The organism is Geodermatophilus sp. SYSU D01186 (assembly GCF_054050215.1).
On sequence record NZ_JBJGYW010000038.1, the window covers coordinates 1 to 42298 of the forward strand.

The window sequence follows — 42298 nt, forward strand, 5'->3', positions numbered from 1 at the left end:
CGGCCGGTTCGCTGTAGGGGTGGCTGTTGGCGGGAAAGCGGGGGGGCGCCATCGGCGCCCCCCCCGCCTCTGACCAGCGGTTTCCCTGTCGGGCTGACAGGATTTGAACCTGCGACCCCTTGACCCCCAGTCAAGTGCGCTACCAAGCTGCGCTACAGCCCGAGCGCCGGGCGGCTCGCACCGCCCGATCGCTGCAGGAAGCAGGTTACCGCACCGGTCCCGCACTCCTGACCGGTGGTCAGCCGCGCGCCGCCAGCGGGGTGTCCGCGGCGGCCAGCACCTGGCGCAGCGTCGCCGCGAAGGCCTCCGGATCGCCGGTCTGGCCGTACTCACCGCCGAGGAAGCCACCGTGGTCGCCGGGGAACACGACCGTCGTCGTCCCCAGGCGCTCGGCCAGGGCTCGCGCGGCCCGGTGCGCCAGCTGCCCCTCGGAGCCGACCCCGGCGGCGACGACGACGCGGGTCGACGCCGCGCGCAGGGCCGCGACGTCGTGCTCGTGGTGGGTGCACGACACGATGTTCTGACCGGCCAGCGGATCGTCGCGGGAGCCGTCGTCCTCGGTCGGCAGCCCGAACGCGGCGGGGTCCGGCGCGGGCTGGTCGGCGAGGCCGGCGGGCACCGGACCCTGCCAGCCCACCAGCCGGATGAACTCGGCCATCGCCGGTCCGAGTCCGCTGCGCTGGTAGGTCTCGTGCACGTGCCGGGTGGCGGCCAGCGCCTCCTCGCGGTCGGGCAGCACCTGCGCCGCCGGCGGCTCGTGCGCGACGAGGGTGCGCACCTGCTCCGGGTGCCGGGCCACGAGCACCAGCGCGTTGACCGCTCCCCCGCTGCTGGCGAAGACGTCCACCGGCCCGGCGTCCAGGGCCGTGATCAGCCGGGACAGGTCGTCGGCGTGCTCGTCGGGCGTCGTCTCCGGCGCGCCGTCGGTGCGCCGGCTGCGCTCGACCCCGCGCGGGTCGTAGGTGACGACGGTGCGGTCCGGGAAGTGCGAGGCCAGTGTCGTGAACCCCGCCGCGCCCATCGGCGAACCGATCATCAGCAGGACCGGGCCGTCGCCGGGGCGGACGTCGTAGGTCAGCACCGCCCCGGGGACCTCCAGGGTGTGCGTCTGCGCTCCGGTCATGGTCGGCCTCCGGACGGGGTGAGAGCGGGCTGTCCTCCCTCAGACCCCCGCCGGAGGCCGGACTCATCGCTCAGCTCTTGGACCTCTCCGTGCCCCGCCCCTCGCGCACCTTGACCGAGATCTCGATCGGCGTGCCGTGGAAGCCCCAGCGCTCGCGCAGCTTGCGCTCCAGGAACCGGCGGTAGCCGGCCTCCAGGAAGCCGGTGGAGAAGACGACGAACCGCGGCGGGCGGACGTCGGCCTGCGTCACGTACTTGATCTTCGGGGCGCGGCCGCCACGGGCCGGCGGCGGCGTCTCCTGGACCAGCGCGCGGACGTAGGTGTTGAGCTCCGCGGTCGGGATGCGGGACTCCCACGAGGCCAGCGCGTCGCGCAGGTGCTGGGCCAGCTTGCCCACCCCGCGACCGGTGCTGGCGGAGATGTTGACCCGCGAGGCCCACTTCACCCGGGCCAGGTCGCGCTCGATCTCCCGCTCCAGCTGGGCGTGGCGGTCCTCGTCGAGGGTGTCCCACTTGTTGAAGGCCAGCACCAGCGCCCGGCCGGCCTCGATCACCTGGGTGATGACCCGCTGGTCCTGCTCGCTGATCACCTCGTCGGCGGCCAGCAGCACTACGGCGACCTCGGCGGCCTGGATGGCGGCCTCGGTGCGCAGGCTGGCGTAGTACTCCATGCCGCTGGCGGTGTTGACCTTGCGCCGCAGGCCGGCGGTGTCGACGAACCGCCACTCCTCGCCGCCCAGGGAGACGATCGAGTCCACCGGGTCGACGGTGGTGCCGGCGACGGAGTCCACGACCGAGCGCTCGTCCTTGGCCAGCCGGTTGAGCAGGCTGGACTTGCCCACGTTCGGCCGGCCCACCAGCGCCACCCGCCGCGGGCCCCCCTCCTCCAGCTGCTCGCGCGGCGCCTCGGGCAGCGCGTCGAGCACCAGGTCGAGCAGGTCGCCGCTGCCGCGCCCGTGCAGCGCGCTGACCGGCTGCGGCTCCCCCAGGCCCAGCGACCACAGCTCGGCGGCGTTGGCCTCGCTGCGCTCGTCGTCGACCTTGTTGGCCACCACGATCACCGGCCGGTCGCTGCGGCGCAGGATCCGCGCGGCGGCCAGGTCGGTGTCGGTGGCGCCCACCGAGCTGTCGACGACGAACACGATGACGTCGGCGGTCTTCATCGCGTACTCGGCCTGCCGGCTGATCGAGGCGCCCAGCCCGGCGGCCTTCGGGTCCCAGCCGCCGGTGTCGACGACGGTGAACCGCTTGCCGTTCCACAGCGCCTCGTAGGTGATGCGGTCGCGGGTCACGCCCGGGACGTCCTGCACCACCGCGGCGCGCCGGCCCAGGATCCGGTTGACCAGCGTCGACTTGCCCACGTTCGGGCGGCCGACGATCGCCACGACGGGCAGCGGCCCGCCGTTCCCCTCGCTCATGACCGGGCTCCCACGGCGGACCGCGCCAGCTCGACGACGCGGTCGACGACGCCCTCGCGGTCCAGGTCGGTGCTGTCCACGACCACCGCGTCGGCGGCCGGGCGCAGGGGGCTGTCGGCCCGGCTGCTGTCGTACTCGTCGCGGCGGCGCAGGTCGACCGCCAGGGCGGCCACCTCCTCCGGCGTCGTCAGGCCCAGCTGCGCGGCCCGGCGCTCGGCCCGGGCCTCCGGCGCGGCGGTCAGGTAGACCTTGAGCGTGGCGTCGGGCAGGACGACGGTGCCGATGTCGCGGCCCTCGACCACCACCGCGTCGGCCGCGGCCACCAGGGCCCGCTGCTGGTCGACCAGCCGGCGGCGCACCGCGGGCACCGCCGAGACCGCCGACACCGCGCGGGTCACCTCCGCGCCGCGGATGCGCACGGCCACGTCGACGCCGTCCACCTCGACCAGCTCGGTGTCCGCCGCCGTCCCGACCTCGATGCGGGCCTGCGCGACGACGGCGGCCACGGCCTCGGCGTCCTCCGGGTCGGCGCCGGCGTCCAGGACGGCGACGGTCGCCGCCCGGTACATGGCACCGGTGTCCAGGTAGGCCGCGCCCAGCCGGGCGGCCACGGCCCGGGCGACGCTGGACTTGCCCGTGCCCGACGGCCCGTCGAGGGTGATCTGCCCCCGGAACCCGGCGCTCACCGTGTCACCTCGCTGCTCCGCAGCACGTTCGCTCCGCTCCTCGCTCGCTGGCGCTCGCTGCGATGCTCACTCACTGGGCGATGTCCCGTCGCAGCGCGACCGCCCCCCGCAGGTACACGTGCTGGATCTCCGCGCGCGGGCGCTCGGTCTCCACGTGCGCCATGAGCCGCAGCACCCGCGGCAGCGCGTGCGGGACGTCGATCTCGCTGGCGCACATCAGCGGCACGTCGCCGAACCCGAGCTCCCGCGCGGCCAGCGCGGGGAACTCCGAGACCAGGTCGGGGGTGGCGGTGAACAGGATGCTGATGACGTCGTCGTGCTGCAGCTGGTTGCGCTCCATGACCGTGCTGACCAGCTCGCGGGTCGCGTCGAGGACCAGCTCCCGGTCGTCGGCGTCCACCTGTGTCGCACCCCGGATGGCTCGGACGGCCACTGCCACTCTCCTCGATCGATGCGGGGCACGGGTCGCCGTGCCCCTCGGTCGAGTCTAGGTAGGCCCTGCCACCCGCCTCGGCCGAGTCCGGGGAGGCAGCCCGTAGAGCGCGCAGGCGTTGTCCCGCAGCACGCGTTCGCCGGCCCGTCGCGCCTGGTCCGGCGACAGGTCGCCGTCGGCCACCAGCTCGCCGAGCACCGCCCCGAGCACCGCCCGCCCGGTCCGGGCGCCCAGCCAGTGCAGTTCGGGCACGCCCGTCCCGTCGGAGCTGTAGGTGAGCTTGGAGAACGGGGCCGCACCCAGCGCCGCGCGGGTCATCGCCCGCAGCTCGCCGGTGGAGAGGAAGGGGATCGCGTAGGACAGGTCCAGGTGCGCGTTGCCGTAGACCGAGGCGAGGAAGGCGCCCTCCCGGACGTAGGGCCAGCAGCCGTGCAGCAGGACCACCGGCACCGGCCGGTAGGCCGGCTCCTCCAGCACCGCGCGCAGCTGCAGCGGCGAGGCCCGGCGCAGGTCGACGTCGGGGTCGCCGTAGCCGACGTGGAACTGCACCGGCAGCTCCTGCGCGGCCGCGGCGGCGAGGGCGAGGTGCAGCAGGGTGTCCAGCAGCGGCTGGTGCCCCAGCCGCACCGCGCCTGTGGCGGCCACCTCCTCCCGCGCGGCCCGGAAGGCGGCCCGCGCGTCGTCCTCCGGCCACCGCTGGATCGCCAGGCCGGTGCGGTAGGCGGCGATGCTCTTGAGTCCGGCGTACCCGGCCGCGCGGACGTCGGCGGTGGCGGCGCGGACGGCGTCCACCAGGACGGGGTACCGCGCGTGGGCGGCGACCAGTTCCTGGAAGAGCACCTCCAGCCGCAGCAGGGACACCCGGTGCGCTCCGCTGCAGGCGTCGAAGGCCTCCCCTGACAGCACGGAGTCCGGCGAGGGGAAGCCGGTGTCGACGACCACGCCGCCGATCCCCGCGTCGGCGAACAGCCGGGCCACGAGCTGCCCGGTGTCCAGCCGGCTCCGCGCCTCGAGGACGGCGTCCTCGTCGGGCGGGACGCCGTGGAAGGCGGCCATGGCCCGCAGCAGCCGGCCCGAGAATGCCGTGTGCCGGGCGTCGCGGGCGCGCACCGCCGGGTCCGGCGACTCGGTGAACCGCCCGCGCCAGGCCGCGGGGTCGGGGTCCGGACGGCGCTCGACGCCGTGGCAGTGGCCGTCGACGACGGGGACGTCGCTGAGGTCGACGGCGGGCACGGCGGCTCAGAACCGCGCGAAGTGGGCGCGGAGCTCGAACTCCTCGTCCTCGGCCGCGAAAGCCTCCGCCTCGGAGCGGCGCACCGCGAGGTAGCAGCGCGCCAGCAGGTCGCCCAGGGCCCCGAGCAGCAGCGGGCTCTTCTCCAGCTCGTCCAGCGCCGCGGCCATCGAGGTGGGCAGCGGCCGCACCCGGCCGCGGGCGAGCGCCTCGGCGGACATGCGCGCCGGGTCGTGGGCGCACGGCTCCCCCGGCTCCAGCTCCCGCTCGATCCCGTCCAGGCCGCAGGTGATCAGCGCCCCCAGGGCCAGGTAGGGGTTGGCGCTGGGGTCCGACGGCTTGAACTCCAGGTTGGCGGTCTGCTCCTCGCGACGGTGAAACGGCGAGCAGACACGCACCGCCACCTCCCGGTTGTCGAAGCCCCAGCCGGTGGTCGCCGAGGCCCACGCGCCGGGGACCAGCCGCCGGAAGGAGTTGTAGCTGGGCGTCGTCAGGGCGACCAGGGCCGGCAGGTGCTCGCAGACTCCCGCGACGAAGTGCCGGCCCAGCCGCGACAGCCCGCCCGGCGCGGCCGGGTCGTACAGGGTGCTGTGCCCCTCGCCGTCCCACAGGGACAGGTGCACGTGCGCACCGTTGCCGATGGCGTCGGGCCACGGCTTGGCCGCGAACGAGGCGACCAGGCCGTGCCGGAGGGCCACCCCGCGGACGGTGTCGCGGAACCTCATCTGGTTGTCGGCCGCGCCGAGGGCGTCGGCGTGCCGGACGGAGATCTCCTGCTGCCCGGGGCCGTACTCGTTCATCGCCGCCTCGACGACGAGGCCCTGCGCCTCGAGCGCGTCGACGGTCTCGACCACGACCGGGGCGGTGAGGTCGGCGCCGATCACGCTGTAGACCGGCGCGTGGTCGCGGGTGTCGAACGGCACGTAGCGCCCGTCGGCCTCCCGGGCCAGCGAGAACTCGTTCTCGAACGCGGCCCGCACGTGCACGCCGAGGCCGGCGGCGCGGGCGACCACCGCCCTGAGGAACGAGCGGGGGCAGGCGCCCCAGTCGCGGCGGTCGTGGCCCACCTGGTCGCACAGGACCCCGGCCGTGCCCGGCACCCAGGGCAGCACGGTGAAGGTCGCGGGGTCCGGCAGCAGCCGGATCTCCCCGACCGGCTCCATGCCCTCGACGTGCACCAGCTGCTCGAGCTGGTTGATCGCCATCTGCGCCCGGGTCAGGCCCACGCCCTCGACGAGCTTGTGCGGCAGCTGGGAGACGTGGACGGCCTTGCTGTGGGCGATGCCGCTGACGTCGCACCACTCGAAGCGGACCAGCCGCAGGTCCCGCCGTCGCGCCGCGGCGAGGACGTCGGTGCCGGTCATCGCAGGCTCCTCCCGCTCGGCCGGTGCCCAGCGCACCACGTCGCCGCCCGCGGGGACAGGGCCCGGCCGATGGCGGGTCAGCCGAGCGGGCGGATCCCCCAGGTGCCCGTCGTCGACGCCCCCGGCTCCAGCCGGATGACCGCCTCGCCGGTCTGGAACGCGTTGGGCGGGCAGGTCATCGGCTCCACCGCCAGGCCGCGGCGCCTCCGCGGCTCGGGCACGACGTCGCCGGTGAACAGCTGCAGGTACCCGTAGGCGCCGTCCATCCAGACGGCGACGCCGCGGCCGTCGGGGCCGAGCAGCCGCACCTCGGCCAGCCCGTCCGGGCCGCGCTCGAGGCCGGTGAAGCAGGAGTCGACGACGAGGTCCCCGATCCGGGGTCCGCCGCGCAGGTCGTACGGCGTGCCCTCCACCGGCACCGCGCCGGTCGGGACGGCCCGCTCGTCGGTCTCCAGCAGGGTCGTGGCGGGCGCCACCAGGGTGCAGTCGTCCAGGCGCGCGCCGGTGAGGACGTAAGGGTGGTGGCCCTCCCCGTACGGCAGCGCGGCGGCGCCCTCGTTGGTGGCGGTGGTGGTCACCCGGAGACCGACGGCGGACAGCTCGTAGGCCACCCGCAGCCGCAGGGTGAACGGGTAGCCCGGCCGCGGGTGGAGCAGGTGCTCCAGCACCACCCGGTCCTCGGCGCGGTCGACCGCCCGCCAGGAGACGAACTGGACCAGGCCGTGGATGGCGGTGCCTCGCTCCGGCTCGGTCACCGGCGTCCGGTGCTCCACGCCGTCCCAGGCGTAGCGGCCGTCGCGCAGCCGGTTGGGCCACGGCGCCAGCACGTGCCCGCGGGCGTGCGGCGCCATCTCGTCGGCACCGTAGCCGTCGACGACGTCGCGGTCCCCCACCCGGTAGGTGCGCAGGCCGCCGCCGACCTCCACGACGGTCACCTCCGAGTCGCCGGACCGGAGCACGAACTGCTCCCCGGTCGGCGGGATCACCGCACCCGCTCCGCGGTGAGGTCGCGGACCTCGGCGTAGCGCTCGCGCACGTGCGGCACCGGGTCGGCCTCGTGCACCTCCGTGCCGGGCCGGGGCCACTCGGGGGCGGTGCCGCTCCCGTGGAGCACCCACGCCGCCTGCCGGGCCGCGCCGTCGGCGACGTACTCCCCCGGCGGCGGGACGAGCACCGGCACGCCCAGGACGGCAGGCGCGATCCGGCGGACCGCCTCCGACCGGGCGCCGCCGCCCACCAGCAGCACCCGGCGGACCGGGGTGCCGGTCGCGGCGACCGCGTCCAGCCCGTCGGCCAGCCCGCACAGCAGGCCCTCCACCGCGGCCCGCGCCAGGTGCGCGGGATCGGCGGTGCCGAGGGTCAGCCCGTGCAGGGCGCCGGTGGAGGTGGGGCGGTCCGGCGTCCGCTCGCCCTCCAGGTAGGGCACCAGCACCAGCCCGCCGGACCCGGGCGGGGCGGACAGCGCCAGCCGGGACAGCTCGGCGTGGTCGACGCCGAGCAGCCGGGCGGTCGCGTCGAGCACCCGCGCGGCGTTCAGCGTGGCGATCAGGGGCAGGAAGTTGCCGGTGGCGTCGGCGAAGCCGGCGACGGTGCCGGTCGGGTCGGCGGCCGGGGTGGTGGAGACGATCGACACCACCCCGGACGTGCCGATCGACAGGACGACGTCGCCGGGCTCCGCGGCCAGGCCCAGCGCGGCGGCGGCGTTGTCCCCGGTGCCCGGCCCGAGGACCGCGCCGCCGGGCGTGCGACCGCCGGCCTCGGCGGGGCCGAGCACCCGGGGGACGACGGCGGCGTGGCCCAGCGCCCGCTCCAGCAGGTCCATCCGGTACTCGCCACCGGCCGGTGACCAGTAGCCGGTGCCGCTGGCGTCGCCGCGGTCGGTGACCAGGGCGTCGAGGGACGGCGCCCCCGCCAGCTGCCAGGTCAGCCAGTCGTGCGGCAGGCAGACCGCCGCGGTCCGCGCCGCGTTGGACGGCTCCGCCTCGGCCAGCCAGCGCAGCTTGCTGACGGTGAACGACGCGACCGGCACCAGGCCCACCGCGTCGGCCCACGCCTGCGCACCGCCCAGCTCCTCGGTGAGGTCGCGGGCGGCCTGCGCGGAGCGGGTGTCGTTCCACAGCAGCGCCGGCCGGACCACCGCGCCGTCGTCGTCCAGGCACACCATGCCGTGCTGCTGGCCGCCCACGGCCACCGCCGCGACGTCGTCCAGCCCGCCGGCCTGGCCCAGCGCCTGCTGCAGCGCCGCCGCCCAGGCGGCGGGGTCGACCTCGGTGCCGTCCGGGTGCGGCGCCCGGCCCTCGCGGACCAGGGCGCCGCTGCCGGCGTCGCGGACGACGACCTTGCACGCCTGGGTCGACGTGTCGACCCCCGCCACCAGCGCCATGACTCAGCGCGCGCCGAGGAGGTGCTCGACCGCCAGCTGGGACAGCCGCACCGCACCGGCGCCACGCGCGGCGGCGGCGTCGACGTCGAAGTCCTCGAACGAGCCGCGGTCGGCCAGCAGGTCCTCGTAGGACTCGCCCTCGGCCAGCGTGGGCCGGGACAGCTCCGGCACGCGGGCGGCGGTCAGCGCCTCCTGCACCTCGGGGTCGGCGCGGAAGGCCTGCGCCCGCTCCTTGAGTAGCAGGTAGGTGTGCATGTTGGCCGCGGCCGACGTCCACACGCCGTCCATGTCCTCGGTGCGCAGCGGCTTGTAGTCGAAGTGCCGCGGGCCGTCGTAGGCCGGCGCGCCGTCGACGCCGCCGTGCTCCAGCAGGTCGACCGTGGCGAAGGCCGACAGCAGGTCGCCGTGACCGAAGACGAGGTCCTGGTCGTACTTGATCCCGTGCTGGCCGTTGAGGTCGATGTGGAACAGCTTGCCCTGCCACAGCGCCTGGGCGATGCCGTGCGTGTAGTTGAGCCCGGCCATCTGCTCGTGGCCGACCTCGGGGTTCACGCCCACCAGGTCGGCGTGCTCGAGGGTGGAGATGAAGGCCAGCGCGTGCCCGATGGTGGGCAGGAAGATGTCGCCGCGCGGCTCGTTCGGCTTGGGCTCCAGGGCGAAGCGCAGGCCGTAGCCGCGGTCCTCGGAGTACTGGGCGAGGGTGTCGATGCCCTCGCGGTAGCGGTCCAGCGCGGCGCGCAGGTCCTTCGCGGTGTCGACCTCCGCGCCCTCCCGGCCGCCCCACAGCACGTAGACCGACGCGCCGAGCTCGGCGGCGAGGTCCATGTTGCGCATGACCTTGCGCAGCGCGAAGCGGCGGACGTCGCGGTCGTTGGCGGTGAGCGCGCCCTCCTTGAACACCGGGTGGGTGAACAGGTTGGTGGTCACCATGGGCACGACCACGCCGGTCTCCTCGAGCGCCGCCCGGAACCGCTTGACGTGCTGCTCGCGGGCGGTGTCGTCGCTGCCGAACGGGATGAGGTCGTCGTCGTGGAAGGTGACGCCGTAGGCGCCGAGCTCGGCCAGCCGGTGCACCGACTCCACCGGGTCGACCGCGTCCCGCGTGGCGTCGCCGAACGGGTCGCGTGCCTGCCAGCCGACGGTCCACAGACCGAAGGAGAACTTGTCGTCGCGGGTGGGCTGGAGCGCGCTCATGGGATTCCCTCCATCGGGTTTTGTTCTTCCGTAGAACATAAAGCAGGGACCCCGCTAGTCTCAAGGGGTGCGCGCGACAGAAGGGACCGGGGCGACCCAGTCGACGCTGCGCAGCGCCAACCTCGCCCTCGTCCTGCGGACCGTCTGCGCCGCGGCCGCCCCCCTGTCCCGCGCGGACATCGCCGCCCGGACCGGGACGACGCGTGCCACCGCCGCCCGGCTGGTCGACGACCTCCTCGTCGGGGGGCTGCTCGACGAGGGCGAGCGCATCGCGCCGCCCCGGCGAGGCCGCCCCGCCACGCCGCTCCTCCCGAGCGCCCGCATCGGCGCCCTGGGCCTGCAGGTGGACGCCGGGCTGCTCGCCGCCCGGGTGCTGGACCTGCGCGGCCGGGTCGTGGCGGAGTCCGTCGAGGACGGCGACTTCGTCGGCAGCGACCCGGAGACCACGCTCGCCCGGCTCGGCGCCCTGGCCACGGGGCTGCTCGCCGGGCCGGCCGGGGAGCTGCGGCTGGCCGGCGCGGGCCTGGCGCTCCCGGGGATCGTCCGCGTGGCGGAGGACCTGCTGCTGCGCGCGCCCAACCTCGGCTGGTCCGACGTCCCCGCCGCGGACCTGGTGGCCGCGGCCCTGCCCGACGGCCTGCGCCCCGCGCTGGGCAACGAGGCCGACCTCGCCGCCCGCACCGTCGCCGAGGTGGCGCCGGGCCGCCCCGGCCCGCTGCGGGACTTCCTGTACCTCTCCGGCCAGATCGGCATCGGCGGTGCCGCCGTCCTCGACGGGCGGGTGATGACCGGCAGCGCCGGCTGGGCCGGCGAGGTGGGCCACGTGTGCGTCGACCCCGACGGCCCACGATGCCGCTGCGGCTCGACCGGGTGCCTGGAGCAGTACGCGGGCCGCCACGCCCTGCTCGCCGCGGCCGGGCTGCCCCTGGACACCCCGCCGGCCGAGGTGGTCGCGCGGGCGGCCGAGGGGGACGCCGCGACGCTGCGGGCCCTCGACGCCGCGGCCGGCGCCCTGGGCATCGCGCTGGCCGGCGTGCTGAACGTGCTGGACCTGCCGACCGTCGTGCTGGGCGGGCACCTGGGCGCCCTCGCCGACCTGCTGCGCCCCGGCGTGGAGCAGCTACTGGCCCGCCGGGTGCTGTCGGCGCGCTGGCGGCGACCGGCCATCCGAGCCGTTCCCGCGGCCCCGGCAGCGGGGGCCACCGGGGCCGCGCTGCGCGCGCTGGCCGACGTCCTGGCCGACCCCGTCCGCTGGGTGGCCTGACAGCGGCTAGAGGCCGACCTGCTCCTGCAGCGCGCCGACCTCGGCGCGGGTGAGCCGGCGGATCGAGCCGACCCGCATGCGCTCGAGCTTCACCGGGCCGACCGCCGTGCGGGTCAGCCGCGACACCGGGAGGCCGACGTGCGCGAGCAGCCGGCGGACGATGTGCTTGCGGCCCTCGTGCAGGACCACCTCGACCACCGACTGGCCGGCGTGGGTGTCGACCACCCGGAAGGAGTCGACCTTCACCGGGCCGTCCTCGAGCTCGACGCCGGCGCGCAGCCGCTTGGCCATGTCGCGCGGGATCGACCCGGACACCTGCGCGAGGTAGGTCTTGCGCACCTCGTAGGAGGGGTGGGCCAGCCGGTGGGCCAGCTCGCCGTCGTTGGTGACCAGCAGCAGGCCCTCGGTGTCCTGGTCCAGGCGGCCCACGTGCACCAGGCCGGGGGCGAGGTCGCCGACCATGTCGCCCACGGTCGGGCGGTTGCGGTCGTCGCTCATCGCGGTGATGACGCCGGCGGGCTTGTTGAGCGCGTAGGTGACGCGGTCGTCGCGCAGCTCCAGCCGGGCGCCGTCGACGGCGATGCGGTCCCGCCGGGGGTCCACCCGCATGCCCTGCACGGTCACGGTGCGGCCGTTCACGCTGATCCGGCCGGCGTCGATCATGTCCTCGCAGACGCGCCGGGAACCGACCCCGGCCCGGGCCAGGACCTTCTGCAGCCGCTCGCCCTCCCGCTCCTCGTCGGGCTCGGCGGACCCGCGGTCACCGGGGTGGACGGGGGCGAGCTCCATGTCCTCCGACCAGCCCTCGCCGGCCTCGGTGGTGTTCTCGTCGTGCGGGGCGCTGTTCATCGCCGTCCAGTCTCCCACCCGGCGGCGCGGGTGCCGCCGGGTGCGGACCGGTCAGCAGTTCTCCTGGCCCCAGTCGTCGACGGCCGACCCTGTGGAGACCAGGTCCTCCTGCAACCGGGTGGCCTCACCGACGAACTCGGTGTTGGCCGACGGGTCGGTGAGGTCGACCTCGTTCAGCAGGTCGCGCATCCCGGTCCAGGCCTCGACCAGGGCCTGCCACTCGTCGGCGACGTCCTCGGGCGGATCGACGGCCTCCAGGCGCTCGACCGCGTCGCCCACGATGCCCGGCGCCTGCTCCGGCTCCGCGGTGGCGCCCTCCAGCTGGGCGGTCACGTCGGAGAGCAGGTCGGGGACGTCCTCGCAGAACGCCGCCTGGCGCTCCTCCTCCTCGGACGCGCCGCACCCGGCCAGGAGGACGGCGGCGGCCGCGAGCGGGGCCCCGAGCGCACGGACGGAGGGTGAGCGGGGCATGCGCCGACCGTAGCGTCCGGCCGGGTGCGGGGCGCGTCTCACGCGTCGGGGTGCTCGTCGAGGAGGCTGGCGGTCTCCGGCAACAGCGGGCCGAGCTCCGGCAGCTCGTCGAGGCCGGTGAGCCCCAGCCGCTCGAGGAACAGCGGCGTCGTGCCGTACAGCCCGCCGCCGGTGTCGGGGTCGCTGCCCACCTCGTGCACCAGCCCGCGGCTGACCAGCGTGCGCATGACGCCGTCCACCCCGACGCCGCGGATCGCCGACACCCGGGCGCGGGTCACCGGCTGGCGGTAGGCGATGACCGCGAGGGTCTCCAGCGCCGCCTGGGTGAGCCGGCTGCGCTGGCCGTCGACCAGGTACCGCTCGACCACCGGCGCGTAGTCCTCGCGCGTGTAGAGCCGCCAGCCCTCGTCCACCCGCCGCAGGGTCAGGCCCGCGGCGCGGCGGTCGTAGTCGCCGGCGAGCTCGGCGAGCGCCGCCCGCACCTGCGGCACCCGGCAGCGCAGCGCACCGGCCAGGGTGACCTCGTCGACCGGGGTGTCGACGACGAACAGCAGCGCCTCGAGGCCGCCGCGCAGCGCGACCGGGTCGAGCTCCTCGGCGACCGGCTCGGGCTCCGGTTCGGGCCCGGGCTCGGGCTCGGGCCGAGCGGCCGCGGGTGGCGGCAGCGGGGCGGGCTCGGCGACCGGCGCCGGCTCCGCCGCCTCCTGGGCCGGTGGCCGCTCGGCGACCCGCGCGGCCAGCTCGGCGGCGACGGCGTCCCAGGTCTCGGCGTCCGGGCCGCCCTGCTCCTCGGCCGCCTCGCGGGTGGCGTCCAGCTCCGCGGCGAGGGACTCCCAGGAGATCGGCGGCCGCTCCTCGCTCATGCGTACTCCTCGTCGGCGTGGGCGTCGTCGGCGTCCGGCTCGGGCTCGCCGCCGCCGGTCCACCGGACGGAGAGGTCGCCGAGCGGGGTCAGCTGCTCGAAGGTCACCCGCTGCTGGCGGTAGAGCTCCAGCAGCGCGAGGAACCGGGCGATGACCTCCAGGGTGTGCCCGCAGTCGGCGGTCAGCGCCCGGAAGGTCGCCGTCCCGGCCGCGATGAGCTGGTTGCGCACCAGCAGCAGCTGCTCGGAGACGCTCACCGCCGGCGCGTGCAGGTGCGAGACGCCGACGACCGCGGGCGCCTTCGGGGTCAGGGCCCGGGTGGCCAGCGCCGCGAACTGCTCCGGGGTGAGGCCGAGCAGCACCTCGGGGAGCAGCTGGGCGAAGCGCGGCTCGAGGGCGGCGTCGCGCGGGTGGCGGCGGGCCGCCTCGCCCTCCCGCTCGCGGAGGAAGGCCGCGGCCTGCTTGTACGCCTTGTACTGGAGCAGCCGGGCGAACAGCAGGTCGCGGGCCTCGAGCAGCTCGAGGTCCTCCTCGTCCTCGACGTCCGCGGCCGGCAGCAGCCGGGCGGCCTTGAGGTCGAGCAGGGTGGCGGCGACGACGAGGAACTCGCTGGCCTGGTCGAGGTCCAGCTCGTCGCCGAGCGCCCGCAGGTGGGCGATGAACTCGTCGGTGACCTTCGACAGCGCGATCTCGGTGACGTCGAGCTTGTGCTTGCCGATCAGCTGCAGGAGCAGGTCGAACGGCCCCTCGAAGTTGGTGAGCCGGACGGTGAACCGGCCCGACGGCGCGGGCTCGGCGACCGCCGGGTTCCCCTCCACGCCCTCAGCGTAGGTAGCTCCCCGGCCGGACCGGTGACGCAGCGCTCCGTGCGGGCTGTCGACGGCCTGTGCACAGACCGTGGCGTCCGGCGCCTCCGGACGACGGTCTGTGCACAGGCTGCGACCGCGGGACCCGGAGGACGCCGGGGAGCTCAGCGGCCCTTGAGCCGCCGGACGAGGACCGACTCCTCGCCGCGCTCGCCCAGGTCGGCGAGCAGGACGGCGATGGCCTCGCGCACGATGCGGCCGCGGTCGGCGGCCACGCCGTGCTCGGCGCGCAACGACAGCCGCGCGCCCTCCAGCGCGAGCAGCTCCTCGGCGGAGATGTAGACGGTGATCTTCTCGTCGTGCTTGGTGCGCTCGGTGCGGGTCGCCCGCCCGCGCGTGGGCCGCGACGGCGTGCGCACGGGGGCCGGTGCCGGGGCGCGGTAGGCCGCGAGGGCGTCGTCGGTGTCGGCGGCGCCGCCGGGGACGAGGGTCAGCGGCGCGGTCGTCTCGGCCGCGGTCGGCTCGCTGCGCCGGGCGGCGGCGCCGCGCAGCGCGGGCGAGCTGACCGTGGCGCTGAGGCTGGGCAGCTCGGTGACCTCGGGGGTCGCCTCGACGGCGTCGGTGCGCCGGAACAGCTCGGCCGCGCCGGGGAGGACGGGACGGCGTGTCACAGGGCCAGGACCTCCTTGGCCAGGTCGCGGTAGGCGGACGCACCGGAGGAGGTGGGCGCCCAGGTGGTGATGGGCTGGCCGGCGACCGTGGTCTCCGGGAAGCGCACGGTGCGGTGGATGACGGTCTGGAAGACGGTGTCGCCGAAGGCCTCGACGACGCGGCTGAAGACCTCGCGGCAGTGCACGGTCCGCGCGTCGTACATGGTCGCGAGGATCCCGGAGATCTCCAGGTCCGGGTTGAGCCGCTCCTTGACCTTCTCGATCGTGTCGACCAGCAGCGCCACGCCGCGCAGCGAGAAGAACTCGCACTCCAGGGGGATCACCACGCCCTGCGCGGCGGTCAGGGCGTTGACCGTGAGCAGGCCGAGCGAGGGCTGGCAGTCGATGAGGATGTAGTCGTACTCGTGCCGGACGTCGGCGAGCACCCGCAGCAGCGTCTGCTCACGGGCCACCTCGCTGACCAGCTGCACCTCGGCGGCGGACAGGTCGATGTTGCTCGGCACGAGGTCCAGGCCCGGGATGTCGGTCTGCACCAGGACGTCGCGCAGCGAGGTCCGCCGCTCCATGAGCGCGTTGTAGATGGTGCGGTCCAGGTTCTGGGCCGGCACGCCCAGGCCCACGGAGAGCGCGCCCTGCGGGTCCAGGTCGATGAGCAGCACGCGGCGGCCGTACTCGACCAGCGAGGCACCCAGGTTGATGGTGGACGTCGTCTTGCCGACGCCGCCCTTCTGGTTGCACATCGCGATGACGCGGGCGGGCCCGTGCTGGGTGAGCGGCTTGGGCTCCGGCAGCGGGCGCACCCGCGCGCGGGCGGGGTCCAGCCGCGAGGCGGCGGCGCCCATCTCCGGTCCGGTGTCGGTCGGGAGCGCGACGGCCGGGGCGGCCACGTCCCCTCGGATCGCCATCGGTCAGGTTCCTCCACCTCGTGCCCGTTCCGGCCTCGGGGGCCGGGGCGGTCAGCCGTTCTGCCGCGCGGGTGATCCAGACGCTAGGGAGGATCCCGCGATTTACCGAGGAGGCACGCCGCGCGCCGTGTCGACATGGCGACCACTGCCAACCCGGAACGGAGGTTCGGGCAGATCTGCTGGCAACTGCCACCGAACCAGCGGGACGCCGACTGTCAGGTGAGCGCCCGCGGGTGGCTGCTGGCGTACACCTCGCGCAGCCGGTCGACGGTGACGAGCGTGTACACCTGGGTGGTCGTCACCGAGGCGTGGCCGAGCAGCTCCTGCACCACGCGGACGTCGGCGCCGCCGTCGAGCAGGTGGGTGGCGAAGGAGTGCCGGAGGGTGTGCGGCGACACGCTGTCCACCAGGTCCACCCCGTCCACCCCACCCGCCCGCTCGGCCGCCGTCCGCAGGATCGCCCAGGCGCTCTGCCGGGACAGCGGGCCGCCGCGGGCGTTGAGGAACAGCGCGCCGCCGCGCACGCCGGAGCGGCCGGCGGCGGCCAGCGCCGGGCGGGCGCGCACGAGGTACTCCTCGACCGCGCGGACGGCGAAGCTGCCCACCGGCACGATGCGCTGCTTGCCGCCCTTGCCGGCCAGCCGCACCACCGACTGGCCGCGGTCCAGGTCGTCCACGGCCAGCCCCACGGCCTCGGAGATGCGCGCGCCCGTGCCGTACAGCAGCTCCAGCAGCGCGCGGTCGCGCAACCCGCGGGGGCCGTCGACGGCGCCGGCGGCCTCGATGAGGGCCACGACCGACTCGACCGGGATCGCCTTGGGCAGCCGCCGCGCCGGCGTCGGCGGGCGCACCTCGTGGGCGACGTCGTCGGGGACCAGCCCGTCGAGCAGGGCGAAGCGGTGCAGCCCGCGGACGGCGACCACCGCGCGCGCGGCCGAGGTCGCCGACAGCGGCGGGTGGGCGTCGTCGCCCTGGCGCAGCGCGGTGAGGAAGCCGGCGACGTCGGACTCGGCGACCTCCGCCAGCCCGCGCACCCCGGCGGCCTCGAGGAACTCGGTGTAGCGGCGCAGGTCGCGACGGTAGGAGGCGATCGTGTTCGCGGCCAGGCCGCGCTCGACGGTCAGGTGGTCGAGGTAGCCGGTGACGGTCCGCGCGACGTCGGTGGCGGGTGCGACGGCGGTCAGTGGAGGACCTCCTCGAGTCCGACGGCGGACATCCCGTGGGCCGCCGCGACCTCGGGCAGCACCACCTGCCCGGCGACCACGTTGACCCCGTGGGCCAGCGCCCGGTCCGCGCGCACCGCGGCGACGGTGCCCTCGGAGGCCAGGGCCATCACGTAGGGCAGCGTCACGTTGGTGAGCGCGTGGGTCGAGGTGTTCGGCACCGCGCCGGGCATGTTCGCCACGCAGTAGAACACCGACCCGTGCACGCGGAAGGTCGGCTCGTCGTGCGTCGTGGGCCGCGTGTCCTCGAAACAGCCGCCCTGGTCGACGGCGATGTCGACCAGCACCGAGCCGGGCTTCATGCGCGCCACCAGCTCGTTGCTGACCAGCGTGGGCGCCTTGGCACCGGGCACCAGCACCGCGCCGATGACGAGGTCGGCGTCGAGCACCGCGCGCTCGATCTCGTAGGCGTTGGAGGCCACCGTCTGCAGGTGCCCCTGGTAGATGCGGTCGGCGGCGCGCAGCTTGTCGATGTCCCGGTCCAGGACGACGACCTCCGCCTGCATGCCCAGGGCGATCGCGGCGGCGTTCATGCCGGAGACGCCGGCGCCGATGACCACGACCTTGGCCGCGTACACGCCGGACACCCCGCCGAGGAGCACCCCGCGGCCGCCGTGCGCCCGCTCCAGGCTGTGCGCCCCGACCTGCGGGGCCATGCGGCCGGCCACCTCCGACATGGGCGCCAGCAGCGGCAGCGCGCCGTTCGCCGTCTGCACCGTCTCGTAGGCGATCGCCGTGGTGCCGGAGGTGACCAGGGCGTCGGTGCACTCCTTGGACGCCGCCAGGTGCAGGTAGGTGAACAGGGTCTGGCCCGCGCGCAGCCGGCCGTACTCCTCCGCGACCGGCTCCTTGACCTTGAGCAGCAGGTCCGCCGCGCCCCACACGTCGTCCGCGGTGGGCACGATGCGGGCGCCGGCCGCGACGTAGTCGTCGTCCGGGATGGAGGACCCCTCCCCCGCGCCCCGCTCGACCAGCACCGTGTGCCCGGCGCGCACCAGCTCGGTCACCCCGGCGGGGGTGAGCGCCACCCGGTACTCGCGGTTCTTGACCTCTCGGGGGACCCCGACCCGCATGTCCGCACTCCAGCTCCCGGTGCGGGGGCACCCGAGGGTGACGGGGCCCCGTCCCGCGTCGTGGGCGCCCGGTCGGGGCGCGCCTCGCGCGGAGTGTAGGCGGGATCACCTGCCGCGCCCGAGCGCAACGGGCCGCGGGCACCGGCACGGGTGAACGCCGTCCGTCCCCGGGTAGGGGCCTCCGGCCCGATCCCCCTGGAGGACCTCGATGCGCCTGTACGCCCCCCGCCCGCGCCTGCGGGGCCTGCAACTGGCCGCGGACGCCGGCATGCTCGCCTGGCTGGTCCTCTGGGTGCTGGTGGCCCGGGCCGTGCACGGCGCCGTCCTGGTGCTCGCCGAGCCCGGCCGGGCGGTCGAGGACCTCGGCGCCTCGGTGGCCGGGAACATGGCGTCGGCGGCCGAGGCCGCCGGCGACGTGCCCCTCGTCGGCGACGACCTCGCCGCGCCCTTCGACGCCCTGGGTGCCGCGGGGACCTCCGCCGGCAGCACGGGGCAGGCCGTGCAGGACGCCGTCGGCACCCTCGCCACGGTGCTGGCCGTCGTCCTCGTGGCGCTGCCGGTGGGCTGGCTGCTGCTGCGCTGGGCGCCGTGGCGGCTGCGCTGGGCGCGGGAGGCCGGCGCGGCGCAGGCCCTGGCCGCCGCGGATCCGGACGCCCTCGCCGCCCGGGCGCTGGCCACGGCACCGCTGCCCCGGCTGGCCGCGCTGCCCCCGGGCACCGCGGCGGCCTGGCACGCCGGTGACGCGGCCGCGACGCGAGCGCTGGCGGGCCTCGAGCTGGAGCGCCTCGGGCTGACCGCGCCGGTTTGGCGTTGAGGACGGCCCCACCCGTGCCGATGTCCCTCCCGGAGACCCGGAGGTGGGCATGGCCGGAGGGCGGCGGGGCGGTCGGCAGAAGGGCCGGCGGGACGGACGGCGGCGACGCGGCACCGGCCGGCGGTACGGCACCGCCGTCGGGGTGGTCGCCGCCGGGCTGGTCACGCTGAGCGCGCCCGCCACGCAGGTGGCCGCCCAGCTCACGGCCGTCAGCCGGCCCTCACTCCCCTCGGCGCCCGCCCCCGTCGTCCCGCCGGCCGCCGCCCTGGCCGAGGAGACGGCGACCCTGCCGGTGACCGTCGCGCCGCCGGTGGTCGCCACCGGCCCCGCTCCGCTGGCCCCCCGGGGCGTGCAGGTCGACGTCCCCCACCCGATGGTGCCCCGCGGGGTGCCGATGGAGACCGAGCTCCCGGAGGCACTCTGCGGCAGCACCGGCAGCCCGCGGCGGATCAGCCCGACGGTCGTGCCCGGCCCCGGGTCGGCGGCGGTGAGCTGGCCGGCGGACGGCCACACCGACGTCCGCCGTTACCGGGTGCAGGCGGTGAGTCAGCGGCTGGTGCCCGGTGCGCAGCCCGTGCCGCCGCAGCAGGTCGTCGCCCAGGCCGCCAACTGCGTGGAGGTCGGCGCCACCCTCGCCGGCCTGGAGCGCGGGGTGCCCTACGTCTTCTGGCTGGAGGAGGAGATCGAGGTGGACTCGGCCCTCCGCTGGGTGCAGGTGGGCACCTCGAGCCCGGTGACCATCGGCTGACCCTCCCGGACGCCTGACGTCGGCGAGCCGGACGGGGCCGGCGCCGGCCCTGGTGGTCGTTGCCGGATGCTCGTGCTCTGCCCCGCCACGTGGGCAGAGCACGAGCATCGGCGAGAGGGGTGTGGACGCCGGCCGCGCGCGTCCCGGTCCCGGACTACTCCGCGTCGGCCGGGCGCAGCTCGGGCTTCGTGGCCCGCACCTGGGCGGCGGCCAGCACGCCGATGACCGCCGAGGCGTTGCGGATGCCGCCGGCGAGGACCCGGGCGACCGCGTCGGCGAGCGGCACCCGCTCCACGGTCATGTCCAGCTCCTCGTGCTCGACGACGAAGCCGTCGGGCCGGTCGATCTCCGAGAGCCCCTCGGCGAGGTAGATCAGCACCTGCTCGTCGCAGAAGCCCGGGGTGCTGAGGTTGTTCACCATCAGCGACCAGCGCTCGGCCGACAGCCCGGCCTCCTCCGCCAGCTCCCGCTTCGCGGTGGCCAGCGGCGCCTCCCCCTCGGCGTCGCGCAGGCCGGCCGGCAACTCCCACAGGTACCCGCCGACCGGGTGCCGGTACTGCCGGACCATCACGACCCGGTCCTCGTCGTCCACGGCGGCGACGCACACGGCGCCGATGTGCCGCACGACCTCGCGGTCGCTGGTCCCGCCGCCGGGCATGGCGACGGTGTCCCGGACCAGCGTGATGATCCGGCCCTCGTGGAGGGTCTCGGAGGCCAGGACCTCGTACTCCCCCGGCCGGGCGGGCTGCGTCACGGTCAGATCCCGACCTTCTCCGCCTCGTCCACCGGCACCGGCAGCCGCGCGGACTCGGAGAAGTCGATCGCCGCCTGCACGAACGCCGCGAACAGCGGGTGCGGCCGGGTCGGGCGGCTCTTGAGCTCGGGGTGGGCCTGGGTGCCGACGAAGAACGGGTGGGTCTCCCGCGGCAGCTCGGCGAACTCCACCAGCAGCCCGTCGGGCGAGGTGCCGGAGAACACCAGGCCGGCGTCGGTCAGCCGGTCGCGGTAGGCGTTGGCCACCTCGTAGCGGTGCCGGTGGCGCTCGGTGATCTCGGTGCTGCCGTAGGCCTCGGCCACCACCGAGCCCTTCTGCAGGGCGGCCGGGTAGCTGCCCAGCCGCATCGTGCCGCCCATGTCCCGCTGCCCGGCGACGACGTCCACCTGGCTGGCCATGGTGGCGATGACCGCGTCGGGGGTCTCGGGGTCGAACTCGGCGGAGTTGGCCTCCTCGAGCCCGGCCAGGTTGCGCGCGGCCTCGATGACCATGCACTGCAGGCCCAGGCACAGCCCCAGCAGCGGGACGCCGTTGACGCGGGCGTACCGGATGGCGCCGAGCTTGCCGTCGATGCCGCGGACGCCGAACCCACCGGGGATGCAGACGCCGTCGACGCCGGCCAGGGCGTGCGCGGCGCCCTCCGGGGTCTGGCAGTCGTCGGAGGGCACCCAGCGGATCTCCACCCGGCTGCGGTGGGCGAACCCGCCGGCCCGCAGCGCCTCGGTGACCGACAGGTAGGCGTCGGGCAGGTCGATGTACTTGCCGACCAGCGCGATCGTCACCGTCTGCTTCGGCGAGTGCACCCGGTCGAGCAGGTCGCCCCACACGGTCCAGTCGACGTCCCGGAACGGCAGCCCCAGCCGGCGGACGACGTAGGCGTCCAGGCCCTCGCGGTGCAGCACCTTCGGGATGTCGTAGATCGACGGCGCGTCGGGGCAGGAGATGACCCCCTCGGCGTCGACGTCGCACATCAGGCTGATCTTGCGCTTGAGCCCGGTGCCGATCTCCCGGTCCGACCGGCAGACCAGCGCGTCGGGCTGGATGCCGATGCTGCGCAGCGCGGCCACCGAGTGCTGGGTCGGCTTGGTCTTGAGCTCGCCCGACGGCGCGATGTAGGGCACCAGCGAGATGTGCAGGAAGAAGCAGTTGTCCCGGCCGATCTCGTGCCGCACCTGGCGGGCCGCCTCGAGGAAGGGCAGCGACTCGATGTCACCGACGGTGCCGCCGATCTCGGTGATGACGACGTCCACGCGCTCGGCCGACTCGGCGCCGGCCAGGATCCGGGCCTTGATCTCGTTGGTGATGTGCGGGATGACCTGCACGGTGTCGCCGAGGTACTCGCCGCGGCGCTCCTTGGCGATCACGTCGGAGTACACCTGGCCGGTGGTGACGTTGGCCCGCCCGGTGAGGTCGGTGTCGAGGAAGCGCTCGTAGTGGCCGATGTCCAGGTCGGTCTCGGCGCCGTCCTCGGTGACGAACACCTCGCCGTGCTGGAAGGGGTTCATCGTGCCGGGGTCGACGTTGAGGTAGGGGTCCAGCTTCTGCATGGTCACCCGCAGACCACGGCTGGACAGCAAGGCCCCGAGGGAGCTGGCCGTCAGGCCCTTGCCGAGAGAGGAGACAACTCCACCGGTGACGAAGACGAACTTCGTCGGCTGGGAGTTGTGGAGGAGACCCTTAGCCCCGTAGTCATGGTCACGCGTTCCAGACGGTCGATCCACGGGAGACGACCGTAACACGGTCGGGCCCGGCGACCGGGTCGGGACCGGGAGTGCCGTCGGCCACCTCGGCCCCCTCGCGGCCGCTGGTGCGCGGTGCCGCGGCCAGCCAGACCAGCAGGGGCACCAGCAGGGACGCCGCGGTCGCCGGCAGCGCCACGCCCGAGTCGTTGACCGCCGCGCCGACGGCCAGGCTCAGCGCGGTCGCCAGCAGGCCGGCCCGGAGCGTGGCGAGGTCGTCGGCGGCCAGCAGGTCGGGGCGCCCGCGCAGCAGCCCGGGGCCGCGCAGGGGCGCCGGCAGCAGGCCCTGCACCCACCCGCCCCGCCGTCCCCCGGCCGGGCGGACCAGCCACACCGCCGCCACCAGGGCCACCGGCAGCATCCAGGCCAGCGGGCTGCCGAGGAGGATGCCGAGGTTGGCCTCGGCCTTGCGGCTGACGACGGTCCACGCCTCGCCGGTGAGCACCTGCTCCACGAAGCGGCCCAGGTGACTGCGGTCGGCGGCGGGCCGCAGCCAGTCGGCGACCGCCAGGCTGCCGACCGCGACCACCGCCAGCGCCAGCACCGCGGCCAGCCGGGTCAGCGTCACGCGGGTGCGGGTGAGCAGCATGGCCAGCAGCAGGAACCCCGGCAGCGCGGCGAGGACGCCACCGAAGTCGCGGCCCAGTGCGGGCGTGCCGATGACTGCCGCGACCGCGACCCCGGCCGCGAGCACCGTGCCGCCCACGACCGCGCGGGACCGGGACGCCGGGGCCCGCCGCCCCGCGGCCGCCGCCGCGAAGGCGGTCAGCAGCAGCGCACTGACCGCCAGCAGGCCGAAGGTGAGGTTGCCGTACCCGGTGAAGCGCCCGGCGACGATCGCGTCGTAACCGAGCAGGCCGCCCAGCTCCAGGTGCGAGCCGGTGAGCACGTCGCCGACCAGGGTGGCCAGCGTGATCGCGAGCACCGCCGCCGGCGGGCCGAGGCGGGCGGTGCGCCACGGGCCGAGCGCGGCTCCCACCGTGACCGCCGCGGCGGTCAGCAGGACCGATGCGGCCAGCGCCAGTCGCGGCGCCCCGGTGTCCTCCCAGGGCAGCAGACCGGCCAGGTGGGTGGCCACGGGCAGGGCCGCGGCGCCCAGCGCGACCGGGCGGACCGCCCCGCGCAGCCACTCCCCCGCCCGGCGCGGCGCGCGGTCGCGGCGCCGCCCCCCGGCCACCAGCAGCCCGAGCCCGACGACGGCGGCGTCCACCGCGACCAGACCCCAGAAGAACGCGCCGGTGCTGCGGTAGTGGACCGCGGCGGTGGTGTTGGCCCGGTCGAGGACGTCGACCGCCTCCGCCAGGGGCGGCCGCTCACCGGCGACCCGCAGCGGCTGGCCGTTCATCGACGCCGGGACGTCGAGGCCGAGCGCGGTGAGCACGGTCGGCGCGACGTCGATCAACTGGGTGTACGGGGCCCGGCCCGTGCTCGCCGAGTCCAGCCACCCGGCCTCCTCGAACCCCGGCCCGGAGGCGATCCCGACGTGCAGCTGCGGACGGCCGTCGTTGACCTCCGACACGCCCTGCAGGAGCAGCAGGGTCTCCCCCGGTGCGGCGTCCACGGCGGCGGCCAGCCGGCCCACCGCGGCGTCGATCTCGCCGACGGCGGTGGCCCGCGGCCGGGGTTCGGTGCCGGTGTCGCTGCTCTCCAGGTCGGCCTCACCGGCGTCCACCAGCGGGTCGAGGGAGACGAGCGTGAGGGGGCAGCCGGCGAGCAGCTCGGCCACCTGCGCGGGGTCGGCGGGCAGCCGCTCCCGCTGGGTGAGCGCGACGCCGGGCGCGGCAGCGGCCAGCGCGGGAGCGCGGCCGACGACGGTGGCGCAGCCGACCGCGGCGCCGAGCGCGGCCGGCTCGGCCCCGAAGCGGGCGGTGGCCGGGTCGGCGGCCACCGCGGCCACCGCCGAGTGCGGGTCGGCCAGGCCGGCCGCCGCCAGCCGCTCCTGCAGTCCGCAGTGCGACAGCGACGGCGCGGCCGGGGGCACGGCGGGCGCCTGCTCCTCCTCCGGGACGGCGTCGTCGGCCGGCGCGGCGCCGGGATCGGCCGGCTCGCCGTCGGTGCCGGGTGCCTCCCCGGGCAGGGGCACGGTGGGCAGCGGGACCGGCGGGATCGACTCGTCCGGTGCGGGGAATCGTGCCCGGTTGCCGGCGCCGAGGGTGGCCCAGCCGTCGAGCAGGCAGCTGGTGGCGCGGGCGGCGCGCACCGAGACGGCGCTGATCGGGGCGTCGTCGGCCAGCGCCCACAGGTTCGGGGTGGCGTCGGGGTCCAGGTCGCTCCAGACCAGGCCGGGCACGCCGACGACGAGGACGCGGTCGGCTCCCGCGGGCGCCGCGGCGGCCGTCGTCGCGCCGCCGGCGAGCAGCACGGTGAGGACCACGGCCAGCAGGGCGGCGGCCCGGCGGACCGGGGTCATCGGGCGCCGGCCCCCGGGGGACCGAGCAGCTCCCGGTAGACGGCGACCAGCTGGCGGGCGGTGGCCGCCTCGTCGGGCCAGGTGGCCGCCTGGCGGGTGCCGGCCTCGGCGAGCCGCCGGGCACGGTCGGCGTCGGTCAGCAGGCCGGTGACCGCCTCGGCCAGCGCCGCGGCGTCTCCCACCGGGACGAGCTCGGCGGCGTCCCCGAGCAGCTCGGGCAGCCCGCCGGTGCGGGTGGCCACCAGCGGCGTGCCGGAGCGCAGCGCCTCCTGGGCGGTCAGCGACCGGGCCTCCCAGCGCGAGGGCAGCACCACCAGGTCGGCGGCGGCGAGCAGGTCGGCGACGTCGGCGCGGCGGCCGAGCAGGGTGACCGGCAGCTGCTCGGCGGCGATGCGGGCGGTCAGCTCCCCCTGCAGGGGCCCGTCGCCGGCGACGGCGACCAGCGGCGGTGCGGGCAGGCGGGCGTCGGCGGACCAGCGGGCGGCCGCGTCGAGCAGGACGTCGTAGCCCTTCTGCGGGTGCAGCCGGCCCACGGCCACGACCAGCGGGCGCCCGTCGGCGAGGCCGAGTCCCGCGCGCACGTCGGCGGCGGGCCGGCCCGGCGGGGGCAGCGGCGGCGCCGACACCGGGGCCACCCGCACGTCGCGGGCGCCCTGCCGCCAGGCGTTCTCGGCGAGGTCGCCGGAGGCGGCCAGGACGAGGTCGGCGCCCCGGATGGTGGCCCGCTCGGCGGCGCGGAGGACCCGGCGCAGCGGGCCGCCGCCGTCGGGCAGGGCGTTGTGCAGGGTGAGCACCAGGGGCCGGCGCCGGTCGCCGAGCCGGCGGGCCGCGGCGGCCACCAGGCCGGCGCGCAGGCCGTGGGCGTGCACGAGGTCGGTGCCGGCGGTGGCGCGGCGCAGCGCGGCGACGGCGCGGGCGTCGGCGGCCGGGGCCAGGCCCGCGGAGATGCCGACGGGGCTGAACTCCGCGCCGGTCGCGGTGAAGCCGAACAGCTGCTCGGTGGCGGCCGGCCCGCAGACCGCGACGTCCGCGCCGGCGGCCAGCAGCGGGGGCAGCACCGCCCGCACGTGGGTGCCCACGCCGCCGGTGCTCGTGGCGAGCACCTCGGCCACCCGGCGGCCCTGCAGCGGCAGCGGGTCAGTCACCGTTGCACCTCCCGGTCCGACGTCCGCAGCCCCCGCACGGCCGACCGCAGCGGGCCGCGCGCCGTGACCATCATGACCGCCGCCACGACCGCGAGCGCCACCGCCGCGGCGAGCACGCCGGCGCCCATCACCGACACCAGGCTGCCTCGGGGCACGGGGTCGGCGTCCAGCGCGCGGGCGGTGAGCAGCCCGGCGGCCGCGCCGAGACCGGCGGCGAGCAGCGCGGGCAGCCCGGTGCGCGGCACCCCGGCCAGCGCGGCGGGCCCCGCCACCCGGGCGACGACGGCCAGCAGCGCCAGCCCGGCGACGGTGACCCCGAGGGTGTGCCCGGCGGCCAGCGCCGCGCCGCGGTCGGCCGGCGGCAGCACCCCGGCGAGGACGACGTCGGCGGCGACCGCGAGCAGCCAGCCGCCCAGCACGCACACCGTGGGGGCCTTCCACAGGCCGCGGGCGTACAGGGCGCGGCTGAGCAGCGCGACCAGCCCGTAGCCGGCCAGCCCGGGGGCGAAGGCGACGATCGTGTCCCGCAGGGCGCCGACCGTCGCCGGCGGCTCCCCCGCGAGGAAGACCCGCGCCATCGGCCCGGCCACGGCCACCAGCACCGCGACGGCGGCCAGCGAGGCGACCAGGACCAGGGCGGCGGCCGGGGCGAGGGCCCGCCGGTAGCCGGCCTCGTCGCCCACCTCGGCGCGCTCGGCCAGCCCGGGGTACGCCGAGGTGGCCAGCGGCACCGCCAGCGCCGCCCACGGCACCAGGAAGAGGGTCAGCCCGGCGACGTAGACGACCTGGGTGCCGTCGGGGGCGCCGGCGTTGGCCAGCCGGATGGCGACCACGGCCACCAGCTGCTGGCCGGCGAGGGTGAGCACGCCGGCCACCGCGAGCCGCCGCACCCGCGGAGCCGCGCCGACCGGGAAGCGCAGCGACGGCCGCAGCCCGAGCCCCAGCGGGCGCAGGGCCGGCAGCAGGCTGAGGGTCAGGGCCACCACGCCGAGCGTCGTCCCCACGGAGAGGACCAGCTCCGCCGGCGTCGTCAGGCCGTCCGCCGACCGGCTGCCCCCGATGGCGGCGAAGGTCAGGTACGCCCCCGCGACCACGACGCTGGACAGCAGCGGCGCCAGGGCGGGGGCGGCGAAGCGGCGGTGGGCCTGCAGGACGCCGGTCAGCACGATGCCGATGCCGTAGAGGACCACCTGCGGGGCGAACACGAGCAGGAACCGCGCGGCGAGGTCGACCTGCGCCTCGTCGTCGGAGCCGAGCAGCAGCCGCGCGATCGGCTCGGCGAGGACGGCCAGCAGCACGGCCAGCGGGGTCAGGACCAGCAGGCTCCAGCCCAGCAGCGCCGAGGCGGTGCGCCGGACCTGCTCGCGGTCCCCGGTGGCGATGCCCCCGGCGAGCATGGGGACGACGAGGCCGGCCAGCGCGCCGCCGGCCACGACCTCGAACACGATGTTGGGGACGTTGTTGGCCGCGAGGTAGGTGTCACCGGTGCTCTCGGCGCCGACGGTGTTGGTGAACACCAGCGTCCGGGCGAAACCGGCCAGCCGCGCCAGCACGGTGAGGACGGCGATGAGGGCGGCGGCGCCGGCGACCCCGCGGAGGACCTGCCGACGCGTCATGCGCGACGGCGGCCGAGCCGGTCCAGTTCCCGCAGGCCCGGCGTGGCCTCGATGACCTCCGTGAAGCTCACCTTCTCGCTGGCCAGGGTGAGTGCGACGACCGCGGCCAGCAGGCCGGCGCGGGCGGGACGCCCCGGGATGGCGGCCAGCCGCAGCCCGAGCAGGGCGCCCACGGAGTTGGCACCGCAGTCGCCGAGCATGACCCGCTCGCCGAGGTCGGCGGGCAGGACGGCCAGGGCGGCTCCCAGCGGGCCCGCGACCAGCCCGCCGGCGCGACCGCCCAGGCCCGCGGCCGCCGCCAGGCTCGCGGCCTTGGCGGCGCGGCCGGGGCGCAGGTCGAGCAGGTTCACCAGGTTCGCGGTGCCGGCCACCAGGCCGGTGGTGAGGACGGCGTCGGCCAGCGCCACCGGGCCGCGCCCGCGCCGCGTCAGCAGCGCCGAGGCCGCGGCGGCCGCGCCGATGCCGGCGACCTTGACCGCGCCGGCCGACACCCGCCCGGCGCGCAGGGCGGCCAGGTGCCCGGCGAGGCCCTTGTCGCGGGCCTGCTCGGGACGGGCCCCGGCGAGGTCGTCGTAGGCCCCGACCAGCCCGGAGGCGGTGCCGGCCAGCAGCGCCGCGGCGCGGGTGCCCGCGGGCGCCCCGGCCGCCGCGGTGGCGGTGGCGGCGACCGCCAGCGCGGGTCCGCCGAGCAGGGTGACCGGGCGGCCGGCGTAGTTGGTGCGGCGCCACGGCGCCCCGGCCGGGCGGGCGGTGACAGCGGCGGCTCCGGCCAGCGCCACCCGGGCCGCGGCCGCGCCGCCCAGCGCCAGCAGCGCCGTCCGCCGGGCGCCGTCGGACCGGCGGGTCACGGGGTGGCGGCGGGGACCGGGGGCACCGGCTGGGTGTCCTCGCCCGTGCCGTACTTGCCGGAGGTGCCCTCGCCCTCCCGCCCCAGGGCCAGCACGGTGCTGATCCGCCCGGCGGAGGCCACGACGTTGTCGACGGTGGACACCGCGGCGGAGAACCCGGGGTCGGCGCGGATGACGCCGACCAGGCCGGTGTCCCGCGCGCTGGCGGCGTCGCCGGAGACGACCGCACCCGAGCCGGCGGCGTCCAGCGCGACGGCCAGGTCGACCAGGGTGCCCGTGCGGTCCTCGGCCTCGTCGTCGGCGAAGGCGCCGGCGGTGAGGACGACGGCGAAGTCGGCCGGGGTCACCGACGGCGACTCCTGGGTGAGGACCTCCAGCGCGGACAGGCCCGCGAGGACCGAGGAGAGCGCGGCGGTGTCCGGTGCCGGCGCGCCCCCGGCCGGCCGCATGAGGACCTGCGCCAGCAGCGACCCGACCAGCTGACCGGTGTCGTCGGTCTCCGGGAGGGTCAGGCCGGTGGGCAGGCCGGGGCCGGTCACGTAGCTCTGCAGGCTGGCGGCCGTCGCGGGGTCGCTGTACTCCGGCTGCAGGCGGAGGGTGCCGGTGACCGCGCCGCCGGCCTGGCCGACCAGCGTGGCGACCTCCTCGACGGTCTCGGCCTCGACCTCCTCGCTGGTCACCACGAGCACGACGCTGCGGCCGCCGAGGCTGCCGGCGACCAGCGCGGGGGCGACGGCGTCCTCGAAGGCGTCGCCGGTGTCCAGCTGGGCCTGCAGCTCGCGGGACTGGTCCTCCAGCGACCGCTTGTCCGCGGCCAGCGCGTCGACCTGGCTCTCGAGGTCGCTGAGGATCGGCTGGTTGAGCGCGGTGGTGCCGATGACGATCCCGAGCGCCACGGCCAGGAACACCGCGATCAGCGAGACCAGGTGGTAGCGGAAGTCGATCACGAGAAGAGGTTCTCCAGCCAGAACACGAAGCTGTTCCATTGGTCGAGCAGCAGCTCGAAGTAGACGCGGCCGGCCGCGGACACCGCGAGGGCCGACCCGATGGCCACGAAGGCGGCCAGCACCAGCACGACCAGGGTCAGCGTCGAGATGCGGCTGCGGTACAGCCGGCTCACGCCCTTGGCGTCGACCAGCTTGCCGCCCAGCCGCAGCCGGGTGAGGAAGGTCGAGGCCATGCCGCCGCGGCCCTTGTCGAGGAACTCCACGAGGGTGGCGTGCGTGCCGACGGCGACGATGAGCTTGGCGCCCTTCTCGTCGGCCAGCAGCATCGCGATGTCCTCGCTGGTGGCCGCGGCGGGGAAGGTGATGGCGTCGACGCCGAGGTCCTGCACGCGGGCCAGCCCCGGCGCGCGGCCGTCGGCGTAGGCGTGGACGACGACCTCGGCGCCGCAGCGCAGGACGTCGTCGCTCACCGAGTCCATGTCGCCGATGATCATGTCCGGCTGGTAGCCGGCCTCCTTGAGCGCGTCGGCGCCGCCGTCGACACCGATGAGGACCGGCCGGTAGTCGCGGATGTAGGGCCGCAGCGCCTGGAGGTCCTCCTTGTAGTCGTACCCACGGACGACCACGAGCGCGTGCCGGCCCTCGATGGGCGTGACGACGTCGGGCACGCCCACGCCGTCGAGCAGCAGCGCCCGCTCACGTTTCATGTACTCCATCGTGTTGGTGGCGAAGGCCTCCAACTGGACCGACAGCCCGGCTCTGGCCTCGGCCATCGCCTCGGCGATCGTCTCCGGGGTCTGCTCGGTGCCCTTGGCGAGGACGGTGCCGTCGTCCAGCAGCAGCCGGTCGCCGTCCACGCGGACCTGGGCGCCCTCCTTGACCGCGGAGAGCACCTCCTTCCCGACGTTGTCCACCAGGGGGATGCCGGCGTTGGTGAGGATCTCCGGGCCCAGGTTCGGGTAGCGGCCGGAGATGCTGGCCGAGGCGTTGACGACGGCGGCCACCCTGCAGGCGACGAGGGAGTCCGCGCTCACGCGGTCGATGTCGACGTGGTCGATGACGGCGACGTCGCCGGGGCGCAGGCGCTTGGTGAGGTTCTTGGTCCGGCGGTCCAGCCGCACGGTGCCGGTCACTCCCGGTGCCGACTCCGGTGCCCGGCCACGACGGAGGGAGCCGATGCGCATGGCCTACACCCTCCCACGGGCGCTCCGGCACGCCGTCGTCCGACGCGCAGGGGCAACCGTTCCGTCACGTTACGTGAGCGACACCACGGGGCGCGCGACACGCCGGGCGCGGTGCCGCGACGGGACCCGCCGGAGGGTCCAGGTCGGCTGGCTAGCCTTGCGTGGGTGACACGAGCGGCGCACACGGTCGGCCGGACCTCAGAGGACGACGTGCTGGTGGACGGCGCCCCCTCCTCCGACGCGGAGGCCGCGGCCGAGGCCGGCGAGGACGCCCCGGTCCCCGTCGAGGACGACGACACGCCGCCCCCGCTGCCCGGGGCGACCGCGCCCGCTCCCCCGGCCTCGGCGGCGGCCGCCCCGGCCGACCCCGCGCGGGGCGGGCGCCGCAGCCGGCGCGCGCTGCGCGGGCCGGGACTGCGCGAGCGCCGCCGCCAGCAGACCCGGGCGACCATCGTGGACGCCGCCGCCGAACTGTTCGCCGAGCGCGGCTTCGACGCGGTCAGCGTCGTGGAGATCGCCCAGCGCGCCGGCGTGGTGGAGAAGACGGTGTTCAACCACTTCCCGGTCAAGGAGGGCCTGGTCTTCGAGGCCGACCCGCCGATGCGGGCCGCCCTGCTCGACGCGGTGCGCACCCGTCCGGCCGGGGAGTCGGTGACGGCGGCAGCCGGCACCTTCGTCGTCCGGGCCATGAGCGGGCTGGGCGCGCCCGAGGCGGCGGCCGGCGTGGCGGAGATGGCGCGGATCATCCGCGGCAGCCACACGCTGCAGGTCCGCGAGCGGGAGATCCTGGGCGAGCTGACCGCGGCACTGGCCGAGCTGATCGCCGAGGAGACCCGCCCCGAGCCCGGCGAGCTCGCCCCGTGGCTGGCCGCCCACTCGGTGCTGGGCCTCTACGCGGCGCTGCTCGAGCTGGCCCGCGACCGGGTGCTCGCCGGGGTCACCGGCCCGGAGCTCACCGCGGAGCTGCGGGCCCGCGGCGAGCGCGGGCTGGCCCTCCTGCAGTTCGGTCTGGCCGGATACGCCAAGCGGCGGTGAGACGGCGGTCCCCGTGACCGGTCCGCACTGCGGTCCTCGGGACCGGAGCGCCACCACACTGCGGTCCTCGGGACCGCACCGCGGCCGGGTGCCGTCCCGTGCGGCGCGGAACCCCACCCGGCTCTCGTCGAGGGAGCCTCCGGCCCCACTCCTCGCCCCGCGTCGCCGGGCGGCTCGCCGTCCCGAACGCGGTCAGGTGCCGGCGCCGGCTGTCCGGGTCGGCCCCGCCGTTGCCCTGTGCCGGGTCAGACCGGGATCTGCAGGGCCCGGAGCAGCTGGGTGGAGCGGTCGCCGGGGATGTGGGGGTCCTGGGTGAACAGGGCGACGGCGACCATGTACTCGTCGTCCCCCGCCCAGCCGCGGCCCTCGGCGCACATCCGCCGGATGTGGTCGCGGACCTTGGGCTCGGAGCTGTAGGGCCCGTAGTCCAGGCCCATGGCCAGGAAGTTGGCCACCCGGTAGCCGAGGTCGCCGGCAGTGGCCACGGTGCTGCCCGGGTCGGAGTAGCTGGGCACGGCCACCACGACGTTGCGGTAGCCGGCCTTGAGCAGCTGCAGCACCAGGTCGTTGCCGTGCACCCCGCCCCACAGCTCCGGCATGAGGATGTCGCGGTCGGGTGCAGGGATGTAGGGCGGGTTGGCGATCACCGTGGACACGGCGGGCGACCCGGCGGAGTCCGCGCCGTCGAAGAAGTCGCCGAGCTCCACGGTGTAGCGGTCGCCCACACCGCGCGCGGCGATGTTCTCCCGGGCCCTCTCGACCGACGGGGCGCTGATGTCGAAGCTGCGCACCCGCAGCTCCGGCAGCCCGGCGACGACGTCGGCGATGGCGGTGGCGTCGCCGGTGCCGAGCTCGACCACGCCCTCCTCCGCCCAGCCGAGCTGATCGCGGTAGTGCTGCAGCAGCATGCAGACGGAGAACCCGTAGTGCGCCGACTCGTCGGCGGAGGAGAAGCAGCTCACCGGGCGGACCCGCCGCTCCGGCGGGTCCCGGGGTGGTCGACACTGACCAGGCATCGGTTGCGCACGATCGACCCCTACCCCGGCCGGAGCGCCGCCACTCCTGCCGTCCCCCGGCCGGGTCCACGGTCGGAACGACGATCACCCGGCCGGGTGCAGCCCGCCGGGGCCCCGCTCAGGTCGCCGCGCGGGCCGCCGCAGCCACGGCGAGCAGTTCGCGGGCGTGCGCCTGACCGGTGTCGCTGTCGGTGAGCCCGGACAGCATCCGGGCCAGCTCCCGCACCCGGTCCTCGCCGTCCACGCCGCGGATGTCGGTGGCCGTGACGCCCGCGCCGGTGTCCGGCGACTTGTCGACGACGAGGTGGGTGTCGGCGAACGCGGCGACCTGGGCCAGGTGCGTGACGACGACGACCTGGTGCTGGCGGGCCAGCCGGGCCAGCCGCCGGCCGATCTCGCCGGCCGCCTGACCGCCGACGCCGGCGTCGACCTCGTCGAAGACCATCACCGGCACGGGGTCGGCACCCGCGAACACCACCTCGATCGCGAGCATGACGCGGGAGAGCTCACCGCCCGAGGCGCCCTTGTGCACCGGCCGCGGCGGGGCGCCGGGGTGCGCGGCCATGAGCAGCGCGACCTCGTCGAGGCCCTCGGGGCCGGGGGCGTCCGGGTCGGTGTCGATCGAGAAGGAGACGCGGGCGGTCTTCATCGCCAGGCCGGCCAGCTCCCGGCCCACCTCCGCGGCGAACCCGTCGGCGGCCGCGCGGCGCCCCGCCGAGACCTGGGCGCCGAGGTCGGCGAGCTCCGCGCGCGCGGTGTCGCGGGCGGCCTCCAGCGCCTCGAGCGCCTCGTCGGAGACGTCGAGCTCGGCCAGCCGGCCCCGGGCGTCCTCGGCCCACGCGAGGACGCCGTGCACGCCCTCCCCGACGTCGGCGTACTTGCGCACCAGCGCGGTGAGCGCGGCACGGCGGTCCAGGACCTCGGCCAGGCGCGCGGGGTCGGCGTCGAGGTCGGCGACGTAGGTGGCCAGCTGACCGGAGACGTCGGAGACCACGGCGACGGCGTCGGCGAGGTCCTTGGCCAGCAGCACCAGCGTGGGGTCGTCGGAGGCGGCCAGGGCACGCTCGGCGATGGCCAGCGCGGCGGTGGCGTCCTGCGGGAGGTCGTCGGCGCCGAGGTCACCGGTCACGTCGCCCACCAGCGCCATCCGGGCCTCGTCGGCGGCGGCGCGCAGCGCGTCGGCGTCGCTGAGCCGCCGCGCCTGCGCGTCGAGCTCCTCGTCCTCCCCTGGCTGCGGGCCGACCGCCTCGATCTCCTCCAGCCCGTGCCGCAGCACGTCGGCGGCCTGCGCCAGCTCCCGCGCCTGGCCGCGGCGCCGGTCCAGGTCGGCCGCCAGCTCCCGCCAGTGGGCGTAGGCGACCCGGTAGCGGTCGAGCAGCTCCAGGTGCGCCGGGCCGGCGTACCGGTCCAGCGCGCGCCGCTGCTCGGCGGGGCGGGACAGCCGCAGCTGGTCGCTCTGCCCGTGCACCGCCAGCAGCCCCTCGGCCAACTCGGCGACCACGCCCACCGGCACGCTGCGCCCGCCGAGGTGCGCCCGCGACCGGCCCTCGGCGCTGACCGTGCGGGCGAGGATGAGGCTGCCGTCGTCGTCCGGGTCGGCACCGGCGTCGGCGGCCCGCTCCCACACCGGCGAGTCCGCGGGCAGGGCCAACCGCCCCTCGACCCCGGCGCGGCCGTTGGCGCGCACCCGTCCGGGGTCGGCGCGCCCGCCGAAGAGCAGGGTCAGCCCGGTGACGACCATCGTCTTGCCGGCCCCGGTCTCCCCGGTGACCACCGTCAGCCCGTCCCCGAGCTCGAGGGTGACGTCGTCGATGGCGCCGAGCCCGCGGATGCGCAGCTCGGTCAGCCGGCCACGCCGACCTGCCGCCGGCGCGCCCTCCCCCTCCGCCGGACCGGCGCCCGGAGCCGTCCGGCCGGCGTCCTCGGGTCCGGAGTCGCCCGCCGGGACCGGCGCCGGCTTCCGGCGGGGTTCACGCGTCGTCGTCCGTGCCGCCACCGCGGCCCTCCTCCCGGGTGTCCCCGCCGACGATGCCGCGGGTCAGGACGTTGCGGGTGGGGGTCAGCTCGTGGCCCGGGTCGTGCGTGCGCGCGTCGCGGAAGCCGCGCACGGGCAGGCCGAACTTGGCCACCAGCCGGTCGCCGAAGGTCGCCTTGTGCACGCGGGCGATCCGGACCGGCCGGGCGGCCCGCCGCACGTCGACCCGGCCGCCCTCGGGCACCTCGAGCACCCGGCGCCCGTCGGCGGAGACCCGCGCCCGGTTTCCGTCGGCGGGGATGGCCACGCTCAGCACGGAGTCCGGTGAGGTGACCAGCGGCCGGGAGAACAGCGCGTGGGCGTTGGACGGCACCACGAGCATCGCCTCGACGTCGGGCCAGACCACGGGTCCGCCGGCCGAGAAGGCGTAGGCGGTCGACCCGGTCGGCGTGGAGAAGAGGATGCCGTCGCACCCGAAGCTGGTCAGCGGCCGGCCGTCGATGGCGAGGACGACGTCGAGTACCCGGGAGCGCTCCTTCTTCTCCACCGACGCCTCGTTGAGCGCCCAGGTGCCGCCCACCACCGCGCCGGTGCCGTCCAGCACGTCGACCTCGATGGCCAGCCGCTTCTCCACCGAGTACTCGCAGCGCTCGATCGCGGTGAGGGTCTCCTCGACCGCCTCCGGCTCGGTCTCGGCGAGGAAGCCGACCCGGCCGAGGTTGACCCCCATCAGCGCGGCGTTGCTGTGGTGCGCCAGCTCGGCGGCGCGCAGGAACGTGCCGTCGCCGCCGAAGACCATGACGATCTCGGCGCCGCGGGCGGCCTCGGCGTCGGCGGCGACCACGTGCGCGCCCTCGATGCCGAGCTCGGTCGCCTCCTCCTCCAGCAGTCGCACGGTGATGCCGGCCTTGGCCAGGCGGGCGGCGGAGCTGCGGGCCAGCTCCACGATGTCCTGCCGGCCGGTGTGCACGGTGAGCAGGACGTGCCTGCTCCCGCTGGGCGCCCACAGTGCGGGACTGACCTCGCTCACGCTTCCTCCTCGGTGGCGCCGGTGGGCGGGCTGGCCCGCCGGTTCACGATGGTCCTTCCTCGACGGCACGGCGCACGTCGTCCTCCCGTGGTGGACCGGCGTCCCGGCGCAGCCACAGGAAGAACTCGACGTTGCCGGCCGGGCCGGGCAGCGGGCTGGCGACCACGCCGGCGGTGCCCCACCCGAGCTCGGCCGCCGCGCGGGCGACCTCGAGGACGGCGTCGTGCCGGTGAGCCGGGTCGCGCACCACGCCGCCGGCGCCCAGCCGTTCCCGGCCCACCTCGAACTGCGGCTTGACCATGGGCAGGAGGTCGGCGGCAGCGGTGGCGCAGGCGGTGAGCGCGGGCAGCACCAGGCGCAGGGAGATGAAGGACAGGTCGGCGACGACGAGGTCCACCGGTCCGCCGATCTGCTCCGGTGTCAGCGACCGCACGTTGGTCCGCTCGAGCACCGTGACCCGCTCGTCGGTGCGCAACGACCACGCCAGCTCGCCGTAGCCGACGTCGACGGCCACGACCTCCCGGGCGCCGCCGCGCAGCAGCACCTCGGTGAAGCCGCCGGTCGAGGCGCCGGCGTCGAGCGCGCGCCGGCCCTCGACCGGCACCGGGAACGCCTGGAGCGCCCCCAGCAGCTTGTGCGCCCCGCGGGACACCCAGCTCGGTGCGTCGGGGTCGGTACGGACGACGACGGGGGTGTTCGGGTCCACCGCCGTGGCGGGCTTGGTGGCCGCGCGGCCGGAGACGGCCACCCGGCCCTCGTTGATCAGCGCGACGGCGTGCTCGCGGGACCGGGCCAGCCCGCGGCGCACGAGCTCCGCGTCGAGCCGGCTGCGGCGGACCATCAGAGCTGGTCGATCGTGGCGAGCTCGCGCTGCAGCCGAGCGTGCTCGGCCTCGAAGACGGCCACGTGCTCGGCCAGGGGCCGCTCAGCCAGGTCGGCGAAGGCCCCGCCCCCGGCCTCCTCCGCCGCCGGGCTCCCGGACCCGGGCTCGACCTCGGCCGGGGTCGGGGCTCCTGCCACGGCGGCCGGGCCGGGGACCGGCGCCGGACGCGGGCCGGGGCGCGGCGGACCGGGAACCGGTCGCGGTCGGCTCGGCTCGGTCATCGCTCGCCTCTCGGATGGGTGGGTGTGTGCGGTGCGCTGCTGCGCCACGGCGCCGGACGGCCCCCGGTGGCCGGTGCCGACCGCGGGTGCGTCCCGGTCCGCGAGGTTACCGGCCGGGGACGACGGGCACGGGTCGTGGACGGGCGGATAGCGTTCGCCCGCCAGGTCCCCTCACGCGATGGAGGCACGCCCGCGTGGCCACGATGGAGCAGTGCATGACCGCCCTCAAGGGCATCCTCGGCGACCTCGCGGCCAACCCGGCCGCGGATGGCCTCGACCGCAGCTTGTCCTGCCGGCTGCCCGACCTCGGGCAGATCGTCCGCGGCCGGCTGTCCCGCGGCGCGGTCCACGAACTGCGGGCCGAGCCGGAGGACCAGTCCCTGGAGAAGGCCGACATCCGGCTGACGATGACCAGCGACGACCTGCTCGCCCTCACCGACGGCCAGCTCTCCTTCGCCCCGGCGTGGGCCACGGGGCGGGTGAAGCTCGAGGCCGGGCTGCGGGACATGCTGCGGCTGCGCAAGATGCTCTGAGCCCGGTCCGGTCCGCCGCCCCGGTCGCCCGGTCACGGGAGCCCACCCGGGAACCAGCGCGCCAGTGCGGCGGCGGAGGCCTCGTCGGACGCCTGCACGTTCGGGGGCGCGGCGCCGTCCGCGTGCAGCGCCCAGTGCGCGACGCACAGTGCCCGCAACCCGTCGAGTCCGTCCCCGCCGTCCGCCCCCTGCGTGACGCAGGCCAGCTCCAGGCGCCCGCCCTCCCCGACCGGCCTGGCCACCCAGCCGCCGCACCGCCAGCCCGCTCCGGCCCCGACGACCGGCGGGTGGGCCGAGAGGACCGCGGCGGCATCGGTCCCCAGCAGGTCCGGCCGCTGCATCGGAGGGGCGGCGAGCAAGCCCGCCGGATCGGTGACGCCGCTGAAGACCAGCAGGCTGGCCGCCCCCGCGCGCCGTCCCCCCTCGATGTCGGTGTCGAGGCGGTCGCCGACGACCAGCGGACGCCGGGCCACCGTCCGGCGCACGCACTCGGCGTGCATGGCCGGGTCCGGCTTCCCGGTGACCAGCGGGGGCCGGCCGGTGACCGCGCTGACGACGCCGACCATCGCACCGTTGCCGGGCAGCGGTCCGCGCGGTGAGGGGATGGTGGCGTCGGTGTTGGTGGCCACGTGCTCGGCGCCGTTGCGGATCGCGACGACGGCCTCGGCCAGCTGCGCCCAGCCCACCTCCCGGCCGTACCCCTGGACGACGGCCACGGGCTCGTCCTCGGCCCGCTCCACGACGGTCAGCCCGGCGGCCAGCAGCGCAGCGGCCACCCCGGGACCGCCGACGGGGAGCACCCGCGCGCCGGGGCCCAGCCGCTCGGCCACGACGGACGCGGCTGCCTGGGAGCTGGTGATCACGTCGCCGGGACCAGCCGGTATGCCGAGGTCGGACAGGTGCCGGGCGACGTCCTCCGGCGTGCGCGCGGCGTTGTTGGTGACGAAGCCCAGGCGCATGCCCTCGTCGCGGGCGCGGGCCAGCGCGGCGGGCACCCCCGGCACGGCGTCGGGGCCGACGTAGACGACCCCGTCGAGGTCGAGCAGCGCCACGTCGAAGAGCGTGGTGGGCGGCTGCGGGCAGCCGGCCGCCAGCGACGGCGGGAGGCCGCTCACGCCGTCCCCCGGGTCCGGCGGGCCCGGACGCCGCGCAGCGCTCGCGTGTAGTGACCGAGGTCGGGACGCATCGCGACGGCGAGGGCGAGGTGCTCGGCCGCCAGCTCGAGGTCACCGGCCCGGCTGGCCGCCAGTCCGAGCCCGAACTGGGCGTAGTCGTCGGTGGGGTTGCGCGTGATCAGCTCACCGAACGTGCCGATCGCCTCCTCGTACCGCCCGGCGTCGTACTGCGCCCGCGCCAGCGCCTCCAGCAGGCTGCGGGAGCCCGGCTCGGCCTCGACCGCCCGGCCCAGCAGCGTCGCCGCAGCCGCCGGGTCCCGGTTGGCCAGCAACTGCAGTCCGCGCTGGTACCAGTCGTAGACGTCGCCCTCGGGAGCCCCCACGTCCGCCACGCCCGCCCCCTCGGTCCCGCTGCCCGCCGCGGGCCCACGCACCGCCGGCCCCTCGCCGGGACCGGCCGGGACGACACACCCGGACAGCACGCTCCTACGATTCCCTCGTGCCCTCGTCGTCGGCGGACGCTCCGCCCCCCACAGCGACGGGGCTCGAGGTCCGGCCCTTTCGCGCCCTGACGTACCGGCGACGTGACCCCGGGCATCTGGCCCGGGTGAGCTCGCCAGCCTACGACCTGGTGACCGCGGAGGGGCGGGAACGGCTGGCCGCGGCCGACCCGCACAACGTGGTCCGGCTCATCCTCCCCCACGTGCCGCCGGTACCCGGTGGCACCGGGGACGACGCCGCCACCCGGTCGGCGGAGCAGGCCGCCCGGACCCTCCGCGACTGGGAGGCCGGCGGCGTCCTCAGCCGGGACGCCACCCCGGCCCTGTGGGTCTACGAGATGTGCCCGACTGACGGCACCCCGGCCACGATCGGGTGGCTGGCAGCGGTGGCGCTGCCGGCTGCTGGTTCCCGGGCGGTGCTGCCGCACGAGGACACCTACCCGGTGGCGGTCGAGGGCCGCCGCGCGCTCCTCGCGGCCACTGGCACCGACCTGGAGCCGATCGTGCTCGCCCACGACCCCGATCCCGACGTCCCGGTACTCACCGACGCCGCGCGCGCGGCCGAGCCGGACCTGGTCGTCGCCGATGCCGACGGTGTCGCACACCGGCTTTGGCGGGTGACCGACCCGGACCTCGTGGCGCGGCTGACCACGGCGCTGAGCCGCACCGGAGCGGTCATCGCCGACGGCCACCACCGGTTCGCCGCGGCACAGGCCCACGCGCGCAACCGGCCCGGTGACCCGGGCGCGCACGCCGTGCTGGCCCTGCTCACGCCCATGGGACCGGGCGGGCTGCGGGTGCACGCCATCCACCGTGTGCTGCCCGACCTGCCCCTCGACGCGGCGCTCGCCGCCGCGCGGCGCGGCTTCTCCGTGACCGACGTCCGGACCGCTCCGTCCGACGACCTCGCCGCGGCGGTGCGGCAGTGGCTCACCGACCCGGCCGAGCACGGACTCCTGCTCAGCGACGGCACCCGGTTGGTCCGGCTGGCCGACCCGTCGGCGCAGGTGCGCGCCGCCGTGCCGTCCGAGGCACCGCCCGCCTGGCGCCGTCTGGACGTCGTCCTGGCCCACCACGGTCTCGTCCAGGGGCTGTGGGGCCGGCCCGACGACCCGGGCTCGGTGCTGGTGGCGCACACGGTGGAGGAGGCACTCGCCGGTGCGGCGGCCCGGCACGGCGTCGCCGTCCTCCTGCGCGGACCGTCGCCCGCCGACGTCGCGGCGGTGGCCCGGGCGGGTGCGCGCATGCCGCGCAAGTCCACCCTGTTCGTGCCGAAGCCGCGCACCGGACTGGTGCTGCGCCCGCACACCGACTGACCGGGTCATGCCGTCGCGACCGCGGCTCCCGACGCGCGGGGGACCTTCCGGCCGCGCCGGCAGTTGACCTCGCACACCGATGCCGTGCCGGTGGGGGTGCGCCAGAAGCGGCGCTGCAGCGCGCCCTCCACCTCCACGACGTCGCCGGCCTCCCAGGCGGCCGCCCGGCGCTGCAGGCCCCGGTCGTAGGTGACACAGGTGAGGACGTCGACGGTCTGGCCCCGCTCCCGGGGCTCGGGCCGGCGGACCACCAGCCGGAAGGTGACCAGCGTGTCGCCGCTGGGCAGGGATCTCAGCTCCGCCGGGGCGGAGAGCCGCCCGCGGAGCACCACGTCGTTCCGGTCGATGACTGCCACGCTCATGACGGCAGCCTCACCGCCGGACGGTCCCCGTCCCAGCCCCGTGGCCGGTCTGTGGACGCGGAGCGCAGGTGTGGACGGGGACCGTCGCGGTGTCGGTGCTCAGTGCTGGGGGTCGTCCCCCGGCGGGTCGATCTCGCCCAGCAGCTCGGCGACCTCGGCCTCGACGTCCTCGGACAGGTCGAGCTCGTCCTCGTCAGCCGCAGCCGACTCGTCGTCCGACGGCGCCGGGGTCTCCCCCGCGACGGCCGGTTCCTCCACCGCGGCCTCCTCGGGACCGCGCTCGGGCTCCACCTCGTCGGCAGGGCCCTCAGCCACGAGCTCGGGCAGCTCCTCCTCGGAGAACTCGACGTCGGGCTCCTCGGGGGCGTGCGCGGCGATCGCCTCCGCCCACTCCGCGGCCTGGGCCTCGACGCCGGCTGCGGCGAGCAGCTCCGCGTAGGCCTCGGCCAGCCGCAGCGTGGCAGGGTCGGTGAGGTCGACGGAGTCCGGACGGGGCCTGCCGCCGAGGGCGGCTTCCAGGACCAGCCGAGCAGCGGGGAGCTCGCCGAGATCCTGGCGCGCTCCGGCCTCGACCAGTCGCAGTTCGACGGTCTCGTCCGCGTCCGGGCCCTCGGCCAGCGCCTCGCGCACGAGGCGCAGCGCGACCTCGGGGCGCCCGAGGGCGCGCTCGCAGTCGGCGAGGACGGCGCGGTACCCCTCGTCGCCGGTCATGCGCCGGTAGGCACGCAGCTCGCGCGCCGCCTCGGCGTAGTCGCCGGCGTGGTACGCCGCGACGCCCACGGCCTCCCGGACGACGGCGATCCGCGAGGCGCGGTCCCGTGCCGCGCGGGCGTGCGCGAGTGCCTCCTCCGGCTGCTCGTCGACGAGCGTGCCGGCGGCCACGAGGTGCCGGGCGACCCGCTCGGCGTTGCGTGACTCGAGCCCGCGCAGGGCCTGCCGGACCCTCGGGTCGAGGTCCCGGGCGTCGGCCCAGTCGGGCAGGGCGGGACCAGCGGGCAGCGGCGGCGTCCGCTCCTGGGCCCCTGCCGGAGCGCGACGGCTGTCCGGCCGCCCACGGCGGTCGTCGCCCGGACGGCGGTCCCGCCACTCACCGCGGCCGCCACCGCCGGCGGCACGCTGGGGACGGCGCTCCTGCCAGCCGCCGGAGCGCTCCGGACGGTCGCCCCGCCCACCGGCCGTCCCCTGGGGACGGGACGGGCGGGACGCGTCACCGGAGGGACGCTGGGGCCGATCCGAGCGCGGAGCATCGCCCGCGGGACGCCGGGGGCGGTCGGACCACTGGGGACGTTCCCCGCGCGGGCGGCGGTCCTGCCACTCACCCCGCGTGCCGGCGGGACGCTGCGGACGCCCAGCCTCGGGACGGCGGTCCTGCCAGTCCCCGTGGGCGCCGGCGGGACGCTGCGGACGTCCAGCCTCGGGACGGCGGTCCTGCCACTCACCTCGCGTCCCGGCCGGACGCTGCGGCCGCCCGCCCACGGGACGCCGCTCCTGCCAGTCCCCGCGCGTGCCTGCGGGACGCTGCGGACGCCCACCCTCGGGACGCCCACCGCGACCACGGTCGTCGGGACGACGATCCCGCCAGTCGCCACGCTGCGGGCGGTCCCCGGGCGCGCCGCCCGATCGATCCCCGGAAGCGCGGTCGCGCCAGTGCCCCCGGTCCTGGCCGCCGCGCTCGTCCGCGGGACGACGGCCCTGCCAGTCGGCGCGGCGGGGGCCGGCGGATCCACCCCCGCTGGGGCGCCGCGCCTGCCAGGAGTCCTGGCCCCGGGATGCGGCGCCACGCTGGCCACCACCGGCTCCCTGGGCACGGGGCGATCCGCCGCTCCGACCGCCTCGGGAACTGCCCTGACCGTCGGCACCGCCGGCGCCTCGACGCGGTGAAGTCATGGTGATGTGCCTACCTCGATGATCGGTCCGGCACGCACAGGTGCTGGCGGGAATTGGGCCGGACGCACGAGAACGGGGGTCAGAGCACGTGGCTCTGACCCCCGTTCCGTGAATGGTTGTCCGGCGGCGTCCTACTCTCCCACCCCGTCTCCGGGGCAGTACCATCGGCGCTGAGAGGCTTAGCTTCCGGGTTCGGAATGAGACCGGGCGTTTCCCTCTCGCCATGGCCGCCGTAACGCTGTG

General features: G+C 76.5%; 40 protein-coding genes, 1 tRNA gene and 1 rRNA gene. 6 read left to right on the forward strand and 36 right to left on the reverse strand.

Annotation, left to right across the window (positions count from 1 at the left end; translation table 11 throughout):
- Positions 1-88: 88 nt before the first annotated feature.
- From ACI784_RS21630 to xylA, 10 genes are all read right to left on the reverse strand, one after another.
- Positions 89-162: transfer RNA gene (locus ACI784_RS21630), tRNA-Pro, on the reverse strand.
- A 76-nt stretch (positions 163-238) separates the two neighbouring features.
- Entirely contained in the window at positions 239-1123 is an 885-nt protein-coding gene (locus ACI784_RS21635; RefSeq protein ID WP_457014853.1) for an alpha/beta fold hydrolase, read from the reverse strand.
- A 70-nt stretch (positions 1124-1193) separates the two neighbouring features.
- Entirely contained in the window at positions 1194-2540 is a 1347-nt protein-coding gene (der, locus tag ACI784_RS21640) for a ribosome biogenesis GTPase Der (RefSeq protein WP_457014854.1), read from the reverse strand.
- Complete coding sequence (gene cmk / locus ACI784_RS21645) at positions 2537-3226, reverse strand: (d)CMP kinase (RefSeq protein WP_456924300.1); 690 nt, start codon at positions 3224-3226, stop codon at positions 2537-2539. The genes der and cmk overlap by 4 nt, the downstream gene beginning before the upstream one ends.
- A gap of 70 nt (positions 3227-3296) precedes the next feature.
- Positions 3297-3659, reverse strand: a complete 363-nt coding sequence (gene aroH / locus ACI784_RS21650; RefSeq protein ID WP_456924299.1) for a chorismate mutase — start codon at positions 3657-3659, stop codon at positions 3297-3299.
- Between the two features lie 54 nt (positions 3660-3713).
- Entirely contained in the window at positions 3714-4892 is a 1179-nt protein-coding gene (locus ACI784_RS21655; RefSeq protein ID WP_457014855.1) for an amidohydrolase family protein, read from the reverse strand.
- A 6-nt stretch (positions 4893-4898) separates the two neighbouring features.
- Positions 4899-6254 (reverse strand): glutamine synthetase family protein, encoded by a 1356-nt coding sequence (locus ACI784_RS21660; RefSeq protein ID WP_457014856.1) that lies wholly within the window; start codon positions 6252-6254, stop codon positions 4899-4901.
- 77 nt (positions 6255-6331) lie between these two features.
- The gene (locus tag ACI784_RS21665) at positions 6332-7240 is read right to left on the reverse strand and encodes an aldose 1-epimerase family protein (protein WP_457014857.1); all 909 of its coding nucleotides are present in this window, start codon (positions 7238-7240) and stop codon (positions 6332-6334) included.
- On the reverse strand, positions 7237-8637 hold the full coding sequence (xylB, locus tag ACI784_RS21670; RefSeq protein ID WP_457014858.1) for a xylulokinase: 1401 nt from the start codon (positions 8635-8637) through the stop codon (positions 7237-7239). The genes ACI784_RS21665 and xylB overlap by 4 nt, the downstream gene beginning before the upstream one ends.
- A 3-nt stretch (positions 8638-8640) precedes the next feature.
- A complete protein-coding gene (gene xylA, locus ACI784_RS21675) occupies positions 8641-9831 on the reverse strand; it encodes a xylose isomerase (RefSeq protein WP_457014859.1) in 1191 nt (396 codons plus the stop codon).
- Between the two features lie 67 nt (positions 9832-9898).
- On the opposite strand from xylA, the gene ACI784_RS21680 reads away from it, so the two are divergent.
- Positions 9899-11095, forward strand: a complete 1197-nt coding sequence (locus ACI784_RS21680; RefSeq protein WP_457014860.1) for an ROK family protein — start codon at positions 9899-9901, stop codon at positions 11093-11095.
- A 6-nt stretch (positions 11096-11101) separates the two neighbouring features.
- On the opposite strand, the gene ACI784_RS21685 is transcribed toward ACI784_RS21680, so the two are convergent.
- The 8 genes from ACI784_RS21685 to ald all read right to left on the reverse strand — a co-directional run bounded on the left by ACI784_RS21685 (position 11102) and on the right by ald (position 17956).
- Entirely contained in the window at positions 11102-11944 is an 843-nt protein-coding gene (locus ACI784_RS21685) for a pseudouridine synthase (RefSeq protein ID WP_456924292.1), read from the reverse strand.
- Positions 11945-11995: 51 nt separating this feature from the next.
- Positions 11996-12415, reverse strand: coding sequence for a hypothetical protein (locus ACI784_RS21690; protein WP_457014861.1), 420 nt, complete (start codon positions 12413-12415; stop codon positions 11996-11998).
- 38 nt (positions 12416-12453) lie between these two features.
- Positions 12454-13278, reverse strand: coding sequence for an SMC-Scp complex subunit ScpB (gene scpB, locus ACI784_RS21695; RefSeq protein WP_457014862.1), 825 nt, complete (start codon positions 13276-13278; stop codon positions 12454-12456).
- The gene (locus ACI784_RS21700; protein WP_457014863.1) at positions 13275-14096 is read right to left on the reverse strand and encodes a segregation and condensation protein A; all 822 of its coding nucleotides are present in this window, start codon (positions 14094-14096) and stop codon (positions 13275-13277) included. Before ACI784_RS21700 ends, scpB begins: the two co-directional genes overlap by 4 nt.
- Positions 14097-14248: 152 nt before the next feature.
- Positions 14249-14755: a hypothetical protein gene (locus ACI784_RS21705; RefSeq protein WP_457014864.1), complete on the reverse strand. Its 507-nt coding sequence runs from the start codon at positions 14753-14755 to the stop codon at positions 14249-14251.
- On the reverse strand, positions 14752-15660 hold the full coding sequence (locus ACI784_RS21710; RefSeq protein ID WP_457014865.1) for a ParA family protein: 909 nt from the start codon (positions 15658-15660) through the stop codon (positions 14752-14754). The genes ACI784_RS21705 and ACI784_RS21710 overlap by 4 nt, the downstream gene beginning before the upstream one ends.
- Positions 15661-15875: 215 nt before the next feature.
- Positions 15876-16844, reverse strand: coding sequence for a site-specific tyrosine recombinase XerD (locus ACI784_RS21715; RefSeq protein ID WP_456924334.1), 969 nt, complete (start codon positions 16842-16844; stop codon positions 15876-15878).
- Positions 16841-17956, reverse strand: a complete 1116-nt coding sequence (gene ald, locus ACI784_RS21720) for an alanine dehydrogenase (RefSeq protein WP_456924286.1) — start codon at positions 17954-17956, stop codon at positions 16841-16843. The genes ACI784_RS21715 and ald overlap by 4 nt, the downstream gene beginning before the upstream one ends.
- 208 nt (positions 17957-18164) lie before the next feature.
- Between ald and ACI784_RS21725 the strand changes: the two genes are divergently transcribed.
- Both ACI784_RS21725 and ACI784_RS21730 read left to right on the forward strand, forming a co-directional pair.
- Positions 18165-18770, forward strand: a complete 606-nt coding sequence (locus ACI784_RS21725; protein WP_457014866.1) for a hypothetical protein — start codon at positions 18165-18167, stop codon at positions 18768-18770.
- Between the two features lie 49 nt (positions 18771-18819).
- The gene (locus ACI784_RS21730) at positions 18820-19518 is read left to right on the forward strand and encodes a hypothetical protein (RefSeq protein WP_457014867.1); all 699 of its coding nucleotides are present in this window, start codon (positions 18820-18822) and stop codon (positions 19516-19518) included.
- Between the two features lie 154 nt (positions 19519-19672).
- On the opposite strand, the gene ACI784_RS21735 is transcribed toward ACI784_RS21730, so the two are convergent.
- Genes ACI784_RS21735 through steA form a run of 8 tightly spaced genes read right to left on the reverse strand, consistent with a single transcriptional unit; the run spans position 19673 to position 30131 of the window.
- Entirely contained in the window at positions 19673-20272 is a 600-nt protein-coding gene (locus ACI784_RS21735; protein WP_457014868.1) for an NUDIX domain-containing protein, read from the reverse strand.
- 2 nt (positions 20273-20274) lie between these two features.
- Positions 20275-22032, reverse strand: coding sequence for a CTP synthase (locus tag ACI784_RS21740; RefSeq protein ID WP_457014869.1), 1758 nt, complete (start codon positions 22030-22032; stop codon positions 20275-20277).
- Complete coding sequence (locus ACI784_RS21745) at positions 21989-24442, reverse strand: hypothetical protein (protein ID WP_457014870.1); 2454 nt, start codon at positions 24440-24442, stop codon at positions 21989-21991. Before ACI784_RS21745 ends, ACI784_RS21740 begins: the two co-directional genes overlap by 44 nt.
- Complete coding sequence (locus ACI784_RS21750) at positions 24439-25587, reverse strand: glycosyltransferase family 4 protein (protein WP_457014871.1); 1149 nt, start codon at positions 25585-25587, stop codon at positions 24439-24441. The genes ACI784_RS21745 and ACI784_RS21750 overlap by 4 nt, the downstream gene beginning before the upstream one ends.
- Complete coding sequence (murJ, locus tag ACI784_RS21755) at positions 25584-27203, reverse strand: murein biosynthesis integral membrane protein MurJ (RefSeq protein ID WP_457014872.1); 1620 nt, start codon at positions 27201-27203, stop codon at positions 25584-25586. Before murJ ends, ACI784_RS21750 begins: the two co-directional genes overlap by 4 nt.
- The gene (locus ACI784_RS21760; RefSeq protein WP_456924278.1) at positions 27200-28051 is read right to left on the reverse strand and encodes a hypothetical protein; all 852 of its coding nucleotides are present in this window, start codon (positions 28049-28051) and stop codon (positions 27200-27202) included. The genes murJ and ACI784_RS21760 overlap by 4 nt, the downstream gene beginning before the upstream one ends.
- A complete protein-coding gene (locus ACI784_RS21765) occupies positions 28048-28998 on the reverse strand; it encodes a copper transporter (protein WP_456924277.1) in 951 nt (316 codons plus the stop codon). Before ACI784_RS21765 ends, ACI784_RS21760 begins: the two co-directional genes overlap by 4 nt.
- Entirely contained in the window at positions 28995-30131 is a 1137-nt protein-coding gene (gene steA, locus ACI784_RS21770) for a putative cytokinetic ring protein SteA (protein ID WP_456924276.1), read from the reverse strand. Before steA ends, ACI784_RS21765 begins: the two co-directional genes overlap by 4 nt.
- A 216-nt stretch (positions 30132-30347) precedes the next feature.
- Between steA and ACI784_RS21775 the strand changes: the two genes are divergently transcribed.
- Positions 30348-31217: a TetR/AcrR family transcriptional regulator gene (locus tag ACI784_RS21775; RefSeq protein ID WP_457014873.1), complete on the forward strand. Its 870-nt coding sequence runs from the start codon at positions 30348-30350 to the stop codon at positions 31215-31217.
- 245 nt (positions 31218-31462) lie between these two features.
- On the opposite strand, the gene ACI784_RS21780 is transcribed toward ACI784_RS21775, so the two are convergent.
- The 5 genes from ACI784_RS21780 to ACI784_RS21800 all read right to left on the reverse strand — a co-directional run bounded on the left by ACI784_RS21780 (position 31463) and on the right by ACI784_RS21800 (position 36258).
- Positions 31463-32179 carry a methylase gene (locus ACI784_RS21780; RefSeq protein WP_456924274.1) on the reverse strand — a complete coding sequence of 239 codons (717 nt, stop codon included), beginning with the start codon at positions 32177-32179 and terminating at the stop codon, positions 31463-31465.
- Between the two features lie 172 nt (positions 32180-32351).
- The gene (gene recN, locus ACI784_RS21785) at positions 32352-34229 is read right to left on the reverse strand and encodes a DNA repair protein RecN (protein ID WP_457014874.1); all 1878 of its coding nucleotides are present in this window, start codon (positions 34227-34229) and stop codon (positions 32352-32354) included.
- Entirely contained in the window at positions 34204-35238 is a 1035-nt protein-coding gene (locus ACI784_RS21790; protein ID WP_457014875.1) for an NAD kinase, read from the reverse strand. Before ACI784_RS21790 ends, recN begins: the two co-directional genes overlap by 26 nt.
- A 43-nt stretch (positions 35239-35281) precedes the next feature.
- Positions 35282-36079, reverse strand: a complete 798-nt coding sequence (locus ACI784_RS21795) for a TlyA family RNA methyltransferase (protein WP_457014876.1) — start codon at positions 36077-36079, stop codon at positions 35282-35284.
- Entirely contained in the window at positions 36079-36258 is a 180-nt protein-coding gene (locus tag ACI784_RS21800; protein ID WP_457014877.1) for a hypothetical protein, read from the reverse strand. Before ACI784_RS21800 ends, ACI784_RS21795 begins: the two co-directional genes overlap by 1 nt.
- A 299-nt stretch (positions 36259-36557) precedes the next feature.
- On the opposite strand from ACI784_RS21800, the gene ACI784_RS21805 reads away from it, so the two are divergent.
- The gene (locus tag ACI784_RS21805) at positions 36558-36875 is read left to right on the forward strand and encodes an alkyl sulfatase C-terminal domain-containing protein (RefSeq protein ID WP_456924269.1); all 318 of its coding nucleotides are present in this window, start codon (positions 36558-36560) and stop codon (positions 36873-36875) included.
- 32 nt (positions 36876-36907) lie between these two features.
- On the opposite strand, the gene ACI784_RS21810 is transcribed toward ACI784_RS21805, so the two are convergent.
- Positions 36908-37990 (reverse strand): HAD-IIA family hydrolase, encoded by a 1083-nt coding sequence (locus tag ACI784_RS21810; protein ID WP_457014878.1) that lies wholly within the window; start codon positions 37988-37990, stop codon positions 36908-36910.
- Entirely contained in the window at positions 37987-38382 is a 396-nt protein-coding gene (locus tag ACI784_RS21815) for a tetratricopeptide repeat protein (RefSeq protein WP_457014879.1), read from the reverse strand. The genes ACI784_RS21810 and ACI784_RS21815 overlap by 4 nt, the downstream gene beginning before the upstream one ends.
- A 107-nt stretch (positions 38383-38489) precedes the next feature.
- On the opposite strand from ACI784_RS21815, the gene ACI784_RS21820 reads away from it, so the two are divergent.
- The gene (locus tag ACI784_RS21820; RefSeq protein WP_457014880.1) at positions 38490-39806 is read left to right on the forward strand and encodes a DUF1015 domain-containing protein; all 1317 of its coding nucleotides are present in this window, start codon (positions 38490-38492) and stop codon (positions 39804-39806) included.
- A 5-nt stretch (positions 39807-39811) separates the two neighbouring features.
- Here ACI784_RS21820 and ACI784_RS21825 read toward each other — a convergent pair whose 3' ends face one another.
- The 3 genes from ACI784_RS21825 to rrf all read right to left on the reverse strand — a co-directional run bounded on the left by ACI784_RS21825 (position 39812) and on the right by rrf (position 42290).
- The gene (locus tag ACI784_RS21825) at positions 39812-40168 is read right to left on the reverse strand and encodes a single-stranded DNA-binding protein (protein ID WP_456924265.1); all 357 of its coding nucleotides are present in this window, start codon (positions 40166-40168) and stop codon (positions 39812-39814) included.
- A gap of 99 nt (positions 40169-40267) precedes the next feature.
- Positions 40268-41050 carry a tetratricopeptide repeat protein gene (locus ACI784_RS21830; RefSeq protein WP_457014881.1) on the reverse strand — a complete coding sequence of 261 codons (783 nt, stop codon included), beginning with the start codon at positions 41048-41050 and terminating at the stop codon, positions 40268-40270.
- A 1123-nt stretch (positions 41051-42173) separates the two neighbouring features.
- Positions 42174-42290, reverse strand: a 5S ribosomal RNA gene (gene rrf, locus ACI784_RS21835).
- Positions 42291-42298: the final 8 nt, after the last annotated feature.

Coding starts and splice junctions, on each gene's coding strand:
- ACI784_RS21635 (WP_457014853.1), bottom strand. CDS start 1,123: ATGACCGGAGCGCAGACGCACACCCTGGAGGTCCCCGGGGCGGTGCTG.
- der (WP_457014854.1), bottom strand. CDS start 2,540: ATGAGCGAGGGGAACGGCGGGCCGCTGCCCGTCGTGGCGATCGTCGGC.
- ACI784_RS21660 (WP_457014856.1), bottom strand. CDS start 6,254: ATGACCGGCACCGACGTCCTCGCCGCGGCGCGACGGCGGGACCTGCGG.
- xylB (WP_457014858.1), bottom strand. CDS start 8,637: ATGGCGCTGGTGGCGGGGGTCGACACGTCGACCCAGGCGTGCAAGGTC.
- xylA (WP_457014859.1), bottom strand. CDS start 9,831: ATGAGCGCGCTCCAGCCCACCCGCGACGACAAGTTCTCCTTCGGTCTG.
- ACI784_RS21685 (WP_456924292.1), bottom strand. CDS start 11,944: ATGAACAGCGCCCCGCACGACGAGAACACCACCGAGGCCGGCGAGGGC.
- ACI784_RS21690 (WP_457014861.1), bottom strand. CDS start 12,415: ATGCCCCGCTCACCCTCCGTCCGTGCGCTCGGGGCCCCGCTCGCGGCC.
- scpB (WP_457014862.1), bottom strand. CDS start 13,278: ATGAGCGAGGAGCGGCCGCCGATCTCCTGGGAGTCCCTCGCCGCGGAG.
- ACI784_RS21710 (WP_457014865.1), bottom strand. CDS start 15,660: ATGGCGATCCGAGGGGACGTGGCCGCCCCGGCCGTCGCGCTCCCGACC.
- ald (WP_456924286.1), bottom strand. CDS start 17,956: ATGCGGGTCGGGGTCCCCCGAGAGGTCAAGAACCGCGAGTACCGGGTG.
- ACI784_RS21725 (WP_457014866.1), top strand. CDS start 18,165: ATGCGCCTGTACGCCCCCCGCCCGCGCCTGCGGGGCCTGCAACTGGCC.
- ACI784_RS21730 (WP_457014867.1), top strand. CDS start 18,820: ATGGCCGGAGGGCGGCGGGGCGGTCGGCAGAAGGGCCGGCGGGACGGA.
- ACI784_RS21745 (WP_457014870.1), bottom strand. CDS start 24,442: ATGACCCCGGTCCGCCGGGCCGCCGCCCTGCTGGCCGTGGTCCTCACC.
- murJ (WP_457014872.1), bottom strand. CDS start 27,203: ATGACGCGTCGGCAGGTCCTCCGCGGGGTCGCCGGCGCCGCCGCCCTC.
- ACI784_RS21795 (WP_457014876.1), bottom strand. CDS start 36,079: ATGGTCCGCCGCAGCCGGCTCGACGCGGAGCTCGTGCGCCGCGGGCTG.
- ACI784_RS21805 (WP_456924269.1), top strand. CDS start 36,558: ATGACCGCCCTCAAGGGCATCCTCGGCGACCTCGCGGCCAACCCGGCC.
- ACI784_RS21825 (WP_456924265.1), bottom strand. CDS start 40,168: ATGAGCGTGGCAGTCATCGACCGGAACGACGTGGTGCTCCGCGGGCGG.